Origin of the sequence: Arthrobacter sp. ES3-54 (genome assembly GCF_029504395.1) — a bacterium.
In the GTDB taxonomy this organism is placed as follows: Bacteria; Actinomycetota; Actinomycetes; order Actinomycetales; family Micrococcaceae; genus Arthrobacter.
The window spans coordinates 170,673-227,441 of the sequence record NZ_JAQFIF010000003.1 but is presented as its reverse complement, the minus strand read 5'-3'; the positions used below and the strand labels follow the sequence as shown (position 1 = coordinate 227,441).

General features: G+C 67.3%; 54 protein-coding genes and 1 pseudogene (2 of these 55 running past the window's edge). 27 read left to right on the top strand and 28 right to left on the bottom strand.

Annotated elements, in window-relative coordinates; translation table 11 throughout:
* The 5 genes in view from M2428_RS06940 to M2428_RS06920 are tightly spaced (at most 43 nt apart) and all read left to right on the top strand, a layout consistent with a single transcriptional unit that may run on beyond the window.
* A protein-coding gene (locus M2428_RS06940) for an FAD-dependent oxidoreductase (RefSeq protein ID WP_277525066.1) crosses the window boundary here: on the top strand, positions 1–878 show its 3' portion. The gene continues 553 nt to the left of window position 1, outside the view; 878 of the gene's 1,431 nt are visible here — the last part of the coding sequence; its start codon lies beyond the left edge, outside the window; it ends in the stop codon at positions 876–878.
* Positions 875–1,297 (top strand): low molecular weight phosphatase family protein, encoded by a 423-nt coding sequence (locus M2428_RS06935; protein WP_277525064.1) that lies wholly within the window; start codon positions 875–877, stop codon positions 1,295–1,297. The genes M2428_RS06940 and M2428_RS06935 overlap by 4 nt, the downstream gene beginning before the upstream one ends.
* Before the next feature lie 28 nt (positions 1,298–1,325).
* Positions 1,326–1,862, top strand: coding sequence for a DinB family protein (locus M2428_RS06930; RefSeq protein WP_277525062.1), 537 nt, complete (start codon positions 1,326–1,328; stop codon positions 1,860–1,862).
* A 43-nt stretch (positions 1,863–1,905) separates the two neighbouring features.
* A complete protein-coding gene (locus M2428_RS06925; protein ID WP_277525060.1) occupies positions 1,906–2,283 on the top strand; it encodes a metalloregulator ArsR/SmtB family transcription factor in 378 nt (125 codons plus the stop codon).
* The gene (locus tag M2428_RS06920) at positions 2,280–3,383 is read left to right on the top strand and encodes a cation diffusion facilitator family transporter (protein ID WP_277525058.1); all 1,104 of its coding nucleotides are present in this window, start codon (positions 2,280–2,282) and stop codon (positions 3,381–3,383) included. The genes M2428_RS06925 and M2428_RS06920 overlap by 4 nt, the downstream gene beginning before the upstream one ends.
* Positions 3,384–3,414: 31 nt before the next feature.
* On the opposite strand, the gene M2428_RS06915 is transcribed toward M2428_RS06920, so the two are convergent.
* Complete coding sequence (locus M2428_RS06915) at positions 3,415–4,614, bottom strand: MFS transporter (RefSeq protein WP_277525056.1); 1,200 nt, start codon at positions 4,612–4,614, stop codon at positions 3,415–3,417.
* On the bottom strand, positions 4,611–5,153 hold the full coding sequence (locus M2428_RS06910; RefSeq protein ID WP_277525054.1) for a Chromate resistance protein ChrB: 543 nt from the start codon (positions 5,151–5,153) through the stop codon (positions 4,611–4,613). Before M2428_RS06910 ends, M2428_RS06915 begins: the two co-directional genes overlap by 4 nt.
* Positions 5,154–5,280: 127 nt before the next feature.
* On the opposite strand from M2428_RS06910, the gene M2428_RS06905 reads away from it, so the two are divergent.
* From M2428_RS06905 to M2428_RS06890, 4 genes are all read left to right on the top strand, one after another.
* Complete coding sequence (locus tag M2428_RS06905) at positions 5,281–6,195, top strand: alpha/beta hydrolase (RefSeq protein WP_277525052.1); 915 nt, start codon at positions 5,281–5,283, stop codon at positions 6,193–6,195.
* A 153-nt stretch (positions 6,196–6,348) separates the two neighbouring features.
* On the top strand, positions 6,349–6,966 hold the full coding sequence (locus M2428_RS06900; RefSeq protein ID WP_277525050.1) for a PadR family transcriptional regulator: 618 nt from the start codon (positions 6,349–6,351) through the stop codon (positions 6,964–6,966).
* A gap of 175 nt (positions 6,967–7,141) precedes the next feature.
* On the top strand, positions 7,142–7,294 hold the full coding sequence (locus tag M2428_RS06895) for a hypothetical protein (RefSeq protein WP_277525049.1): 153 nt from the start codon (positions 7,142–7,144) through the stop codon (positions 7,292–7,294).
* Between the two features lie 151 nt (positions 7,295–7,445).
* On the top strand, positions 7,446–7,622 hold the full coding sequence (locus tag M2428_RS06890; protein ID WP_090583097.1) for a CsbD family protein: 177 nt from the start codon (positions 7,446–7,448) through the stop codon (positions 7,620–7,622).
* A gap of 88 nt (positions 7,623–7,710) precedes the next feature.
* Here the strand turns inward: M2428_RS06890 and M2428_RS06885 are convergent, their stop codons facing one another.
* Positions 7,711–8,649, bottom strand: a complete 939-nt coding sequence (locus tag M2428_RS06885; protein ID WP_277525046.1) for a 5'-3' exonuclease — start codon at positions 8,647–8,649, stop codon at positions 7,711–7,713.
* Between the two features lie 30 nt (positions 8,650–8,679).
* Positions 8,680–10,209: a CYTH and CHAD domain-containing protein gene (locus tag M2428_RS06880; RefSeq protein ID WP_277525044.1), complete on the bottom strand. Its 1,530-nt coding sequence runs from the start codon at positions 10,207–10,209 to the stop codon at positions 8,680–8,682.
* A gap of 265 nt (positions 10,210–10,474) precedes the next feature.
* On the opposite strand from M2428_RS06880, the gene M2428_RS06875 reads away from it, so the two are divergent.
* The 4 genes from M2428_RS06875 (at position 10,475) to M2428_RS06860 (ending at position 15,349) form a co-directional block, all read left to right on the top strand.
* On the top strand, positions 10,475–11,386 hold the full coding sequence (locus M2428_RS06875) for a LysR family transcriptional regulator (protein WP_277525042.1): 912 nt from the start codon (positions 10,475–10,477) through the stop codon (positions 11,384–11,386).
* A gap of 117 nt (positions 11,387–11,503) precedes the next feature.
* The gene (locus tag M2428_RS06870; RefSeq protein WP_277525041.1) at positions 11,504–12,601 is read left to right on the top strand and encodes a tartrate dehydrogenase; all 1,098 of its coding nucleotides are present in this window, start codon (positions 11,504–11,506) and stop codon (positions 12,599–12,601) included.
* Between the two features lie 113 nt (positions 12,602–12,714).
* Positions 12,715–14,187: a C4-dicarboxylate transporter DctA gene (dctA, locus tag M2428_RS06865; protein WP_277525039.1), complete on the top strand. Its 1,473-nt coding sequence runs from the start codon at positions 12,715–12,717 to the stop codon at positions 14,185–14,187.
* Position 14,188: 1 nt separating this feature from the next.
* Positions 14,189–15,349: a glycerate kinase gene (locus M2428_RS06860; RefSeq protein WP_277525037.1), complete on the top strand. Its 1,161-nt coding sequence runs from the start codon at positions 14,189–14,191 to the stop codon at positions 15,347–15,349.
* 98 nt (positions 15,350–15,447) lie between these two features.
* Here M2428_RS06860 and M2428_RS06855 read toward each other — a convergent pair whose 3' ends face one another.
* From M2428_RS06855 to M2428_RS06840, 4 genes are all read right to left on the bottom strand, one after another.
* Positions 15,448–17,217 (bottom strand): biotin carboxylase N-terminal domain-containing protein, encoded by a 1,770-nt coding sequence (locus M2428_RS06855; RefSeq protein ID WP_277525035.1) that lies wholly within the window; start codon positions 17,215–17,217, stop codon positions 15,448–15,450.
* Positions 17,217–18,962, bottom strand: coding sequence for a 5-oxoprolinase/urea amidolyase family protein (locus M2428_RS06850; protein ID WP_277525033.1), 1,746 nt, complete (start codon positions 18,960–18,962; stop codon positions 17,217–17,219). Before M2428_RS06850 ends, M2428_RS06855 begins: the two co-directional genes overlap by 1 nt.
* A 73-nt stretch (positions 18,963–19,035) precedes the next feature.
* Positions 19,036–20,376, bottom strand: coding sequence for an MFS transporter (locus tag M2428_RS06845; RefSeq protein ID WP_277525031.1), 1,341 nt, complete (start codon positions 20,374–20,376; stop codon positions 19,036–19,038).
* 93 nt (positions 20,377–20,469) lie between these two features.
* Entirely contained in the window at positions 20,470–21,228 is a 759-nt protein-coding gene (locus M2428_RS06840; protein WP_277525030.1) for a 5-oxoprolinase subunit PxpA, read from the bottom strand.
* Between the two features lie 107 nt (positions 21,229–21,335).
* Here M2428_RS06840 and M2428_RS06835 point away from each other — a divergent pair, with 107 nt between their 5' ends.
* The 5 genes from M2428_RS06835 (at position 21,336) to M2428_RS06815 (ending at position 26,665) form a co-directional block, all read left to right on the top strand.
* Entirely contained in the window at positions 21,336–22,028 is a 693-nt protein-coding gene (locus tag M2428_RS06835) for a GntR family transcriptional regulator (RefSeq protein WP_277525028.1), read from the top strand.
* 617 nt (positions 22,029–22,645) lie between these two features.
* On the top strand, positions 22,646–23,671 hold the full coding sequence (locus M2428_RS06830) for a LacI family DNA-binding transcriptional regulator (protein WP_277525026.1): 1,026 nt from the start codon (positions 22,646–22,648) through the stop codon (positions 23,669–23,671).
* 79 nt (positions 23,672–23,750) lie between these two features.
* On the top strand, positions 23,751–24,731 hold the full coding sequence (locus M2428_RS06825) for a ribokinase (protein WP_277525024.1): 981 nt from the start codon (positions 23,751–23,753) through the stop codon (positions 24,729–24,731).
* An 8-nt stretch (positions 24,732–24,739) separates the two neighbouring features.
* A complete protein-coding gene (locus tag M2428_RS06820) occupies positions 24,740–25,210 on the top strand; it encodes an RpiB/LacA/LacB family sugar-phosphate isomerase (protein WP_277525022.1) in 471 nt (156 codons plus the stop codon).
* An 87-nt stretch (positions 25,211–25,297) separates the two neighbouring features.
* A complete protein-coding gene (locus M2428_RS06815) occupies positions 25,298–26,665 on the top strand; it encodes an MFS transporter (protein ID WP_277525020.1) in 1,368 nt (455 codons plus the stop codon).
* Between the two features lie 88 nt (positions 26,666–26,753).
* Here M2428_RS06815 and mmsB read toward each other — a convergent pair whose 3' ends face one another.
* The 10 genes from mmsB to M2428_RS06765 form a co-directional block, all read right to left on the bottom strand.
* Complete coding sequence (mmsB, locus tag M2428_RS06810) at positions 26,754–28,043, bottom strand: multiple monosaccharide ABC transporter permease (RefSeq protein WP_277525018.1); 1,290 nt, start codon at positions 28,041–28,043, stop codon at positions 26,754–26,756.
* A 5-nt stretch (positions 28,044–28,048) separates the two neighbouring features.
* Entirely contained in the window at positions 28,049–29,578 is a 1,530-nt protein-coding gene (gene mmsA / locus M2428_RS06805; protein ID WP_277525016.1) for a multiple monosaccharide ABC transporter ATP-binding protein, read from the bottom strand.
* A 106-nt stretch (positions 29,579–29,684) separates the two neighbouring features.
* Entirely contained in the window at positions 29,685–30,833 is a 1,149-nt protein-coding gene (gene chvE, locus M2428_RS06800) for a multiple monosaccharide ABC transporter substrate-binding protein (RefSeq protein WP_277525014.1), read from the bottom strand.
* Between the two features lie 220 nt (positions 30,834–31,053).
* Entirely contained in the window at positions 31,054–31,956 is a 903-nt protein-coding gene (locus tag M2428_RS06795; RefSeq protein ID WP_277525013.1) for an aldose 1-epimerase family protein, read from the bottom strand.
* Positions 31,953–33,473: an L-arabinose isomerase gene (gene araA, locus M2428_RS06790; protein ID WP_277525012.1), complete on the bottom strand. Its 1,521-nt coding sequence runs from the start codon at positions 33,471–33,473 to the stop codon at positions 31,953–31,955. The genes M2428_RS06795 and araA overlap by 4 nt, the downstream gene beginning before the upstream one ends.
* 85 nt (positions 33,474–33,558) lie before the next feature.
* Positions 33,559–34,269 (bottom strand): L-ribulose-5-phosphate 4-epimerase, encoded by a 711-nt coding sequence (locus M2428_RS06785; protein ID WP_277525010.1) that lies wholly within the window; start codon positions 34,267–34,269, stop codon positions 33,559–33,561.
* Positions 34,266–35,981, bottom strand: a complete 1,716-nt coding sequence (gene araB, locus M2428_RS06780) for a ribulokinase (RefSeq protein ID WP_277525009.1) — start codon at positions 35,979–35,981, stop codon at positions 34,266–34,268. The genes M2428_RS06785 and araB overlap by 4 nt, the downstream gene beginning before the upstream one ends.
* Before the next feature lie 110 nt (positions 35,982–36,091).
* Positions 36,092–37,114, bottom strand: coding sequence for a LacI family DNA-binding transcriptional regulator (locus tag M2428_RS06775; protein ID WP_277525006.1), 1,023 nt, complete (start codon positions 37,112–37,114; stop codon positions 36,092–36,094).
* Between the two features lie 201 nt (positions 37,115–37,315).
* Positions 37,316–38,374 carry a LacI family DNA-binding transcriptional regulator gene (locus M2428_RS06770; RefSeq protein WP_277525004.1) on the bottom strand — a complete coding sequence of 353 codons (1,059 nt, stop codon included), beginning with the start codon at positions 38,372–38,374 and terminating at the stop codon, positions 37,316–37,318.
* Position 38,375: 1 nt separating this feature from the next.
* Complete coding sequence (locus M2428_RS06765) at positions 38,376–39,626, bottom strand: Gfo/Idh/MocA family oxidoreductase (RefSeq protein WP_277525002.1); 1,251 nt, start codon at positions 39,624–39,626, stop codon at positions 38,376–38,378.
* Positions 39,627–39,797: 171 nt separating this feature from the next.
* Here M2428_RS06765 and M2428_RS06760 point away from each other — a divergent pair, with 171 nt between their 5' ends.
* The 6 genes from M2428_RS06760 to galK all read left to right on the top strand — a co-directional run bounded on the left by M2428_RS06760 (position 39,798) and on the right by galK (position 47,726).
* Complete coding sequence (locus M2428_RS06760; RefSeq protein ID WP_277525000.1) at positions 39,798–40,760, top strand: sugar ABC transporter permease; 963 nt, start codon at positions 39,798–39,800, stop codon at positions 40,758–40,760.
* Between the two features lie 12 nt (positions 40,761–40,772).
* Positions 40,773–41,705 carry a carbohydrate ABC transporter permease gene (locus tag M2428_RS06755; protein WP_277524998.1) on the top strand — a complete coding sequence of 311 codons (933 nt, stop codon included), beginning with the start codon at positions 40,773–40,775 and terminating at the stop codon, positions 41,703–41,705.
* 70 nt (positions 41,706–41,775) lie between these two features.
* Positions 41,776–43,116, top strand: coding sequence for a sugar ABC transporter substrate-binding protein (locus M2428_RS06750; protein ID WP_277524996.1), 1,341 nt, complete (start codon positions 41,776–41,778; stop codon positions 43,114–43,116).
* Positions 43,117–43,223: 107 nt separating this feature from the next.
* On the top strand, positions 43,224–45,389 hold the full coding sequence (locus tag M2428_RS06745) for an alpha-galactosidase (RefSeq protein ID WP_277524994.1): 2,166 nt from the start codon (positions 43,224–43,226) through the stop codon (positions 45,387–45,389).
* Between the two features lie 31 nt (positions 45,390–45,420).
* Positions 45,421–46,557, top strand: coding sequence for a galactose-1-phosphate uridylyltransferase (gene galT, locus M2428_RS06740; RefSeq protein WP_277524992.1), 1,137 nt, complete (start codon positions 45,421–45,423; stop codon positions 46,555–46,557).
* Between the two features lie 5 nt (positions 46,558–46,562).
* Positions 46,563–47,726, top strand: coding sequence for a galactokinase (gene galK / locus M2428_RS06735; RefSeq protein ID WP_277525519.1), 1,164 nt, complete (start codon positions 46,563–46,565; stop codon positions 47,724–47,726).
* 20 nt (positions 47,727–47,746) lie between these two features.
* Here the strand turns inward: galK and M2428_RS06730 are convergent, their stop codons facing one another.
* The 9 genes from M2428_RS06730 to M2428_RS06690 all read right to left on the bottom strand — a co-directional run bounded on the left by M2428_RS06730 (position 47,747) and on the right by M2428_RS06690 (position 54,598).
* Entirely contained in the window at positions 47,747–48,811 is a 1,065-nt protein-coding gene (locus tag M2428_RS06730) for a nickel transporter (RefSeq protein ID WP_277524990.1), read from the bottom strand.
* Positions 48,811–49,653 carry an urease accessory protein UreD gene (locus M2428_RS06725; protein ID WP_277525518.1) on the bottom strand — a complete coding sequence of 281 codons (843 nt, stop codon included), beginning with the start codon at positions 49,651–49,653 and terminating at the stop codon, positions 48,811–48,813. Before M2428_RS06725 ends, M2428_RS06730 begins: the two co-directional genes overlap by 1 nt.
* Positions 49,654–49,853: 200 nt before the next feature.
* Positions 49,854–50,471 carry an urease accessory protein UreG gene (gene ureG, locus M2428_RS06720; protein WP_277524988.1) on the bottom strand — a complete coding sequence of 206 codons (618 nt, stop codon included), beginning with the start codon at positions 50,469–50,471 and terminating at the stop codon, positions 49,854–49,856.
* A gap of 29 nt (positions 50,472–50,500) precedes the next feature.
* Positions 50,501–51,190 (bottom strand): urease accessory protein UreF, encoded by a 690-nt coding sequence (locus M2428_RS06715; RefSeq protein WP_277524987.1) that lies wholly within the window; start codon positions 51,188–51,190, stop codon positions 50,501–50,503.
* On the bottom strand, positions 51,171–51,653 hold the full coding sequence (gene ureE / locus M2428_RS06710) for an urease accessory protein UreE (RefSeq protein ID WP_277524986.1): 483 nt from the start codon (positions 51,651–51,653) through the stop codon (positions 51,171–51,173). Before ureE ends, M2428_RS06715 begins: the two co-directional genes overlap by 20 nt.
* A gap of 19 nt (positions 51,654–51,672) precedes the next feature.
* Positions 51,673–53,433: an urease subunit alpha gene (gene ureC / locus M2428_RS06705; protein ID WP_277524984.1), complete on the bottom strand. Its 1,761-nt coding sequence runs from the start codon at positions 53,431–53,433 to the stop codon at positions 51,673–51,675.
* Complete coding sequence (locus M2428_RS06700) at positions 53,430–53,810, bottom strand: urease subunit beta (protein WP_277524982.1); 381 nt, start codon at positions 53,808–53,810, stop codon at positions 53,430–53,432. Before M2428_RS06700 ends, ureC begins: the two co-directional genes overlap by 4 nt.
* 9 nt (positions 53,811–53,819) lie before the next feature.
* On the bottom strand, positions 53,820–54,122 hold the full coding sequence (locus tag M2428_RS06695; protein ID WP_277524980.1) for an urease subunit gamma: 303 nt from the start codon (positions 54,120–54,122) through the stop codon (positions 53,820–53,822).
* A gap of 155 nt (positions 54,123–54,277) precedes the next feature.
* Positions 54,278–54,598, bottom strand: coding sequence for a DUF6221 family protein (locus tag M2428_RS06690; RefSeq protein ID WP_277524979.1), 321 nt, complete (start codon positions 54,596–54,598; stop codon positions 54,278–54,280).
* 98 nt (positions 54,599–54,696) lie between these two features.
* Between M2428_RS06690 and M2428_RS06685 the strand changes: the two genes are divergently transcribed.
* On the top strand, positions 54,697–55,032 hold the full coding sequence (locus M2428_RS06685) for a hypothetical protein (protein WP_277524974.1): 336 nt from the start codon (positions 54,697–54,699) through the stop codon (positions 55,030–55,032).
* Positions 55,033–55,056: 24 nt separating this feature from the next.
* Here M2428_RS06685 and M2428_RS06680 read toward each other — a convergent pair whose 3' ends face one another.
* The gene (locus tag M2428_RS06680) at positions 55,057–55,812 is read right to left on the bottom strand and encodes a LysR family substrate-binding domain-containing protein (RefSeq protein WP_277524972.1); all 756 of its coding nucleotides are present in this window, start codon (positions 55,810–55,812) and stop codon (positions 55,057–55,059) included.
* A 133-nt stretch (positions 55,813–55,945) separates the two neighbouring features.
* On the opposite strand from M2428_RS06680, the gene M2428_RS06675 reads away from it, so the two are divergent.
* Both M2428_RS06675 and M2428_RS06670 read left to right on the top strand, forming a co-directional pair.
* Positions 55,946–56,350 carry a DUF5997 family protein gene (locus M2428_RS06675; protein ID WP_277524970.1) on the top strand — a complete coding sequence of 135 codons (405 nt, stop codon included), beginning with the start codon at positions 55,946–55,948 and terminating at the stop codon, positions 56,348–56,350.
* A gap of 123 nt (positions 56,351–56,473) precedes the next feature.
* A pseudogene (locus tag M2428_RS06670) lies at positions 56,474–56,769 on the top strand (NADPH-dependent FMN reductase) (it continues 331 nt past the right edge of the window).

The following is a 56,769-nucleotide window of genomic DNA, read 5'->3' as shown; positions in this document are numbered from 1 at the left end:
CACTGCCGGACGTCACCGGCCGGCAGCGCGCCTCGTTCGCCGGACGCCGTGTCCTGGTCGTCGGCGCCGGGCACTCCGCCGCCAACACCCTGATCAGCCTCGCCGACCTTGCCAAGGACGAACCGGACACCCGGATCCTCTGGGCGGTCCGCGGCGCGTCTGCAGAAAAGGTCTACGGCGGCGGCGATGCCGACGGGCTGCCCGCCCGCGGCCAGCTCGGTGCCCGCCTGCGCCGCCTCGTCGAGGCCGGAACCATCGAACTGCACACCGGCTTCGGCATCGGCTCGCTGAAATCCCTCGTCTCGCACGTGAGCGTCGAATCCGTGGACGGGCGGACCCTCGAGGCCGACATCGTGGTTCCCTGCACCGGCTTCCGCCCCGACCTGGACATCCTGCGTGAACTCCGGCTGAACCTGGACGCGGCCGTCGAAGCACCCACGGAACTCGGCCCGCTCATCGACCCGGAATTCCATTCCTGCGGCACCGTCCCCCCGCACGGCGCAGCACTGCTGGCCCACCCGGACAAGGACTTCTACATCGTCGGCATGAAGTCTTACGGCAGGGCGCCGACCTTCCTGCTGGCCACCGGCTACGAACAGGTCCGTTCCGTCGCCGCGGCCCTGGCCGGTGACCGCGTAGCCGCGGACACCCTTGAGCTCGAACTCCCCGAAACTGGGGTCTGCTCTTCCGACGCCGGCACCAGCTGCGAAGTCCCGGCAGCCGCCGCTGTCATATCAGAGTCCTCGTGCTGCGCGACAACGGAGCCGGTGCTCGTCGGCTTCCCCACCGGTCTGTCCCACGGACGCTCCGGCGAAAGCCAACTGGCCGCATCACTGCTCAGCAGCCCCAGCTCCGATAAGGAAGAATCGAACGCATGACCGAGATCACGAAAACACCCAGCGTCCTGTTCGTCTGCAGCAAGAACGGCGGAAAATCCCAGCTCGCCGCCGGACTCATGAAACAGCTCGCCAACGGAACCGTTACGGTGCACTCCGCCGGGACCAAGCCCGCCGAATCGCTGAACCCCCAGTCCGTGGACTCCCTGGCAGAGCTCGGCATCGACATCAGCGGCGAACACCCCAAACCCGTCACTGACGACGTCCTGGACGCGGCCGACGTCGTCATCGTCCTGGGCACCGAAGCTAAAGTCGAGCCCCGCGAGGGCAACCGGCTCGAGTTCTGGAATACGGACGAGCCCTCCGAACGCGGCATCGAAGGCATGGAACGCATGAGCCTGGTCCGGGACGACATCAAGGCCCGAGTCCAGAAACTGTACGCGGAACTCACTGGAAACTGACCGTACCCGCGACGCCGGAGCGCCCATCGTGAACCCGACGACGAACGAGATCCTGGCCGGGTACAGCCGCGCCCTCCACGACCTCGACGCCTTGCTGCAGGGCGCAGCGCCCGCAGAACTCCACCGCAAAACCGACGGGACACGCTGGACCAACGAGGAGCTGCTCTTCCACATGGTCTTCGGCTACATGGTGGTCCGCGCCCTGGTTCCGCTCGTCAACGTAGTCTGCCGGCTCCCCCGCCCGGCTGGCAGAGCATTTGCAGCCGCCCTCAACGCAGGCACTCGTCCGTTTGACGCGGTGAATTACTGGGGTTCCCGGGCCGCCGCCCTCGTCTACAACAGACGCAGGATGGGCCGGAAACTGGACAAGACCATCGCTGCACTCTCCCGCCGGCTCGGCCACGAGAGCTCCCAGTCGCTCGCCAGGTCGATGCCGTTCCCCGACAGGTGGGACCCCTTCTTCACACCGCTGATGACACTCAACGATGTGTACGCCTACCCGACACGTCATTTCGACTTCCACGCCAAGCAGCTGAGCCTTCGGCATCAAAGGGACGACGACTGACAGCCGTCTTGTTAGCGCCGCCGCTATATGTAAGTATCTGCGTATGAATGCAGATAGCAATGCTTGCACGCTGACCGAGGACAGCCAGTACGTCGAGCTGGCGGTTGAGGTTTTCGCCATGCTGGCCGATGCCACCCGGGTCAGGCTGATCTTGGCCCTGCGCCACGGCGAACTGCCCGTCAATGTGCTCGCTGAAAAAGCCGGGAAATCGGCGGCTGCGGTTTCCCAGCATCTGGCCAAGATGCGGCTGGCGCGCATGGTCGCCACCCGGCAGGAAGGCACCAAGGTCTACTACCGCCTGCAGGACGGGCACGCCTGGCAGCTCGTGGCCGACGCCATTCACCAGGCCGAACACACCCTTGGCACAGCTCCGCATCACACCACCGCTCCACACAGTCTGAAGACGGAGGCCGGCGCATGAACCGGCCGACGCATCCCGGCCACGATATCCACCCGCACCCGCACAGTCACTCTGGACATGGCGCAGACAAGGGCGGCCTTCAGCCTCACGACGACGACCATCACCACGGCCCGCACGGGCACGTTCACGCGACCGGGTTCAAGGGGTGGCTGCAGGAGCTCTTCGTGCCCCACTCCCATGACGCGGCCGACTCGATCGACTCAGTCCTGGAGACAAGCTCCCAGGGCATTCGCGCCGTCAAGGTCTCCCTGCTCGGGCTGGGGGCCACCTCACTGTTCCAGCTGGCCATCGTCCTCATCAGCGACTCTGTGGCGTTGCTGGCGGACACGATCCACAATTTTTCCGATGCCCTGACCGCCGTGCCGCTGTGGATCGCGTTCCTGCTCGGACGCCGCCCCGCGACCCGGACGTTTACCTACGGTTTCGGCCGGGCCGAGGACCTCGCCGGGCTGTTCATCGTGGCGATGATCGCACTCTCGGCCGTCGTGGCCGCCGTCGAATCCATCCGCCGCTTCTTTGAACCCCAGCCGGTCCAGAATCTGGGCTGGGTGCTCGCCGCCGGGCTCGTTGGCTTTGCCGGCAACGAACTCGTCGCGATTTACAGGATCCGCGTGGGACGACGGATCGGCTCCGCCGCGCTCGTCGCCGATGGCATTCACGCCCGCACCGACGGCTTCACCTCACTGGCCGTCGTCGCCGGAGTCGTCGGCATCTGGCTCGGATTCCCCCTCGCGGACCCGATCGTGGGGCTGTTCATCTCGGCAGCAATCGCAGTGCTGCTGTGGGGAACCATTCGCGACATCGGGCGCCGGCTCATGGACGGCGTCGACCCGAACCTGACGGAGCGCCTGGCAGCAGTTGTCACCGCCCACGCCCCCGAGGGCGCAACGTCCCGGTTGCGCTGGTCCGGCCACCGGCTTCACGTCGAGGTCTCCATCCCGCTGACAGCGATTACCGCTTTAGGGGAACTTGCCAGCATCCAGGACGAAATCGACCATGCCACCCGCCACGCACTCCCGAACGTGGGATCCGTGACGACCGTACCCACGTTCGCCCAGGCAGGGCCGGCCGGAGGACACCACCCGCCGAGCCACGGATAACGCTGCCGCCACGGGCTGTCGGGGCGAACAATCAGTTCCGGCGGGGGGCACCCACCGGCGTCCCGGGCCCTCTGCGGGCGAGTCGGGGAACACTGGCCGCTGCAACCAGGACTGCAAGGGCTCCGAGGCCGGCGGGCAGGCCGATGAGTGTGGCGATGCCTCCCACCAGCAGCGGGCCGCCAGCGTCCCCCAGTTCGCGTCCGAGTTCGGCGGAGCCCATGGTGCGGCCCATGCGTTCAGGCGGAGTGGTATCCGCCAGGTGGGCAAAGCCGAGTGGAGTGGCCACGCCGACGCCGATGCCGATCGCCGCGGCAGCCAGGTAAATGGTGACCGGCCCGGGCGCCAGGGCCAGGAGTGCGATGCCGCTCGCGGTCAGCAGGAGGCCTGATGTCATGCCCCGTGCGTCGCTGATGCTGCCGTTGTCACGCATCTTGCCTATCCGGGGCTGGGTAAGCAGCGAGGCGATTGCCAGGATGCTGACTGCCGCCGTTCCGGCGAGAGCGTCGAGGCCGTGCCTCGTGGCCAGGGCGGGAAGAAACCCGATCGCCGCGCCGAGTGCGGCGGTCGAGGCTGCCAAGACCAGTGTGGGGATCCAGAACCGCCGTTCCGTGATCTGCCGAGCCAGGTCCAGAACGGTGTAGCGCTGGCGCGGCAGGGGTTCCAGATGCGGCACGGAAACAATCACCCATACCGCGGCGGCTGCCGCCAGCGCCGAGAGGGCGGCGAACAGCAGCGGAAAACCGCCCGCGAAAATCAGGCCGGCGCCGAGCATCGGCCCGATGACGTATCCGAGACTCTTCCAGGAGCCGTACCGCCCGAAGTAGGCGCCGGCGTTCCTTCCCGCAGCAAGGCGCGCCACCATGGCCGAGGACGCCGGGGAGAAGGCAGAAGCCGCGGCGCCCTGCCCGAGCCGGGCCAGTCCCAGCATGAGCGGATCCTCTCCCCATAGGCCTATGAGGGACAGCATGGCAAAGGCCAAAAGGCCTCCAACGATGACAGGCTTGGTGCCGATGCGGTCACTGAGAGCACCGAAGACCGGCTTGAGGAAGACCTCAGAGATGTCGTACAAGGCGAGCAGAATGCCCAGGTTGAGCAGTGTCAGCCCGATGTTTTCGCTCTGGGCACCCATGCCAGCGGCAATACTGTGCGCGCCGAAGGCCGTCACAAACCCTGCGGCGTACAACGGGACAGAGGAGGACCGGGCGGCGAGCACCGGCGGAGACTGGCTCACGAGTGCAGCTCCTGGTAAACCAGTCCAGCAAATTCCTCCAGCGCAACAACGCAGTCCGCCAGGCTCCCTTCGGCGCCGGAAGCCGACGGACTGCCGAAGACGTCCCTGCCCCGGATTGAGCGGAACCACCGCCGCAGCCGATCCAGGCTTTGCTCTTCCTCCTCGAGCTCGGCAAGCGTGAACTTCTGCTTCGCAATTTCGCGGGCAATCTCCGCCCGAAATTTCCCGCAGTCCGCGACGAACTCGGCCCACTCATCGCCCCGGGCCGCATCAAACAGGGCACGCAGTTTGGCGGCATCAGCATCGGCGGAACCGGTCGTCAGCAGGATCAGGTCGCCGTTGCCTGCACGGGCCAGTTCGCGGGCCTTTTCTGCACCCGCCCGGCAGGCAGGAACATCAGGCGCAGTCCAGGCGCCCTGGCCGATGGGGACGGCACCGAATCGACGCAGTTCCCGCCAGACCGCCACGCGGTATCGGGACGGATCCGACGGCACCTGCACCAGCAGGACAAGCCAGGAAACTTCAGCATTTTGAGTCACATGCTTAATTGTAACGGTTGCTACATCCACGGTGGATGCACCGGCATTCCGGTCTTAAGCCTGCACGTCCGGTCCGTTACCCCTGCCGCTCCGAATCACTTTCAGAGACCACGACCGGAAGGTGACCATGAGGGTTCAGCAGGCAACCGCCGCCACGGGAAAGGCCCCGCTGCGGCGGGAGGTGGTTCCCACGGAGCTGGGTCCCTGCACGGTGCGGCTCCAGCAGGGTACCGGTGGCCGGCGTCCGGCGTCCGGCACAGCGGATGTCTACCTTCATGGCGCCGCGGGATCCTGGACTACCTTCCGGGCACTGCTTCCCGCGGCCTCGGCACACGACCGGGTGCTGATCGATCTTCCGGGCTGGGGTGAATCCACCACGGGTGCCCGGCTGGAAGATTTCGGCATCGAGGCGATGGCACGGGCTGTCACCGAGGTGCTGACCTCACTCGGCTACCGGCGCTGGAACCTGGTGGGCCACTCCATGGGAGGCTTCCTGGCATTGCACATTGCCGCGGTGCAGCCCGAACGGACCGCCAGCGTGGCCACCATTTCGGCCACCACATTCGGCGTTTCCGGGGCGGCCCGCAGGCCACTGCGCAGCCTGTTCACGTTCCCGGCGTTTGTTGGCATGCTGCTGGCCATGCGCTCCATGGCGGTCCTGGGTCCGGCAGGGTCGGCACTGGTCCGTGCAATCGGGGCCACCCCTGTGATGCGACCGCTGATGTCGCCATTCTTCGCAGAACCCGCAGCCATCCCCGCCGGGGTGCTCCGCGGGCTCGGCGACGACGCCCGGCCGGCAAGCTTCGCCGCGGCAGCCCGGGCCGCGGCGCACTACGATTTTGGCCAGTGGCGCGGCATCCGCTCCCCCGCCCTGGCGATCCGCGGGGACCGCGATGTATTCACGCCTCAGTCCGACCTGGTCCGGCTGGCCAGCATCATCCCGCACGTCCAGACGGTGACGATCCCGCGTTGCGGCCACTTCGCGAACCTCGAGCGGCCGCAGCAGGTGCAACGGCTGCTCGAAAACCTGCGGTCTCCCTGACGTGTCCGACGGCGGCTGGCCCCCTGCCCGTGGCAACGAATATCCAGTTGGATTGACCATTGACCGGCGATACTTACCGATATATCGTTAATTATCGCCGATTGATCGGCGACAACCAGGGAAACTCAACTGACATGGAAGGGCGATGCCGCTATGAAAGGCATTCACGACGACAAATTCACGGACGGCGGACCCGCGCTGGGACGCTTCGGGCGCGGCAGGAGCCGTCGCGGACCCCACGGACACGGCGGTTTCGGGCCGGGCCGCGGGTTTGGGCCAGGATTCGGACCGGGTTTCGGACCCGGATTTGGTCCCGGTTTCGGTCCCGGCGGTTCGCGGCGGGCCAACAGGGGCGATGTTCGTTCGGCGATTCTCTCCCTCCTGGCCGAATCACCGTCCAACGGCTACGGCCTGATCAAGACAATTGCCGATAAGACGGCGGGAGCCTGGCGTCCGAGCCCGGGGTCCGTCTACCCGACGCTCCAGCAGCTCGTTGATGAAGAGCTGATCGCGCCCGTGGGTGACGGCCGGCGCACCGAGTTCACACTCACGGACGCGGGCAAGGCCTATGTGGCCGATCACGCCGAGGAGCTGGGGAACGCGTGGAACACCGATCCTCAGGGATCCGGGCCGGCGTTTCACCAGAGCGTGGGAAAGCTCATGGGAGTCATCCACCAGTTCCGCTTCTCGGCAACCGAGGAACAACGCAATGCCGCGATGGAAGTAATCGATGACACCCGCCGCGCCCTCTACCGCATCCTCGCCGACTGACACCGCCGTTTACGGCAGCCCCCTTTTCTGGCCCTGACCCCTGCCAATGGTCCCTCCCGGAAATGACCCCGGCAACTCTATAGTTATAGCCACACCCCGCAGCGGGAAAAGAGCGATGATGCGCGGAATGGGCAGGCGCCAATCTGGCGGGCGCGGAATAGGTCTGATCGGGACCGTGTATCTGGCCATCGGCGTAGTGGTCGCCGCCACCCACGGCTATCTCGTGGCATGGAACATTCCCGGCAACATTCTGGAAGGCCTGGCGGCAATTATCCTCTGGCCGCTCGTGGCCATCTTCGGAGTCAATCTGCATACCTTGATCGCCTGATTTGGATTGTTGTCCCAAAGGCCGCATGGTGGCCCGGCCACCGCAAATGGTGATTAAACCTCTCCCCCACTTTCGGCACTTCTGTCCCTACAATTAACTGTGGCTTCCACGGCATTCACGTCGCGGAGGCGACCAAATAAGGAGGATCATCATGGGCCTGGGTGACAAGATCCACAATGCCGCCGAGAAGCTCCACGGCAAAGGCAAAGAGACAGCTGGCAAAGCCACCGGCGACGACAAGATGAAGGCCGAAGGCAAAAGCCACCAAGTCAAAGCAGACCTGAAGCAGGCTGGCGAAAAAGTCAAGGACGCCTTCAAGAAACACTGAAAACAGGCCGCCAGAGGCCGGGGCAGAGGTGCGGTCCGGATCGCATTTCCGCCCCGGCTTTTTGCCCACACCATCCGGGGGCTTTCCCCTAACGACGTAGGTCGAGCGCCTCAAGGAGCCGCTTGACAGATCCGCCGAGGTTCCACTCTGTGGCGAGGCGTTCAAGTTCGGCCCGCGAACCACCGAGGACAGGGTGCAGTTGCGCGCCCGCCTCCTCGAGCGTCGGCAGCTCCAGGTCCCGCACAATCTTCACGACGGCGGGCGCGACCGTGAGGTAGTCCGCAGCCGCGGCGAGTTTCGACCGCACGGAGGCGGACATCCCGCTTCCTGCGTCCGCGGCAGCCGCGAGCAGCCCGTCGAGCGTGCCGTACTCCCCAAGCAGCGTCGCGGCGGTTTTCTCGCCGATGCCGGCGACGCCCGGCAGCCCGTCAGAGCTGTCGCCGCGCAGGGTCGCGTAGTCGGCATACTGCCCGGGCAGCACGCGGTATTTACCGACGACGACGGCGTCGGTCAGGACTTCGAGGTTCCGCATCCCGCGCGCGGTGTAGATCACCCGCACCTGACGGGCGTCGTCGACGACCTGGAAGAGGTCGCGGTCGCCCGTCACCACGTCGACCGGAAGCTCGGCGTAGCTGGCGTAGGTGCCGATCACGTCGTCGGCCTCGTGTTCGGCAGCCCCGACGACGGCGATGCCGGCGAGCTCGAGCACCCGGCGGATCATTGGAATCTGCGCCTCGAGCGCGTCCGGCACCACCTCCGCATCGGGGGCGCCGGCCACGATCTCGGCAACTCGATGCGACTTGTAGCTTGGGATGAGGTCCACCCGCCACTGCGGACGCCAATCGTCGTCCCAGCACGCAATGAGATGCGTCGCGCCGTAGTCGGTGGTGAGCCGCGCGATCATGTCGAGCAGCCCGCGAACGGCGTTCACCGGGGTGCCGTCGGCGCGGCGGATCGTGTCGGGCACGCCGTAGAACGCGCGAAAGTACAGCGACGCGGTATCGAGCAGCATCAGGCGGTCGGTCATAACTGATCCTGACACGGATGCCCCCGCGGGTCAGGAGCGGAGCCGCAGGCCGCGAAGCTTTTTCCCTGCCTTGCGGCCTTTTTTCTCCGTTTTCCGGGCAATGCGTTCTTCCATCGCCAGCAAGCTCTCGATGCCGAGGTCGGTATCGGCGGGCCGGTCCGGGGTGGCCGCCAGTCTCTGCAGCAGGGCGGTCGCCATGACGCTGTCCTGATGGTCGCCGAGTACTGTCTGGAGCCGTCCAGCGGATTTTGTGAGCTTGGCGGCGCGTTTGCCGTGGATCTCCATGACCGATTCGCCCGCGTGCCGCAGCCGTTTGGCGTCTTTTCGGACCTCGTGCAGCGCCGTGTCGCGGGCGGTCCGGCCGGCTGAGCGTTTGACGGCCTTCCGGGAGCGCTCCACCCGTTTTGCTGCCTTGTTCACCAGCTTGGCCGTCACTTTGCGGGCGGGGCGGAAGGCGCGAGGCTTGGCCGGCGGGTGGTCCCGGAAGTCCTCCAGGGAGCCAAGGAGACGGAAATAGCGGTCGGTCCCGAGGGTCTCCAGGACGTTTCTGTAACCTGCGTCGTGGGCTGCGACCAGCTCCAGCTCGATCATCTGGTTCAAAGAGCCGGAGTGCTGTTCTTCGGGGAGTTCCAGGATGTGCTGGCGAAGCCGCTCCAGCATCACCTCGGCGTCGCGAGCCGGACCCAGGATCTGGCCCAGCCACTTCAGTTCAGCCTGGAGTTCCCGGGCCGCGGAGCGCTTGAAGAGTTTGCGATAGGTGGCCAGGGCGGAGCGCGCCCGGCGGGTCGCTGACCGCATCTTGTGGACAGAATCCGGTGTCCCCAGCCGCACGCCCGGATCATGGGCGATGTAGTCCTCGATCCGTGCGTCCATATAGGCCGTCACGACGTCGGCTGCCGGTCCCTTCTTGCGGAGTTTCTTCCGGGGTTTTCGGGTCCGGGGACTGAGTTCGGCCGGCCAGGCATCCCCAAAAGTACGGGCCAGTTTGGACGGATAGGAGGCCTGGGCCGCGCCCGTGGACGTCAGGGTTCCGGCGGCGGCGTCGAGGAACTCCCGGGGTCCGTGGACGAGTTCGAGCTCCCATTCACGCCAGTCGAGGGCCGGCCTTGGCGGCTGCAGGGCCTCGGCGTGGACATGGTCGTCGGCGAAGTCGGCCAGGTGCTCACCGAGAGGCCCGTAGAGCCGGTAGGTGGTGCGCCGCGTACTCAGCCGGGCGACAGGCACCAGTTCCTCGCCCCGCGTCAATACCTGCACATGAGCGGATAGTTCGTCCGGAACGGTCTCCGGCTGGCCCAGCGGGGCATGGATTTCCTCCCGCTGGTCGGTTCCGGCGGGAAGCTTGAGGTGCCACCCGGCGTCCGCTCCGCCCGTGCGCCGCCGCAGGGTCAGGCGCCGTGCGGCAAGTGCCAGGGACGGGGTGTCGAAGTACACAGCCTCAAGGTGATCCGTCACCGGCTCCGAAACGTCGTCCACACCCTCTATTTCCAGCAGGTCCGGAAGCGCTGAGGAGGTCTCGGCGTCGAACTTTTGTTCCGTCTCAAGTTTTCCCGTGGTCCCCATGGCGGGCTCCCCCTACTGGCACCGCTGGAACACGGACTTGATCTTCGGCGGGCGTGTCAGGCCGGCGCCTTGGCCAGTTCCGCCCAGCCCGATTCTAGGCCTGCGGGAACAGCCCGACCAGACCTCCGCGGCGCCCAGCAACGCTGGGCAGCCCGGTCCTGATAGGCGTAGGCTATCTATGCGTCCGCGCCGCACGCTGTGCCGCCCCCGGGCGTGCGTTCCAAGGCGCCGGAAGTCCCAGGACCGGACCGGTAAAGGAGCTGGCGTGGACACACGGAAGCTGAAGTATTTTCTGGCCGTCGTTGACCACGACGGCTTCAGCCGCGCCGCAGAGCACCTGCTCATCGCCCAGCCGTCTCTTTCACAGACAATCGCGGGCCTGGAAAAGGACCTCGGGGTGCCGCTCTTTCACCGCATCGGCCGCCGCGCGGTACTCAGCGAAGCAGGTAAAGAACTCGTCGGGCCGGCCCGGCTGGTCATGCGGGACCTGGATGCCGCGCAGTCCGCGGTGCAGGCGCTGCGGGGCGTGCGGAGCGGGCGGCTGGACATTATCACTATGCCCTCCCCCGGCATTGAGCCGCTCACGTCCATGATCGCCGAATACACCCGGGCCCATCCGTCGGTGCGGCTGAACGTCAGTGCCGCGTTCACGCCCGAGGAGGTCGTTGAATCCGTCCGCAGCGGCAGCACCGAAATCGGCTTGGCCGGATCCCCGAACCCCATGCGGGTCCAGGGCGTCCAGGTCCTGGAGCTCGAGCGCCAGCCGTTGATCCTCATCGTCAACCCGCAGGCGGACACGTTCGGTCCCGGGACGGCCATTCAGCGCGAGGATCTTGGCGGGCACCGGCTGATCGCAAGCCAGCGCGGATCCCTGATGCGCTGGCTGGTCGACGATGCCCTGGCCCGAGGCGTCAACACGGAAATCGTGGTGGAGGTCGCGCACCGGACCTCCATCCTGCCGCTGGTCCTGGCTGGGGTGGGCCACGCTGTGATGCCCTCATCCTGGGCGCCGCTGGCGCACAAGTCAGGGCTGCGGACCCTCCTGATCGAACCGGTGTCCCATCTCGACGTCGCCATCCTGAGCCGGAAGGACGACCTGACGCCCGCTGCCAAAGCCTTCCTGGCCGTGGCAGAACTGCATGCGGCGGCTAGGGGCGCGGAGGCCGTCGACCAATAGGTTGAGCCTATTTAGCGTATCGAATCTTGGTCTTGGACGGCGGCTGGTGCCGGGCCGTCTACTTGAAGAGGACAAGCAGTGTGACGCTGCTAACACACTCAACGAGGAGGTAGGCACATGAGCGCCACCCAGAAATTCAGCATCGCTTCCATCCCCGCCGACGGCGTCGGCAAGGAAGTTGTCTCCGCCGGCCGCCGCGTCCTGGACGCCCTTGCAGAGAATTCCGGCGGCAAGTTCGCCTTCGAATGGACCGAGTTCCCGTGGGGCTGCGGCTACTACGAAAAGACCGGCCAGATGATGGACCCGAACGGCCTGGAAGTCCTCAAGGACTTTGACGCCATCTACTTCGGCGCCGTCGGCTGGGAGAACGTCCCGGACCACATCAGCCTCTGGGGCCTGCGCCTGAACATCACGCAGAACTTCGACCAGTGGGCCAACATCCGCCCGGTAAAGTTCCTGCCCGGCATCCAGTCCCCGCTGCGAAAGGCCGATCACACCGAGCTCGACTGGATCGTGGTCCGCGAAAACAGCGAAGGCGAGTACGCCGGCCTGGGCGGACGGAACCTCAGCGGCCGCGGCCCCGGCAACGAGGTGGCCCTCCAGACGGCCCTGTTCACCGAAAAGGGCTGCGAGCGGATCATGCGCTTCGCCTTCGACCTCGCCCGGACCCGCACCGTGAAGAAGGTCTCCTCCGTCACCAAGTCCAACGCCCAGCAGTACGGCATGGTCCTTTGGGACGAAACCTTCCAGCGCGTGGCCCTGGACTACCCGGACGTGGCCACCGAAAGCGTCCTGGTCGACGCCATGAGCGCCAAGTTCATCCTGCATCCCGAAGACCTCTCCGTCGTCGTCGCCTCGAACCTGAACGCGGACATCCTCTCGGACCTCGGCTCGGCCCTGGCCGGAAGCCTCGGCCTGGCGGCCAGCGCGAACCTGAACCCGGAACGCCGCTTCCCGTCCATGTTCGAACCGGTCCACGGCTCCGCGCCGGACATCGCCGGCAAGGGCATCAGCAACCCGATCGGCGCGATCGCCAGCGCCGCGCTGATGCTGGACCACTTCGGCCTGCACGAGGAAGCCCGGCGCATCGAGGCCGCCATCGAGCAGACCACGGCCGCCGGCTACCTGACGCGCGACGTCGGCGGCGAGGCCAACACCGATGACGTCACCGACGCCATCATCAAGGCTCTCGCCCACACCCTGGCCACCGTCTAGCCAGACCCTGTTCGGGGCGGGCGGCGCCGCGCACCGTCGCCGCCGCCCGCCCGACGCAGCTCTTCATTCTTCAAGCACCACTGCCATTCACATTCCACAATGAGGTAGGAATCATGGGACCCATCACCACCCCGGGCGCGGTAACGCCGGCCCCCAAGACACGCTGGTACCGGCAGCTGTACTTCTGGGTATTGACCGGCATCGTCCTCGGCATTCTCGTGGGCTGGCTTGCGCCGGCGGCCGGCATCGCTCTGGAACCGATCGGCACCACCTTCGTCAACGCCATGAGAATGCTGATCGGTCCGATCGTGTTCCTGACCATCGTCGGCGGCATCGCCAGCGTCGCGGACCTGAAAAAGGTCGGCATGACCGGCCTGAAGGCCCTGACGTACTTCCAGATCGGCACGATCTTCGCCCTGCTCTTCGGCCTGGTCGCCATCAACATCTTCCGCCTCGGCGAGGGCGTCAACGCCGATGCCAGCACCATCAAGACCACGGACTCCGCGGCCAAGCTCATCGAAACCGGCGCCCACCAGGAGTGGTGGCAGTTCCTGACCCACATCATCCCCACCAGCATCGCCGCTCCCTTCGTGGAAGGCGACATCCTCCAGATCATCTTCATCGCCGTGATCTTCGGCATCGCCCTGAACGCCATGGGCAAAGTCGGGGCGCCCGTCCTGGACGGGGTCCAGCGCCTCACCGGGGTCATGTTCAAGATCCTGGGCTTCATCATGAAGGCCGCCCCGCTGGGTGCGTTCGGCGCGATGGCCTTCGCCGTCGGCAAGTACGGTGTCTCGTCCCTCTCCAGCATGGGCGGGCTGATCGCCCTCTTCTACGCCACCTCGATCCTGTTCGTCGTCGTGGTCCTCGGATCGGTCATGGCCTTCCTGAAGCTGAACATCTTCAAGATGATCCGCCACCTCAGAGAGGAGTACCTGCTCATCCTGGGCACCTCCACCGCCGAACCGGCGCTGCCGGGCCTGATGCGCAAGCTGGAGCACGCCGGGGTCAAGAAGGAAACGGTCGGGCTCGTTGTCCCCACCGGGTACAGCTTCAACCTCGACGGCGCCGCCATCTACCTGTCGCTGGCTGCCGTGTACATCGCCCAGGCCACCAACACCGAGCTGTCCATCGGCCAGCAGTTGGGCCTGATCGCGGTCATGCTGCTCACCTCCAAGGGCGCGGCCGGCGTCGCTGGCGGCGGCTTCATCGCCCTGACCGCCACCCTGGCCACCATCGGAACCATCCCGGCTGCCGGCATCATGCTCATCTTCGGTATCGACAAGTTCATGTCCGAATGCCGGGCCCTGGTGAACTTCACCGGCAACGCCGTCGCCACGCTGTTCATCGCCTGGTGGGACCGGACGCTGGACGCGGACCGTGTCCGCCGCGTCTTCAACGGCGAAGCGGTGGAACCGCTGCCCAGCGAGGATCCAACACCGCTCGACGAGTTCACGGACATCGCTGCCGACCTGACCGAGCACCACCACACACCCGGGGCCACCGACGCCACCCACGCAGAACCGGCCGCCGTCGACCTGGCGTCCAGCGAGGACCGCCACCCTGCCTACTCGAAAACCATCTGACATGGTCACCGCCTCTGCCCCGAAAAGCGTGCGGGCCCTGATCGCACCCGACAAGTTCAAAGGCAGCCTCACAGCCGGCGAAGTGGCCGATGCCCTGGCTGCAGGGCTCCGCTCCGCATCTGGTGTCACCGGCAGGGCCTGGACGATCCACTGCGAACTGCTTCCCTTGGCGGACGGAGGCGACGGCAGCGTCGACGCCGCCGTCGCCTCCGGCTTCACCCGGCACAGCTACACCGTCTCAGGACCCACCGGCCAGCCCGTCCAGGCCAGCATCGCGTTCGACGGCGCCACCGCCGTCGTCGAGGTGGCCAACACCTGCGGCCTAGGACTCCTGCCGGGCGGAATCCTTGATCCGCTGGGTGCCTCCAGCCGCGGCTTCGGCGAAGCGGTCCTGTTCGCCCTCAGCCTGAAACCGGCCAGGATCGTGCTGGCCCTGGGCGGCAGCGCCAGCACCGACGGCGGGATGGGAATGCTCACAGCCCTCGGGTACAGCTTCCGCGACGCCGACGGCCGCCAGCTCCACGGCAGCGGCGGTGCGCTGGCACACATCCACAGCATCCACCGGACCGCCCTCGCCGAACTGGCGGACACCGAGCTGGTCGTCGCCAGTGATGTCCACAACCCGTTGCTCGGCGCCCAGGGCGCGCCGGCGGTCTTCGGTCCCCAAAAGGGCGCCGGCCCGGAAAAGATCGCGGCCCTCGACAGAGGCCTCGGACATTTCGTCGCCCAGCTGGCGGCGGCGGGATTCGCCGATGCGGCCCGGTTGGCTGGGCGTCCAGGCGCCGGCAGCGCCGGCGGAATCGGCTACGCCTGCCTGCTGCTTGGGGCAAAGCAGGTCTCGGGCGCCGACTACTTCTTGGACCTGTTGGACTTCAATGCCCGCAAGGACACCTGCGACGTCGTCATTACCGGTGAAGGCAGCCTCGACGAGCAAACCCTGGCCGGGAAGCTGCCCGCCGCCGTCGCCCGGCGGTCCGGATCCCGTCCGATCATCGCCGTCGCCGGCCGCTCCCTCCTGCCCCGGGAACGGTGGGCCGAAATGGACCTCGCCCGGGTCTATACCTTGGCCGAGTACACGGACCAGGACTCATCCAAAGACCCCGAACTATCCGCCGCGCTGCTCCGCCGGATCGGCAAGGACATCGGCACGAGCCTGCTCTAGTCTTCAGTGCGGCGCCACGCCGAAACGCCCGCCCGGGTATACCCGGGCGGGCGTTCTTGGTCTCTCCGGAACGGCGCCCGGCACATGACCGACCGCTGCTAGCCGATCAGCGCCAGCACCGCTCCGGCCGCAACCACTCCGCCGGCTTCGGTGCGGACGTCAGTGACGGTACCGTCCCGGTGCGCGGAGATCTGGGTTTCCATCTTCATAGCTTCAAGGACCACCACCGGGTCCCCGGCCGAGACCTCGGCGCCGGGCTCGACGAGCCACTTCACCACGGTCCCGGACATGTCGGCGCGCAGCTCGCCCGGGTCTCCGGCTGCAGCACCGCCAGCGCCGTCGTCGGACGCTCCGTCCAGGGACACGCCGGCGGGCAAGGGACCGCCCGAGCGTGCCCAGCCGTCCAGCAAGTCGGCCGGCAGGCCGACGGCGAGGCGCCGTCCGTCCACGTCGACGGTGATGGTGCGGCGTTCGCCGTCGGGCGCGGTGGTGCTGTAATCGGGATCGGCGGAGATGGAGACGCTGTCCGCGAAGTCGGTTTCGATCCAGCGGGTGTGGATGCCCAGCCCGTCCTCGGACGTGAAGTCCGGGGACTCCAGCACGGCCCGGTGGAACGGCAGCACGGTGGCGACCCCGGTGATGCGCATTTCGGCGAGGGCCCGGCGGGCGCGGCGCAGGGCCTGCTGGCGGTCCGCGCCGGTCACGATCAGCTTCGCGAGCAGGGAATCGAACTGCGGGGCGACGAAGGACCCGGAGCGGACGCCGGTGTCGAGGCGGATGCCCGGGCCAGTGGGGCCGGCGAACTCGCCGATGGTCCCGGGTGAGGGTAGGAAGCCGCGGCCCACGTCCTCGGCGTTGAGCCGGAATTCGAAGGCGTGTCCGCGCGGCGCAGGGTCCTCGGACAGGCTCAGCGGCTCCCCCGCGGCGATCCGGAACTGTTCCTGGACGAGGTCGATCCCCGTGGTTTCCTCGGTGATGGGGTGCTCCACCTGGAGCCGGGTGTTGACCTCGAGGAATGCCACGGTGCCGTCCGCGGCGACCAGGAATTCCACCGTGCCGGCGCCGGAGTAGCCGGCTTCCCGGCAGACGGCCTTGGCAGCGTCGTAAATCAGCTTGGTCTGCTCTTCGCTGAGGAACGGCGCTGGTGCCTCCTCCAGGAGCTTCTGGTGCCGGCGCTGCAGGGAGCAGTCGCGGGTTCCGACGACGACGACATTGCCGTGCGCGTCCGCCAGGACCTGCGCTTCGACGTGGCGCGGACGGTCCAGGTAGCGCTCCACGAAGCACTCGCCGCGGCCGAAGGCGGCCACTGCTTCACGGATGGCGGAGTCGAAGGCTTCCTCCACCTCGTCAATGACCCGGACCACCTTCATGCCGCGGCCGCCGCCGCCGAATGCGGCCTTGATGGCGATCGGCAGGCCGTGCTGTTCGGCGAAGGCCCGGGCCTCGGCAGCAGTGTCGACGGGACCGTCGCTGCCGGCCACCAAGGGTGCGCCGGCCCGCACGGCCGCGTCGCGGGCCGTGATCTTGTTGCCGAGCAGCCGGATCGCGTCCGGCGTCGGACCGATCCAGGTCAGTCCGGCGTCCAGGACCGCCTGGGCAAAGTCGGCGTTCTCGGAGAGGAAGCCGTAGCCGGGGTGGACGGCGTCCGCTCCGGACTCGGCCGCCGCGGCGAGGAGTTTGGGGATGTTCAGGTAGGTGTCCGCGGGCGAGTTGCCGTCCAGGCTGAAGGCTTCATCGGCGGCGGAGACGTGCAGGGCGTCGGCGTCGATGTCGGCGTAGACAGCGACGGACGCCAGCTGCGCGTCGTCGCAGGCCCGGGCTATGCGGACCGCGATTTCTCCACGGTTGGCGATCAGGACCTTGCGCATCAGTTACTCGCTTCTTCTTCGGTGGTGGCGTGTTCGGTGGTGCGGTGTTCGGTGGCTTCGGGCTCGGCCGCGGCGGATTCGGCCCAGCGGAAGCGGATCTTGCCGCCGATGGGTACCTGCGCGGCGAGGTCCAGCTGGGAGTCGACCACCACGGCGATCACCGGGTAACCCCCGGTGATGGGATGGTCGGCCAGGAAGAGCACGGGCAGGCCCTCCGGCGGGACCTGCAGGGCGCCCGCCACGGTGCCTTCGCTGGGCAGTTCGCCCTGGCGGCTGCGCTGCAGCGGGGTCCCGTCAAGCCGCATGCCCACCCGGTTGGACTGCGGCAGCACGGACCAGTCCTGGGCGGTGAAAGAGTCCAGCGCCGCCTGATCGAACCAGTCGGCGCGGGGGCCGGGGACGACGTCGAGGACGGTCACCCCGGCGCCCGGGTAGTCCGGCTGCAGTTCCGGAGCCCCGACGACGCCGGATTCGGCCTCCCCGCCGGCGGCCAGCACCTCGCCGGCGGCCAGGGGCGCCGGGCCGATCCCGGACATCGTGTCCGTGGAGCGGCTGCCCAGCACCAGGGCTGCATCCACGCCGCCGCGGACCGCGAGATAGCTGCGGAAGCCGCTCTGCGGGGCGCCAAGGCTGAGCGTTTCGCCGTCGAGCAGCGCGAACGGGGTGGCCATCAGCACCGCGCGGTGCCACGTTTCGCCGGCGCTGTCCGGCGCCGACTCGATACTCAGTGCCGACGGTGCGCCGGTGACCGCCAGGACCTGGTCCGCCACGGCCTGGATCTTGAGCCCGCCGGCGACGGTCTCGATGGCGACGGTCTCAATGCCGGCTGCGCCGGGGGCGTTGCCGACAAGGCGGTTGGCCCGGCGCAGGGAGGCCCGGTCCAGTGCGCCGGCGGCGGAGACGCCCAGGCCGGAGTGGCCATGCCGACCCAGATCCTGGATCAGGCTCTGTATCCCGGGCGAAACGATCCGGAGTCCGCGGGCGACGTCCCCGCCAGCCGGCTGCGGCGCGGTGCCGGCGTTCTCGGCCGCAGGCGCCGCGGCTTTCTCCGCGACTGGCTCGGTGCCGAGCGTGACTGCGTCCCGGACCTGCCGGAACTGCACCCGGTGGCCGGGCGCCGCCAGGGCGGGCTGGTCCCGGCCCAGGTCCCACATCCGGGCGCTGGTGTGCCCGATCAGCTGCCAGCCGCCCGGGGAACGGCGCGGGTACACGGCCGAATAGTTGCCGGCCAGCGCCACGGAACCTGCGGGCACGGCGGTGCGCGGCGAGCTGCGCCGGGGCACTTCCAGCTGCTGGTTTTCCCCCACCATGTACCCGAAGCCGGGCGCGAAGCCGGCGAAGGCCACGGTCCAGACCTGGCCGGAATGGGCGGCGATCACGCCCTCCTTGCCGAGGCCGGTGAGCCGCCCGACCTCGGCGAGGTCTTCGCCGTCGTACACGGTGTCGATGACAATCAGCCCGCCGTCGAGCTGCACGGGTGCGGTGAGGTCGAGCTGAAGCAGCCGTGCGGCGATGCGCCGGGCCGAGGCCGGGGAATCGGCCTTGACCAGGACGGTCTCGGCCGCGGCCAGCACGTCCTGCTGGCCAGGCAGCGGCCTCTCCAGCAGCAGTGCCTGCAAGGCAAGCACGTCCTGGGTGCCGGAGAGCTCGGCCAGGACCGCGCGCGTTCCCACGGCCCGCACGGAGCGGACCTTGTGAACTGTTGCGTTCTCTACCTTCGGGGGTTCCCCTGCTGTCTCAATCACGAGGTGCCTCACTCATTGTGTGCCGGTGAAATTGTGCCGGTGGACAGGATCCGCTGAACCGGATCCGAAGGACTCAGGCGCGGGCTTCCTGCAGGAGCCGCTCTTCTTCGTCGGTATGCGGGTTGCGCCCGATGGCGAGCCCGATCACCGTCACGATCGAGGCGACCGCGAGGTAGCCGGCGATCAGGAACCAGTTGCCGCTGGCGGCGAAGAGAGCGGTGAAGACCAACGGCGCGATGGCGCCGCCGACCACGCCGGCCAGGGTGTAGGCCAGCGAGCTGCCGGCGTAGCGCAGCCGGGCCGGGAACTGTTCGGTGATGTAAGCGGCCTGCGGGCCGTACATGAAGGCGTGGAAGGCCAGCCCGATCACGATGCCGATGGTCAGCGTGAGGACCGACTTGTCCTGGATCATGACGAAGAACAGCGGGATGTAAACGGCGGTTCCGACGGCGGCGATGCCGTATACGAGGCGGCGGTTGATGCGGTCCGTGAGGGCGCCCGCCGCGGGGATCAGGACCAGCTGGAAGGCTGAGCCGATCAGGATGGCGGTCAGTACGTTGCTGGTGCTCATGCCCAGTTCCTTGGTGGCGTAGACGGCCATGAAGACGGTGAGCAGGGAGTACAGCACGTCCGGGCTGATGCGGGACAGGGCGGCGGACACGAGGGCGCGCGGCTCCTTGGTGAAGACCTCCTTGATGGGGGCCTTGGGCTGTTCGCCGTGGGCCTGGATGGCCTTGAAGACGGGGGTTTCCTCGAGCTTCAACCGGATCAGCAGGCCGAAGCCCACCAACACGGCCGAGGCGAGGAAGGCCACACGCCAGCCCCAGGAGAGGAAGTCTTCGTTGCTGAGGGTCGCGGCGAGCACGGCCAGGACGCCGTTGGCCATCAGGTTGCCGGCGGGCGGGCCGATCTGCGCGGCGGAAGACCAGAAGCCGCGCCGCTTGGCGTCGCCGAATTCGCTCGAGAGCAGGACGGCACCGCCCCACTCGCCGCCGACGCCGATGCCCTGCGCCAGGCGCAGCAACACGAGGATGATGGGAGCGGCTATACCGATGGTGGCGTAGCCCGGGAGCGCGCCGATCACCACCGTTGCGATGCCGATCAGCAGCAGGGTGGTCACGAGGACGTGCTTGCGGCCGATCTTGTCGCCGAGCCGGCCGAAGATCACGCCGCCGATGGGACGGGCGAGGTAGCCCACCGCAAAGGTCGAGAAGGACAGCAGCAGCCCGACGTATTCGTCGTTGCCCGGGAAGAAGACCTTGGGGAACACCAAGGCCGAGGCCACGGAATAGATCGCGAAGTCGTAGTACTCCAGCGAAGTGCCGGTGAGGCTCGCGACGTAGGCCTTGAGGGCACCTGGCGGGATCCTCCTCTTGCCGGCGGCCGGGGTGGCCTGATGCGGTGCTGCAGTCATGGTTTTCCTCCAGGTGTGCGGGTGCTGCCCGTTGCTTGGATTAAGGTACGGGTGATCCCGGCGGACCGGGAATGAAGCAGGTGAAACGTCTGCTTAGACGAACGCGGCGGTGGTGATGCCCGCGGCGTTGAGCGCTTCGCGGACAGCGGCGGCCATGGTGACGGCTCCCGGGGAGTCGCCGTGGACACAGATGCTCTCTGCATGGATCTTCAGGATGGAGCCGTCGATGGTGCGGACGGCGGAGTCGGTGGCCATTCGGAGGACATGCTCAGTGACGAGGGCGGGGTCCTCCAGCACGGCTCCGGGGAGCGTACGTGACACCAGGGTGCCGTCCGGGTTGTAGGCGCGGTCGGCAAAAGCTTCGGTGACCGCGCGGAGGCCGGCGGCCTCGGCGAGGCGCAGCACTTCCGAGCCCGGCAAGCCCAGGATCGGCAGGTTCGGGTCAACGGACTTCACGGCGTCGACGACGGCCTTCGCTTGGGCGGTGTGCGAGACGATGGCGTTGTAGAGCCCGCCGTGCGGCTTCACGTACCTGACCGTGCCGCCCTCGACGGCGGCCAGCGCCTGCAGCGCACCGATCTGGTAGACGACGTCGTCCGCCAGTTCGAGGGGATCGATGTCCAGGAAGCGGCGGCCGAACCCGGCCAGATCGCGGTAGCCGACGTGAGCGCCGATCACGACGCCGGCCGCAACCGCCTCGCGGCAGGTCCGGCGGATGACGCTGGGGTCACCCGCGTGGAATCCGCAAGCCACGTTGGCACTGGAGACAGAGCGGAACATCGCCGTGTCGTCGCCCAGGGTCCAGCGTCCGAAAGACTCGCCAACGTCGCTGTTCAGGTCAATGGTTGCCATTTGTGATCCTCGTCTCATGATAGCCCCCTACTAAGGATGCATCACTTTGGCCGATTGTTCAACAATCCGACGATTCAATTTTTGGACAATCGTGTAGATTCGGCTCCATGACGACTTCCGATGCTGCTGCCGGCTCCACTTTGGGCGCAGCCGCGGCGCGGCTGCGCGTGGCCGTTCCGTCCGTGGCGGACCGGGTGGCAGCCGAACTGCGCCTGCAACTGGCGGAAGGCCTGCTCCTGCCAGGAGCCAGGCTCACGGAATCGACCATCGCCGACGACCTGGGCGTTTCCCGCAACACGGTCCGCGAGGCCTTCGCCGAACTAGCGGCCGAGCGCCTGGTGGTCCGGCACCCGAACCGGGGCGTCTTCGTGGCCAGCCTGGAGGCTGGCGATATCCACGACGTCTACACGGTGCGCCGCGCCATTGAAGTCAGTGCGATCCGCGGCGGCGGCAGCCCGGAGCGGGTGGCGGCGGTCCGCGCGGCCGTGGAGGAGGGCAAAGCCGCCGCCGCCGCCAACGACGAAGAGGGCCTGGGCAGCGCCAACCAGCATTTCCACGGCGCGATCGTGGCCCTGGCAGGCAGCCGGCGGCTGGACACGATCATGTCCCAGGTCCTGGCCGAGATGCGGCTGTTCTTTCACAAGGCCACCGTGGACGCGCACTTCTACCGGGGCTACCTGCCGGACAACGAGGAAATTTGCAAAGCCCTGGAAGCCGGGGAGCTGGACCGCGCCGGTGAGCTGCTGCTGGCGTATTTGAACCGGTCAGAGGAACGCCAGACCGCCGTCCACGGCGAGTGAGCTGCAGCCGGACTGGGCCCGGTCCTGCGACCCGCATCCAGCCCGGCAACGCGCATCAGGCCTGGCCACCCGCATCCGGCTTGGCCACCGCATCCAGCCCCGCGACCCGCTTTCAGCCTGGCGACGCGCATCAGGCCCGGCTATCTGCGACCCGCGTTAGCCCTGGCGACCCGCATCCAGCCCTGCGACCCGCGTTAGCCCTGGCGACCCACATTCGGCCTGGCGTCGCGCACTCAGCCCTACGACGCGCATCCAGCTCTGCGACGCGCATCGGGCCTGGCGACGCGCATCCAGCTCTGCGACGCGCAGAATTCCTGCCGACACCTGTATTCCCGCATCGAGGGGAATTTTGCGCGTCGGCGAACACATCCCGCGTCGCCAGGCATATCCAGCATCGCAGGACATACTGCGCGTCGCTGAGCGCATTCACCGTCGCCGGACATTCGGTGCATCGCAGCCGGTCGCATTGGCCCCCCGTCGCGGTCGGCTCGGCTCCGCATCCTGGCCAGCATCACCCATTGACAGGTTGTAGCCAGCGCCACATACTTGTGGAACCGATTCCATGGAATCGATTCCACAAGACTTTTCAGAGCAGTTCAAAGGCGAAAGGCGCAGCAGTGACGGGACCTTCCATCACCATCAAGGACGTGGCAGCACTGGCCGGCGTCTCGTCCGCGACGGCGTCCAGGGTGCTGTCCGGAAACCCGGCAACGTCCGCGGAGTCGCGCCAGAAGGTGGCCGCCGCCGTCGCCGAGCTGGATTTTCACCCCAACGCCCAGGCACGCGCGCTCCGTTCCACCAGGACCAACGTCATCGGGCTGCTCCTCTCAGATATCCGTAACCCGTTCTTCGCCGATCTGGCCCACGCTGCCGAGCAGGCGGCCCTCGCGGAGGGGCTCGTAACCCTATTGGGGAACGCCAACGAGAGCATTCCGCAGCAGGACAGGTACCTGGACACCTTTATTTCGCAGCGCGTGGACGGCGTGATCGCCGCACCGCAGGGCGAAGGGAGCTCCAGCCTGCGCGCCGTGCTGGAACGGGGCATCCCCACGGTGTTCGTTGATCGGACCGTCGATGGCATCGACGTGCCGAGTGTGACCACCGACAGTGATTCCGGCATCCGCCAGGCCGTGGAGCACCTGGCCCGGCAGGGCCACGAGCGGGTCGGCTACATCGCCGGGCCCCAGACCACGTCCACCGGCCGGGACCGGCTCAAGTCCTTCTCCCGCGCGGCCCGCGAGTTCGGGCTCAGCGCCGATCCCGCCCTGACGTACTTCGGCGACTTCCAGTCAGCCAGCGGCTCGACCGGCGCGCACCACCTGCTGGGCCTCGCGCAGCCGCCAACTGCACTCCTAGCCGCCGACAGCCCCATGGCCGTCGGAGCGCTGGCCACCTTGAACCGGAAGGGCCTTCGCATCGGCCGGGACATGGCCCTCATAGCCTTCGACGACATCGAATGGTTTTCCCTGCTCGATCCGCCGCTGACTGTCATCTCCCACGACGTGGAGGCGATGGGCCGCACCGCGGTCAGGCTCCTGCTCGAGGTAATCGACGGGCACAAGCCGGAATCGGTCGTCCTCCCGAGCGAACTCATTGTCCGCGCCTCCTCGGGCACTGCAGATCCCAGCCTGGGGCGGCCGTGACAACAGCGCAGCCCTCCCGTCCGACCCCTCTGATTTGCGGCTTGGGGCACCGTCCGACACCACCGAAGGAGCAGGTCCAATGAGCACGGTTTTTGTGGTCGGAAGCCTCAATATCGACCAGAACATCCGCGTCCGTTCCCTCCCGCGGGCGGGTGAGACCGTCCGGGGCTCGGACGCAACTTTTAGCCCCGGGGGCAAGGGCGGCAACCAGGCCGTCGCGGCGGCCCGGGCCGGCGGCACAGTGAAATTCGCGGGCGCCGTCGGCGACGACGCGCATGGCCGGCGGATCCTTGAGGTTCTGTCCGAGGCCAGCATCGACGCCAGCCACGTGCGGGTCAGCGGCACCGCCGCCACAGGAACGGCGATCATCGCCGTCGACGACCAAGGCGAAAACCAGATCATCGTCAGTCCGGGCGCGAACTCCGGGCTCACCGCCGCCGACGTCGATGCGGGACTCGCCGCCGTCCAGGCGGGCGACGTCCTGGTTCTGCAGTTGGAGATCCCGACGGAGCTGGTCCGGCAGGCCGCGCGGACCGCGAAGAGCCGCGGCGCTTTCGTCATCCTCAACGCGGCCCCCGCTCCCCGGCAGATCGACGGCCTGCTCGACGACGTCGACCTCCTCGTGGTGAACGAACAGGAAATCCAGGTTCTAGCCGACCTCGCGGGCCTCGCCGGGATGCCCGGCAACCACCGGAACCTGGTCCAGACTCTTCCGCCTGTCCTGGGTCCGGCCATCGTCTGCACCGCCGGCGCGGAAGGGTCTTTCACAGTCCTCGACGGCAGTCTGGCGCACGTGCCGGCGGCCAAGGTAGACGCCAGGGACACCACGGGAGCCGGCGACACGTTCGTGGGCTACCTCGCCGCGTCCCTGGCCGGCAGCCACCGCGACCTGTCTGCCGCAATGGTCCACGCCACCCGCTCTTCGGCTCTCGCAGTCACGCGCACCGGCGCCATGGAATCGATTCCATGGGCCAATGAACTACCGGCGTTCGCGCCGAACCCCACGCCGAACCCAGCCAATCCGAACCCCACCAATCCCAGCCCTGTCGTTCCGAACTAAGGAGACCCATGAAAATCGCACTCGGCAACGACCACGCCGGCTTCCCCCTTAAATCGTTTGTCCAGTCGGTCCTGGAGGACCTCGGCCATGAGGTCATCGACCGCGGCGCGCCCAGCGAGGCGCCGGTCGATTTCCCGGACATCACCCGAGCCACCTGCGATCTGGTCCGCTCCGGCGAGGCCGAGCGCGCCGTACTGGTCTGCGGCACCGGAGTCGGGGCGGTGATGGCGGCCAACAAGATCCCGGGCATCCGCTGCGCCCTGGGACACGACGTCTATTCCGCCCACCAGAGTGTGGAGCACGACGACGCGAACGCCATCGCCATGGGCGCCTGGCTAATCGGCAGGGCCGCCGCCAAGGAAGTCCTCCAGTCCTTCCTCGACGCGAAATTCGACAACGACGAGGACACCATCCGGCGCGTCCAAAAGCTGCGCGAAATGGAGCTCGAGGGAGCACGGGAACTGGCCGCCGAAATCTGACCCGGACGGCACCGCACCACTAATCGTTTACCTGGCCTTCGGCATGCCGCCCAAGGCTGTCCAGCAATATCAAAGGAGATATAGAACATGACGGCAGCAATCACGGACCGGCCGCGCCAGGCCGCCCACGGTTCACCCGGAAAGATCAAGACCGCCATGGCTTCGGCCGCCGGCACGTGCGTGGAAAACTACGACTTTGTCGCCTACGGCACGGCCGCGGCCCTGTACTTCGGCAAGGTCTTCTTCCCCAACACGGACCCCGTGGTCGGAACACTTCTGGCCTTCGCCACCCTGGCGGTGGGCTTCCTGATGCGGCCCATCGGCGGAGCCGTCGGCGGCTACCTCGGCGACAAGTACGGCCGCAAGCCCGTGCTGGTCGGCGCGCTGTTGACCATGGGCATCGCCACCGTCCTGATCGGCTGCCTCCCCACGTACGGCCAGGTCGGCATCCTCGCACCCATCCTGCTGGTCATCATCCGGATGATCCAGGGCCTGGCCTTCGGTGCTGAATGGGGCGGCGCCGTCATGATGACGTTCGAGCACGCACCATGGAAGAAGCGCGGCCGTTTCGCGGCCATCCCGCAGGCGGGCAACCCGCTGGGCATCACCCTGGCCAACGCTGCGTTCCTGCTCTCCGCCTCCCTGCAGACCGACTGGGCCTGGCGGCTGCCGTTCCTCGCCAGCTCCGTCCTGATCGTCGTCGGCCTGGTTGTCCGTATGAAGCTTGAGGAATCCCCCGAGTTCGAACACACCAAGGCCATGGGCGCGATCGTCAAGAACCCGCTTGCCACCGTGGTCAAGAACGACTGGCGGAACATCCTGCGGGTGATCTCCCTGCGGATCGTGGAGAGCTGCGCGTACTACGTCACGGCCACCTACCTGCTCTCCTACATCACGAAGAACAACCCAGACGACCGGGCCATCGGGCTTACCGGCATTGTGATCGCCAGCCTTCTTGCCATCCCGGTCACGCTGGTCGCCGGCGCGCTCACCGACCGCATCGGCCGCCGCAAGCTCTACCTCGGCGGAACCATCGCCGTCATTGTCTTCGGCTTCCCGATGTTCCTGCTCAGCAATACCGGCAACCCGTTCCTGATCGTCCTGGCGTTCGTGATCGGCATCGGCATCATCCACGCGACGTTTACCGGCACGCAGGGCGCCTGGTTCGCGGAGCTGTTCCGGACCAACACCAGGACGTCCGGCGCCTCCATCGGGTACCAGGTTGCCGCCTCCATTTCCGGATTCGCGCCCTTCCTGGCCGTGCTCCTGGCCTCCGTCTTCGGGTGGGCCGGGGGTGCCTCGCTGTACGTCCTGGTGGGTGTCATTGGCCTGATCGGCGTGCTGAACACCCGCGAAACCTGGGGCGCCAAGGAGAAGGCTGAAGTCGACGCCATCATCGCCGGCGAACCGGCAGCTGCAGCGGAGGACCAGCCGGCGGCGTCGGCCGCCCGCTAGCGGCACAGTGAATACCCCCGCAAGAAAGAGCGACCCGGGTTGGCCTCTGGAGGCCAACCCGGGTCGCAGCAGTCTGCCGTGTCCCGCGCTACTGTCCGGCCGCTACCGGCACGGGACGCTCATCCGCCGGTTTCCCGGGGTGGGCATCCGCCGCGGGCGGGGCTTTCAGTTTGAGGCTCTTGAAGATCGCGGCCCCGCCGCCCTTGCCGCTGCGGTTCTTGTTGAAGATATCGAACCCGACGGCGAGGAGCAGCACCAGGCCCTTGATGAGCTGCTGGTAGTCGGTGCCGAGGCCCAGGATCGACATGCCGTTGTTCAGCACACCCATGATGAGGCCGCCGATCATGGCCCCGGCCACGGTTCCGATGCCACCTGTAACTGCGGCTCCGCCGATGAACGCCGCTGCGATGGCATCGAGTTCGAAGCCGGTGCCGCCGGCCGGCTGAGCGGAATTGAGCCGGGCCGTGAACACGAGGCCGGCCAGTGCGGCAAGGACGCCCATGTTCACGAACAGCCTGAACGTGACCGCCTTGGTCTTGATGCCGGACAGCTCGGCAGCGTGCAGGTTACCGCCGAGTGCATAGGTGTGCCGGCCGAAGACGCTGTTGTTCATCAGGGCCGTATAGACGATCACCAGGACCGCAAGAACAATCAGGACGATGGGGGTGCCCCGGTAGCTGGCGAGCAGGAAGGTGATGGTCAGCATGAGCAGGGCGATGAACGCGGTCTTGGTGACGAACCACGCCATCGGCTCGTTCTCGAGTTCAAATTTCTTGCGGATCCGGCGTTCCTTGACTGCCTGGATCACCAGTGCCAGGGTGGCGCCAACGCCAAGGATGACCGTCAGCCACTCCAGAACCGACGTGCCGCCGGAAATGTCCGGCAGGAAGCCGCCGCCCAGCGCCCGCAGCTCGCCCGGGAACGGCGTGATCTGCTGGTTCTTGAGAACGATCAGTGTCAGGCCACGGAAAATCAGCATCCCGGCGAGGGTGACGATGAAGGCGGGAATGCCGACGTACGCGATCCAGTAGCCCTGCCAGGCACCCACCAGCGCGCCGACCAGCAAGCATGCCGGAATGGCGAGCCACCATTCCCAGCCCCAGTGCACGATCATGACACCGGCACAGGCGCCGATGAAGCCGGCGACCGAACCGACGGACAGGTCGATGTGGCCGGCGATGATTACCATCACCATGCCGATCGCCAGGATCAGGATGTAGCTGTTCTGGACCACCAGGTTGGTGACGTTTTGCGGCTCCAGCAGGATCCCGTCCGTCAGAATCTGGAACAGCAGGACGATCAGGATCAGGGCGACAAAGATGCCAACCTGGCGGAGGCGGCTTGTCAGGAAGCCCAGGGATTCTCGGAGGGCGGACATGTTCGCTATTCCTTCTCTTTGGTCATGTATTGCATGAGGGTTTCCTGCGATGCTTCGGCGATCGGGACCTCGCCGGTGATGTGCCCGGCGGACAGGGTGTAGATCCTGTCGCAGATGCCCAGCAGCTCGGGCAGTTCGGAGGAGATCACAATGACCGCCTTTCCTTCCGCAGCCAGCTTCGCGATGATCGTATAGATCTCAAACTTCGCGCCGACGTCGATCCCGCGGGTGGGTTCGTCGAGGATCAGCACGTCCGGATCGGAGAACATCCACTTGCTCAGCACCACTTTCTGCTGGTTGCCGCCGGACAACTTGCCCGTGATGGCGGCGACCGAGGGGGCCTTGATATTCATGCTCTTCCGGTAGTCGTTGGCCACCACCGTTTCCTGGTTCTTGTCCACCCAGCCGCCCTTGACCAGCTTGCGCAGCGCCGCCATGGACACGTTGCGCTTGATGTCCTCGATGAGGTTCAGGCCGTAGAGCTTGCGGTCCTCGGTGGCGTAGGCGATTCCGTGCTTGATTGCGTCAGAGACGGTGGAGGTGTTGATTTCCGTGCCGTGCTTGAACACCTTCCCCGAGGTTGCGGTGCCGTAGCTGCGACCGAAGACGCTCATGGCCAGCTCCGTCCTGCCAGCACCCATCAGTCCGGCCAGCCCCACCACTTCCCCCTTGCGGACGTTGAAGCTGGCGTTGTTGACCACCATCCGGCTGTAGTCCTGCGGGTGCCGAACGGACCAGTCCTCGATCCGCAGGACTTCCTCGCCAATCCGTGGTTCCCGGTCCGGATACAGGCTTTCCAGGTCCCGGCCCACCATTCCGCGGATGATGCGTTCCTGGGTGATCTCGCCGTCGCCCAGTCGGAGGGTTTCGATCGTTTTGCCGTCGCGGATGATTGTGACGGCGTCCGCAATCTTGCGGATTTCGTTGAGCTTGTGGCTGATGATGATGCTGGTGACGCCCTGGCCCTTGAGGTGCAGGATCAGGTCCAACAGGTGGCTCGAGTCCTCGTCGTTGAGGGCCGCCGTCGGTTCGTCGAGGATAAGGAGCTTGACCTCCTTCGAGAGTGCCTTGGCGATTTCCACGAGCTGCTGCTTGCCCACGCTGATGTGCTGGACGGGGGTGACCGGGTTTTCGCTCAGGCCCACCCGGGCCAGGAGTTTCGCGGCCTCCAGGTTGGTCTTGCGCCAGTTCACCCAGCCGCGCTTGGCCTGTTCGTTGCCGAGATAGATGTTCTCGGCGATGGACAGGTAAGGGCTCAGTGCCAGCTCCTGGTGGATGATCACGATTCCGCGCTTCTCGCTGTCGCTGATGCTGGAGAAGTTACAGGGTTCGTTTTCGAAGAGGATGTCGCCGTCGAAGGAGCTGTGCGGGTAGACGCCGGACAGCACCTTCATCAGGGTGGATTTCCCAGCGCCGTTTTCACCGCAGATGGCGTGGACTTCGCCGCCGTTCACCTGCAGGGTGACGTCCTGGAGGGCCTTCACGCCCGGGAAGGTCTTGGTGATTCCTCGCATTTGAAGAATGGGTGTGTTCATCGCCAATTCTCACTGACTGGTAGTACCTGAGACGTCCTGCGGCTGCAGGGGTCTACGGGAAGGGTGGCGGCCGGACTCGACGACGGCCCGCCACCCTTCGACGTGGCTACTTGACGTCGGCCGCGGTGTAGTAACCGGAGTCGATGAGTTCCTTCTTGTAGTTCTCATTCGTGATGATGACGGACTTGAGCAGGTACGCAGGAACTACTTTGACCTTGTTGTTGTAGGTCTTGGTGTCGTTGACCTCGGGTTCCTGGCCCTTCAGGAGGGCGTCGACCATCTTCACGGCCTGGGCTCCCAGCTGGCGGGTGTCCTTGAAGATCGTGGAGTACTGCTCGCCGGCGGTGATGGACTTCACTGAACCCTTTTCGGCGTCCTGGCCGGTGACGACGGGCAGGCTTCCCTTGGCGTAGCCGCCGGTGCTGGTCAGGGCCGAGATGATGCCGATGGAGAGGCCGTCATACGGGGAGAGGACGCCGTCGAGCTTGGTGCCGGAGCTGTAGGCGGCCGTGAGGATGTCCTCCATGCGCTTCTGGGCCACGGGGGCCTGCCAGCGCAGGATGGCAGCCTGCTCAAACTTGGTCTGGCCGCTGGGCACCTTCAAGGTTCCGGCGTCCAGGTACGGCTTGAGGGTGTCCATGGCGCCGGTCCAGAAGAAGTTGGCGTTGTTGTCATCCGGGCTGCCGGCAAAGAGCTCCACATTGAACGGGCCCTTGCCTTCGACCTTGTTGCCGCTGGCGTCAACCAGGCCCAGGCCGGTCAGCAGCGATGTGGCCTGCTGCACGCCCACCGTGTAGTTGTCGAAGGTGGTGTAGAAGTCGACGTTCGGCGTGCCGTTGATGAGCCGGTCGTAGGCGATGACCTTGACGTTCTGTTCCTTCGCCTTGGCGAGGACGTCGGTCAGCGTGGTGCCGTCGATGGCCGCGACGATGAGGGCTTTGGCACCCTTGGTGAGCATGTTCTCGATCTGGGACACCTGCGTGGGGATGTCATCATTGGCGTACTGCAGGTCGGCTTTGTACCCGAGCTTCGTCAAGGAGTCCGAGACGTTCTTGCCGTCGGCGATCCACCGTTCCGAAGTCTGCGTCGGCATTGAGATCCCGACGAGGGAGCCGGCAGCGTCGGCGCTGGCGGCCGGCGCGGCCGTGCCGGGCCGGCTGCCGCAGCCTGTGGCCCCTACGGTCACAGCGAGGACAACCGCAACGGCGCCCAGGAGTTTCCTGATCTTCACAATTTTCTCCTTCCGCGGACCCATAGTCCGCGAAGTTGCTCCTGATCGCAGTCCTGCACGTCATCGTGCCCCTGCGGGGCGGTAACAGCGGGAGGATTGCGGAGGTCTGAATGGAACGGGGATTCAGCCTGCAAGGGAACTGCGGCTGATTGTTATCGCTAACAATATGGTCAAAGATAGCTTCTTGAAACATGTGAGTCAACGCACATTCGGCGTTTATCTCCTTCGGACCGACGGCGGGCCGTCAGGCGGCGAAGATGCGCCAGGTCACCCGGTGCGAGGCTCCGGGTTCGAGCCGCACGAGGTCCGTGCCCGTGTTGAAGGCATCCGGCGGGCACGTCATGGGTTCCACGGCGAGTCCGAGCCGGCTGGGCAGCGGCGGTTCCGCGTCCCCGGTGTAGAGCTGCAGCCAGGTGCAGCTGTGGTCCCAGGCCAGACCGACGCCGGTGCCGCCCGGGTCCCGGACCACGACGTGTGCCTGCCCGTCGCCGTCGAACACAATGTCGGTGAAGGGATGGTCGATCTCGGTGGAACCGATCACGCGTGGGTCGCCGAAGTCGTGGCCGTGTCCGTCAACGGGCCGGGTGGCGAGGGGCAGCAGCCGGTCCGGCGTCACCTCAAGGAACGTGCGCGCGGGGACCTGCAGACTCCATTGATCCAGCGGCGCCGGTCCTGCCAGCAGGTAGGGGTGCGGACAGACCCCGTAGGGCGCGGTCCGCTCCCCCATGTTGGCCGCCGTGACGGTCGTGTTCAGGCCGTCGCCGTCCAGCCGGTAGCGCGCGGTGATCGATAAGGCGAAGGGGTAGCCCGGCGCCGGCCCGATGGCGCAGGAGAGCTCCAGGGCGGATTCCGTCCAGGATTCCAGCCTCCAGTCCAGCTCCGGGGTGAAGCCGTGGAGCGAGCACCGGCGGCCTGCCTCGTTCACCGGGAGCTGGTAGTCCTCGCCGTCAAAGGTGTACTTTCCGTCGGGAATCCGGTTCGGCCAGGGTGCGATGATGACGCCGCGATAGTCCGGGTTGGGCCCGCCGGCCGGGAACGGGACAACCAGGTCCCGCCCCCGGAACTGGAACTGCCGCACCGCCGCACCGCGGGCGGTGATGACGGCGGTGTAGCCCCCGTGCCGGAGACCGTATTCGTGCCCGGTCACAGACCGCCGGCCAGCTTGTAGTAGGCGGCGTTCCAGGCCAGTTCCTTCTTGAACCCCCGGATGGTGGTGCCGTCGTCGATGGTCAGCAGCTCGGTTTGGGCGATCTCGGCGAAGTCCTCGAAGACGTCCATGCCGACGGCTGTGCTCAGGACAGTGTGGTGGGCGGCCCCGGCGGTCAGCCACGCGGCCGCTGAGGTGGCGAAGTCCGGCCGCGGCGCCCAGAGGGCGCGGGCAACCGGCAGGTTGGGCAGCGGCTCGTCGAGGTCCACGACGTCGACGGCGTTGGCCACGAGGCGGAAGCGGTCGCGCATGTCGGACAGCGCCACCACGACCCCGGGGCCGGCGTCGGTGTCGAAGACCATGCGGACCGGGTCTTCCCTGCCGCCGATGCCAAGCGGGTGGATCTCCACGCGGGGCTTGGTGGCGGTCAGGGAGGGGCAGACCTCGAGCATATGCGCGCCCAGGATCTTCTCCTGGCCCGGGGCGAGGTGGTAAGTGTAGTCCTCCATGAGCGAGGCGCCGCCGGGCAGTCCAGCGCCCATGACCTTGGCGGCCCGGACCAGGATGGCGGTTTTCCAGTCGCCCTCTGCGCCGAAGCCGTAGCCGTCGGCCATGAGCCGCTGCACGGCCATGCCCGGCAGCTGGCGCAGTGCGCCGAGGTCCTCGAAAGACGTGGTGAAGGCGGCGGAGCCGTTGGCTTCGAGGACGCTGCGCAGTCCCAGTTCGATCTGGGCGCTGTAGCGCAGCGACTCGTGGCGGGCTCCGCCGGCCCGAAGCTCGGGGGCCACGTCGTAGAGCCGCTCATATTCGGCCACCAGGGCATCGACGCCCGACTCTGACGCGCCGTGCACGGCGTCGGCAAGTTCGTTGACGGACCACGTGTTGACCGAGACGCCGAAGCGCAGCTCGGCCTCGGTCTTGTCCCCTTCGGTGACGGCGACGTTGCGCATATTGTCGCCGAAACGGGTGAGCTTCAGGGTTCGCACGGCAGCCCAGCCCGCGGAGGCACGCTGCCAGGATCCCACCTGGCGGGACACCTCCGGGTGGGACACGTGGCCGACGACGGTTTTGCGCGGGATGCCGAGGCGGGACTGGATGTAGCCGAACTCACGGTCGCCGTGCGCGGCCTGGTTCAGGTTCATGAAGTCGAAGTCGATGTCCGCCCAGGGCAGTTCGACGTTGGCCTGGGTGTGCAGGTGCAGGAGCGGTTTGCGGAGCAGGTCCAGGCCCTGGATCCACATCTTGGCCGGTGAGAAGGTGTGCATCCAGGCGGTCACGCCGATCACGGCGTCATCCGAGTTGGCTTCCAGGGCGGTTCGGCGGATGGCTTCCGAGTCGGTGAGCACGGGCTTCCAGACGACTTTCACCGGGACGTCGGCGGATGCGTTCAGCGCGTCGGCGATCTCCTGCGACTGGGCGGCGACCTGCTTGAGCACGTCCTCGCCGTAGAGGTGCTGGCTGCCGGTGAGGAACCAGACCTCGTACTGCTCGAGGGACGTGTTGTTGGCGTTGGACATGTTTTCTCCTGGGGAAGGTAGTGAGCGACGGCGGTTTCGCGGCCTGGCGGCCTGGTTGTTGGGCTTAGCGGCCTGGTTATTGGGCCTAGCGGCCGTAGACGTTCTGGTAGCGGGCGTAGAGCGAGTCGATCTGGGCCGCGTCGATCGGCAGGGGCTCGCCGAGCTGGCGGGAAATATGGACTGTCCGCGCCACTTCCTCGCACATGACTGCGGCTTTGACCGCCGAGCGGGCGTCCTTGCCCACGGTGAAGGGCCCGTGGTTCTGCATGAGTACGGCCGGTGAGGTGGACTGGGCCAGGGTGTCCACGATGCCGCGGCCGATCGAGTCGTCCCCGATCAGCGCGAACGGGCCTACCGGGATCGTCCCGCCGAACTCGTCACCCATCATGGTCAGCACGCAGGGGATCGGCTCCCCCCGGGCAGCCCAGGCCGTGGCGTAGGTCGAATGGGTGTGCACCACTCCCCCGACGTCGGGCATGTGGCGGTAGACGTAGGCGTGCGCCGCGGTGTCCGAGGACGGCGTGAGGTCCGGGTTGGCCCACTCGACCGTCGCGCCGTCGGCTCCGGAGCTGAGCGAGCTCACCGGGGCGCCGAAGAGATCGGTGACCACCATGAGTTCCGGCGTCAGCTCGTCATAGGAGACGCCGGAGGGTTTGATGACCATGAGGTCGTAGCCGGGGACGCGGGCGGAGACGTTTCCCGCCGTCCAGACTACGAGCTGGTATCGCGTGAGTTCGGCGTGCAGCGAGCAGACCTCGCTGCGGAGCCGGGCGATGGAATCCAGTAGGGTGCTCATGCGGACACTCCGGCGGTGAAGAGAGGACGGACGGCGTTGCGCTGGATGGCTTTGAGCCGGTGCATGACCTCGTTGGTTCCCCTGCCGAAGTAGTCGTGGAGTGTCCGGTATTCGCGGAACAGTTCCTCGTAGGCCGCGACGTTCTCCGGGATCGGCGTGTAGACCGCGCCCGGCGCAGCGCCCATGGCGGCCGCGGCCACCCGGATGTCCGGGTACTTTCCGGCCGCGACGGCGGCGTGGATGGCCGAACCAAGCGCCGGACCCTGGGTGGAGCCGATGGTGGAGAGCTGCAGTCCTGTGATGTCGGCGTAGATCTGCATGAGCAGCTTGTTCTTCAAGAGCCCGCCGGCAACGATGAACTCCGTGACCGGGACGCCAGAGTCGCGGAAGGCGTCCACGATGGTCCGCGTTCCGAAGGCCGTGGCCTCCAGGAGCGCCCGGTAAGTGTCCTCGGGTTTCGTGGCGAGGGTCTGGCCAACGATGATGCCGGAGAGTTCGTGGTCCACCAGCACGGAGCGGTTGCCGGAGTGCCAGTCGAGCGCGATCAGGCCATGCTGGCCGATCGCCTGGTTGGACGCGAGTTCGGTGAGATATTCGTGGATGCCCAGACCGGCGGCGGCCGCGGCCTGGTGGTATTCCGGCGGGACGCAGTACTTGGTGAACCAGCCGAAGATATCGCCCACCCCGCTCTGCCCGGCCTCGTAACCCCATAGCCCGTCCACGATGCCGCCGTCGACGACGCCGCACATGCCTGGCACTTCCCGAAGTTCGTCGCCGTTCAGAACGTGGCAAGTGGAGGTTCCCATGATCGCCACGAGCTGGCCCGGTTCTACGGCGCGCGCCGCCGGGGCGGTGACGTGCGCGTCCACGTTGCCCACCGCGACGGCGATCCCCTCGGGCAGTCCCGTCCAGGCGGCGGCCTCGGCGGTGAGGCGGCCCGCGGCATCGCCGAGCCGGCCGATGGTGTGTTCCAGCTTGGCGGAGACGAAGTTCTTGAACTGCGGATTCAGGGCGGCCAGGAAGTCCTCGGACGGGTAGCGGCCGTCCTGGTAGATCCCCTTGTAGCCGGCCGTGCAGGCGTTGCGGACGTAGTTGCCGCAGAGCTGCCAGACGATCCAGTCGGCGGCTTCCACCCAGCGGTCCATGGCGGCGTAGCCTTCCGGGTCCTCCTCAAGCAGCTGCAGTCCTTTGGCGAATTCCCATTCGGAGGAGACCAGCCCGCCGTAGCGCGGGAGCCAGCTTTCGCCCCGTTCGGCGGCCAGCGCGTTAATCCGGTCCGCCTGCGGCTGCGCGGCGTGGTGGCGCCAGAGCTTCACATAGGCGTGCGGCCTGTCCGCAAAGTCCGGCAGCTCACTCAGCGGGGTGCCGTCGGCCTTGACCGGGAGCATGGTGCAGGCCGTGAAGTCCGTGGCGATCCCCACGACGGCGGCCGGATCGATTCCGGAGTCGGCGATCGCCGCGGGCACCGCTTGGCGCAGGACCTCCCGGTAGTCGTCGGGCACCTGGAGTGCCCATTCGCCCGGCAGCCGGATGCCGGCGACGCCCGCCGTGTCCTCGGGGAGCTCGCCGGTGACCACGGCATGCGCGTAGTCGCAGACTCCACTGCCCAGTTCCTTGCCGTCCCGGACCCGGACGACGACGGCCCGCCCGGAAAGCGTGCCGTAGTCCACGCCAATGACAAATTTTTCGGTTCCGTCCAGTGAGACGTCCATCAAATCCTCCAATAGGTTCCGCAACATTGCGAACCCCCCTATTGTTAGCGCTAACAAACACCCTGTCAAGAAGCCCGGTCACGCTATGCCGGAAAAGGAAGGCTTCGGCTCTAGGAGAGCAGGGGGCGGGGCGCGGTGCTGGCGCGCACCACGAGCTCAGGCTTGACCACCAGGGCGCCGCTGCCGGCTTCGTCCTCGATCTGGGCGCGCATCAGGTCCATGCAGCGCTTTCCGAGCTCCTCGAAGTCCTGGCGCACGGTGGTCAGCGGCGGCATGAAGTAGGCGGATTCGGGCTGGTCGTCGAAGCCGACCAGGGAGATGTCTTCCGGCACGCGGATGCCTTTTTCACCGAACGCCCGCAGCAGTCCGAGCGCCATCTGGTCGTTGCTGACGAACACCGCGGTGGCGCTGCGCTGCTCTGCCAGCTGCTGCCCGATCCGGTACCCGCTGCCCGCACTCCAATCCCCCTCGACCAGAAGTTCGTCGGAGAGGCCGGCTTCCGCCAGTTCCTCGCGCCACCCGTCAACCCGGGCCTTGCCGTCCACCCAGTCCAGCGGTCCGGAGACATGGCCGATCCTCTGGTGGCCAAGGCTGATCAGATGGGCCACGGCCAGCCGCGCCCCGAGCTTCTGGTCGACCATCGCGCCGCTCAACCGCCCTTCCCCGGCACCGCCGACGACGATCACGGGGAGGTCCAGGTTCAGGTCCTCGAGCACCTGAAGTGTCCCGTCGTGCGGCACGATCACAATCATTCCGTCCGCGCCCTGGTCCGTCAGGTGGCGCACCGCATCGGAAATGGCCTTCGCCCCGGCCCCCTTGATCGCGGCAATGCTCACGAAATACCCTGCTTCGCGGGCGGCTTGCTGGACCCCCAGCAGGGTATTCGCCGGGCCGTATTGCCCGAGCTCGGAGGCGAGGACGCCGATGGTTTGGGTGCGCCGGGTCACCAGGCTCCGGGCGGCCGTGTTGCGCCGGTAGCCGAGTTCGGCAATCGCCGCCTCTACCCGCCCCCTTGTTGCCGTGCTGACGTTCGGGTGGTTGTTGATCACCCGCGACACAGTCTGATGGGAAACCTTGGCCAGCGCTGCGACATCTTCGAGTCGCGGCTGCCGCCGGTCATTGCTGTTCGCCATGCGAGGCCCCTATCGCTCCGATGCAGTCCACCTGTGTGGAAAAACCGTGAAATCAAACTGTGAAATCAACCTATGAGAGGGCACCGGACACGTGCTGGTGGCCTGCCGCTGGCTCCTGTTAGCGCTAACGATAGACCATTTGGCCATTGCCGCCCGCAGGGAACGGCGCCGGGAACAGCAACGGCGTGCGGGGCGGGGACCTTACTGCGCCGGCACGGGCGGCGCAGCGGGCACCGGCACGCAGCCGCAGGACGCCCGGAGGACCAGGTCCACGGGGAAGGTCCTGTTCCTGGTGGGTGAGCCGCCTTCGGAGTCGATGAGTGCCTCGACGGCGGCCTCGGCCATGGCCTGAATGGGCTGCGCGACCGTGCTCAGCGGCGGCCAGCTGTACTCCGCCTCGGCCGAGCCATCGAAGGAGAAGACAGCGAGGTCCTCGGGGACCCGCAGGCCGGCCTCATACACGGCGCGCAGCAGGCCGACGGCCTGCAGATCGGAGCTGACAAACACGGCGGTGGGCCGGTCCGCGGCAGCGAGCAGCCGCTGCCCGGCCCGGTAGCCTCCCTGGCGGTCGAAGTCGCAACGCACAATGGGCCCTTCCGGGAGTCCGGCCTCCGCCAGGCCCCGCTGCCACCCGATCTCGCGCGCGTCGAGGTCATTGCCGGCGTTCATGCCCATGACCAGCGCGATGTTGCGGTGGCCGTGGCCGACCAGGTGCTCAACGGCACGCCGGGAGCCTTCGAGCAGCTCCACGCCGACCGAGTTGAAGCCCGGTACCTCGCTGCTGTGGTTGAGCAGCACGGCGGGGATCTCCGAGTGCTCAAGCTCGGTCAGGTCCGGTTCGAACAGGACGCTGGAGAGGAAGACGCCGTCCACGCGGCGGCTCGCGAGGTTCCTGACCTGGCGGCGTTCGCTGGCCGCCGATCCGCCCGAGTTGGCCAGCAGCAGCGCGTAGCCGCGCGCCGCGGCGGCTTCCTCCACGGCGCGGGCCAGGGTGGCGAAGAAGGGGTTGGTGGTGTCCGGGACCACCATGCCCAGCATCTCGCTGGAGCCCAGCTTCAGGGCCCTCGCCGCGGCATTCGGCCGGTACCCGAGGGCGCTGATGGCCTCGCGCACTTTCGCGGCCGTCACCGGGGAGACCCGCTTGGGGCCGCCGTTCACCACATAGCTGACGACGGCGGTGCTGACACCGGCCAGCCGGGCCACGTCTTTGCGGGTGATCGTGGGCCTGGCGGGGGCTGGCGAATGTGGCACAGGGACCATGCTACCGCCGGAGTTCGCCAGCAAAGCCTTCCTCACTGGAGACTTGCGCGGGCAGCCGGGCGGGGGCGTCGCCGTGGTCCGGCACGGGCAATCGCTCCCCGCCGCGGAGGGCGGACTCGTGCGCCACGATGCCAGGGAGCGTGTAGCGGGCGGCTTCCCAGGCGTTGACCGGAGGCAGCGTTCCGGTGGCGACGGCGGTGGCGAAATCGTCCACCAGAAAGTGGTGGCTGCCCTCGTGCCCGTTGTGAAGTCCGCGGAACTCGGCGGGGAGCCGGCTGGCGTCGTGCACGGCGGCCAGCCCGGAGCTGAAGGCGTCCCGCAGGGCCGGTGCGACGTCGGCCAGCGCCGGATCATCGGCAGCGAGCGTGGCCCCGGTGGCCAGTTCGGCGCTGACATCGGTCACGGATTCTTTGTCCTGCCACACACTGACCGTGGCCAGCTGCTCGAAGCTGGCTTCGGTGCCGAAGTACCGGAAGCGGCTTTCGCGCAGGTGGGAGGGGTAGCCGACGCGGCGCATCTCGTTGATGCGCATGGACCCGCCGGTTGAGAGTTCGAACAGCGCGGTGGCGTTGGAGAAGTCGTTGCCGAACATGCTGACGTCCTTGTCGAACACGCCGTCGCCGCTCTCGTCGGGGACGCCGATGCAGCTGACGCTGACGGCATGGCCGCCGATCGCGCCCAGTACCCCGCCCGTGGAGTGGGTCGGGTACAGCATGGGCGGGTAGCTGGCGGTGCGCTTCCAGTCATCCCCGCCGCTGTACTGGTAGGCCTCGTAGAAGCCAAGGTCCATGTCGTGCACATAGTCGCCCTCGGCATAGAAAATGCGGCCGAAGGCACCTTCGGCCCTGCGCTTGCGGGCATACACGGTGGCGGGGTTGTAGTAGCTGGTCTCGCCCATCATGTAGGTCAGGCCCGTCTCGCGGACGGCGTCGATGATCCGGGCGATCTCGTCCTCACTGATGGCCATCGGCACCGCCGAGTAGACGTGCTTGCCCGCGCGGAGCGCCTGCAGCACTAGCGGCCCGTGCGTCCAGCGCTGGGTGAAGATCGCCACGGCGTCCAGGCCGCCGTCGAGCATGGCCTCGAAGCTTTGATATGTCCCGGCCAGGCCGAGCCGCTCCCGGAGGGCCTCGGCCCGTTCCGGCAGGACATCGGTGATATGGACTTCTGAAATTTCGGTGTGGGCGTCGAAGAGCTTGGCGAAGGCGCCTGCGAACTGTCCGGCGCCAACGATGCCTAGTGAGAACGTCATGCACGCAAGTCTCACACCAGTTTCTACTCGAGTCAATAGCTGACCATGAGCGGAAGTTTTCTACCCGGAAACGTAAAAGAAACGGTTGCGCATGGGAAAGTTACTCGTGTAGATTCGTCTTCCAGTTGTAATCCACGTCACAGCATTCATGTCACAGCGGAGGAACCACCAATGACCACCACAACTGCCCGCGGAGCCGTCCCGGCCCGCAAGGCGACCGGCACCGGAACGGGAACGGGCAATGCTGCCCCCCGCCGCCGGCGCCGACCCCGGAGCGACCTGAAGGTCGCACTCTTCTTCATCGCCCCGGCCCTGCTCGGCTTCGTTGCCTTCTACCTTGTGCCGAGCATCCGCGGCGTCTACCTCAGCTTCACCGAGTACAGCGTTCTGGGGGATCCCACCTGGATCGGCACTAAGAACTACACCGCGATCTTCGCGGACGATCTGTTCTGGAACGCCATGGCCGTGACGGTCCAGTACGTGGCACTGAACATCGGCTTCCAGACCGTGATCGCCCTCGGCCTGGCGCTCCTGATGCACAACGTCGCCAAGTCCACCTTCATCCGCGGCGCCCTGCTGCTGCCCTTCCTGGTGGCGAACGTGATCGTCGCGCTGCTGTGGTTCTGGATGCTCGACTACCAGCTCGGCATCGTCAACGAAATCATCAACTGGATGGGCCTGCCGCGCATCGCCTTCTTCGGCAGCGAGCAATGGGCCATCCCCACCATCGCCGGCGTCAACGTCTGGCGTCACATGGGATACACGGCCCTGCTGATCTTCGCCGGCCTGCAGTCCATCCCCAACCACGTGTATGAGGTCGCCTCGCTCGACGGCGCCTCCCCGACCCGGACCTTCTGGAGCATCACGATGCCGCTCCTGCGCCCTGTGCTGGTGCTGGTCCTGGTGGTCACCGTGATCGGTTCCTTCCAGGTCTTTGACACCGTGGCAGTGACCACGGGCGGCGGTCCGATCAATGCCTCCCGCGTCATCCAGATGTACATCTACCAGAAGGCCTTCGGTGAATCCGACTTCGGCTACGCCTCGGCCCTGTCCGTCATTCTCTTCGTCATTCTCGCTCTTGTGGCCTTCGTCCAGATGAAGTTCCTCAAGGGCAACGAATCGGATCTGGACTAAGGAACCCCAGCCATGACTACCTCCGCCCTTTCCCGCAAGAAGCCCGTCGACCACGCTCCCGCTCCCAGGAAGCCGGTGAACTGGCGCCGCGTCGGCGCCTGGGCCCTCGTCGCCGTCGCCGTCGTCGTGACGATCGCGCCGTTCCTCTGGATGCTCCGCACCGCCCTGTCCAGCAACGCCTCCCTGGCCTCGAACGCCAGCAACCTGCTGCCGGCCGACTTTAGCCTCGGCGCCTTCAAGCGGGTCCTGGGGCTGCAGAGCCCCGAGGAAGCCATCGCCGAGGGCGGCTCCGGCGCCGCCATCAACTTCTGGCTGTACCTGCGGAACTCCGTCATCTTCGCCACCGTCACCACCGCGGGGCAGGTCTTCTTCAGCGCGATGGCCGCATACGCCTTCTCCCGGCTCCGCTGGCCGGGCCGGAACGTGGTGTTCGGCCTGTTCCTGGCCACCATGATGGTCCCGCCGATCTTCACCGCCCTGCCGAACTTCCTGATGATCAAGAACCTGGGCCTGCTGAACACCTTCGCCGGCCTGGCCCTGCCATTCCTGTTCATGACCCCCTTCGCCATCTTCTTCCTGCGCCAGTTTTTCCTCTCCATGTCCCGCGAGGTGGAGGAGGCCGCCATGCTCGACGGCGCCAAACACGTGCGGATCTTCTTCCAGATCGTGCTCCCGAACGCCGCGGCCCCGCTGGCCACCTTGGCGCTGCTGACCTTCATCGGCCAGTGGAACGAGTACTTCTGGCCGCTGCTGGTGGGCCAGGACGAGAGCGTCCGCGTCCTCACCGTGGGTCTGGGCGTCTTCAAGTCCCAGTCCCCGCAGGGCGCCCCCGACTGGTCCGGCCTGATGGCCGCAACACTGATCGCGGCCCTGCCCGTCCTCCTGCTCTTCATCGCCTTCGGCAAGCGGGTGGTCAACTCCATCGGCTTCTCCGGCATCAAGTAACCCCGACCCAACACGCACTCCCCCGTCAACAAGCGTTCCCTCAAAGAAGCACTTCCATGAAAGGTCCACCATGAAGAAGACCCTCGGCGCCGTCGCTGCCGCCGCAGCCATCGCCATCTCCCTCTCCGCTTGCGGCGGGTCGGCCCCGGCCTCCACCGAGGCCAAGGGCGAAATCAACTACTGGCTGTGGGACGCCAACCAGCTCCCGGCCTACCAGCAGTGCGCGAACGATTTCACCAAGGCCAACCCGGACATCAAGGTCAAGATCACCCAGCGCGGCTGGGACGATTACTGGACCACCCTGACCAACGGCTTCGTCGCCGGCACCGCCCCCGACGTCTTCACCAACCACCTCTCCAAGTACCCCGAGTACGCCGCGAAGAAGCAGCTGCTCTCCCTCGACGAGGCAGTGGCCAAGGACGGCATCAAGCTGGAGAGCTACACCAAGGGGCTCCCCGAGCTCTGGGTGGGTTCAGACGGCAAGCGCTACGGACTGCCCAAGGACTGGGACACCGTGGGCCTCTTCTACAACAAGGCCATGACGGACTCCGCGGGCCTGACCGCGGAGCAGATGGCCAACCTAGACTGGAACCCGCAGGACGGCGGCAGCTACGAGAAGGCAATCGCGCACCTGACCGTGGACAAGAACGGCGTGCGCGGCGACGAGGCAGGTTTCGACAAGAACAACGTGGCCGTCTACGGACTCGGCCTGGCCGGCAGCGGCTCCGGGCAGGGCCAGACCGAGTGGAGCTTCCTCAGCGCCACCACCGGCTGGAGCGCCACGGACAAGAACCCCTGGGGCACCAAGTTCAACTACGACGACCCCAAGTTCCAGGAGACCATCGCCTGGTGGGCCGGACTGACCGAGAAGGGCTACATGCCCAAGCTCGAAACCACCGTCGGCGCCAGCCTGGCGGACAACTTCGGCGCCGGCAAGGCTGCCATCAACACCACCGGTGACTGGCTGATCGGCCAGTACAAGAGCTACAAGGGCGTGAAGACCGCGTTCGCCCCCACCCCGAAGGGCCCCGAAGGCAAGCGCGCCAGCATGTTCAACGGCCTGGCCGACTCCGTCTGGGCCGGCACCAAGAACCCGGCGGCCTCGGTCAAGTGGGTCGAATACCTCGCCTCCACCGCCTGCCAGGACGTCGTAGCCTCCAAGGCCGTCGTGTTCCCGGCTCTCACCAGCTCCTCCGAGAAGGCAGCTGAAGCGTTCAAGGCCAAGGGCACCGACGTCTCCGCCTTCACCACCCACGTCAAGGAAGGAACCACGTTCCTGTTCCCGATCGCGGATAAGGCAGCCAAGGTGGACGGCATCATGAAGCCGGCCATGGACGCCGTCCTCTCCGGCAAGAAGCCTGCCAGCTCCCTCACCGAAGCCAACGACCAGGTCAACGCCCTGTTCAAGTAAGCCTCTGAAGCCATAGCCGCCAGCGACGGCGGCGACCGGTGCGCGGGATCCCCAGCCGGGATCCCGCGCACCAGCACCTGACTTCCGCACAACTGAAAGCGAATCCCATGCACCCCGTGCACCTGCGTTCTGCCGGCACCAGCCTCCTGCTGGCCTTCGACTCCGGCGAGGCCGAAATCGTCCACTGGGGCGCCGACCTCGGCGAACACCTCCCCGATCTGGCGACCCTCCGCGGGCCCGTCCCCCACTCCGCCCTCGACATCCCCGTCACCGCCGGGCTGCTCCCGCAGGCCTCCTCCGGCTGGGCCGGACGGCCGGGCCTCCGCGGGCACCGGAATGCCGACGGCGGACCCGGCCAGGACTTCTCGCCGGCCCTGCGGGTGGTTTCCGCCCAGGTGCAGGACGGCGGCCGCAGCGTACTGATCATCCACCGTGATTCCGAGGCCGGACTGGACGTCAGCTCCGAGCTCACCCTCCACCCCGGCGGCCTCCTGGAGCTGGCGCACACGCTGACCAACAGCGGCGCGGCCGCGTACCAGCTCGAGGAACTGGCCACCGTGCTGCCGGTGCCGCGGGACGCCACGGAACTGCTCGATCTCACCGGACGCTGGTGCCGCGAAAACCATCCGCAGCGGCACGCCGTCCAGCAGGGAACCTGGGTCCGCACCGGCCGGCACGGCCGGACCGGCCACGATTCCTCGCTGCTCGTGGCCGCCGGGACAGCCGGCTTCTCCAACCGCCGGGGCCAGGTGTGGGCCACGCATTTCGGCTGGAGCGGCAACCACGAGCAGTACCTCGACAGCCTCACCGACGGCCGCCGCATGCTCGGCGCCGCGGAGCTGCTCGGCTCCGGCGAAGTGGTGCTCCACCCCGGCGGCAGTTACCGGACGCCGTCGCTCTTTGCCGCCTACTCCGGCCACGGCCTGGACGGCATCACCGAGACCTTCTACGACTGGTTCCGTGCCCGGCCGCAGCACGTGGACACCACGTCCGGGCGGGTACGCCCCGTGGTGCTCAACACCTGGGAGGCGGTCTACTTTGACCACAGCCTCGAACCCCTGCTGGAACTCGCCGAATCGGCGGCCGGGCTCGGCGTGGAACGCTTCGTCCTGGACGACGGCTGGTTCCGCGGCCGCCGCGACGATCACGCGGGCCTGGGCGACTGGTTCGTCGACGAGGGCCTGTGGCCCGAGGGCCTCACGCCGCTGATCGACGCCGTCACCGGGCACGGCATGGAGTTTGGCCTGTGGGTGGAGCCGGAAATGGTCAACCTGGACTCCGACGTCGCCCGCGAGCACCCGGAGTGGATCGTGGGCCCGTCGGCGCTTTCCTACAAGGACGGCGGCCGGCTCCCGCACACCTGGCGCCACCAGCACGTCCTGGACCTCGCCAACCCGGAGGCCTGGGAGTACATCTACGGCCGCCTCGACGCCCTGCTGCGCGAAAACAACATCGCCTACCTCAAGTGGGACCAGAACCGGGACCTCACCGAGCACGGCCGCGGCGGCCGCCCCTCCGTCCACGAGCAGACGCTTGCGGCCTACCGGCTCTTCGACGCGCTCAAGGCAGCACACCCGGACGTGGAGATCGAAAGCTGCTCTTCCGGCGGGGCACGCGTGGATCTCGGCATCCTGCAGCGCACGGACCGCGTGTGGGCCTCGGACTGCAACGACGCCCTGGAACGCCAGACCATCCAGCGCTGGACCCAGGCCATCCTGCCGCCGGAGCTCGTCGGCGCCCATATCGGACCCACCACCTCGCACACCACGGCCCGCACCCACGACATCTCCTTCCGCGCCATCACCGCACTGTTCGGCCACTTCGGCATGGAGTGGGACATCCGCGCGGCCACGGACCAGGAGCGGGCCACGCTGCGCCGCGTGATTGCGCTGTACAAGCGCCACCGCGCACTGATCCACTCCGGCAAGCGGGTGAACGCGGACACCGCCGAGCCCACCTTGAGTGTCCACGGTGTGGTTGCACACGACGCCGGCGAGGCCCTGTTCGCTGCCGTGTCCCTGGCGTCCGCGCCGGCTGAGGTCCCCGGACTGGCCTCGCTGCCGGGCCTTGACCCGACGCGGAGCTACCGCGTCCGGGCCGAACTGCCCACGCCCCTCGACGGCGACTACGCGCACACCTTCACCCAGATCCAGCCGCCCGCCTGGCTGGAAGACGGGGCCGTTGCCTCCGGCGCCTTCCTCCAGCACGTCGGCCTGCCCCTGCCGGTCCTGAACCCGGAGCACGCCCTGCTCCTGCACGTCCAGGCCCTCTGACCGCCCGGTCCCCACCCCCTGAAGGAACCCCATGACCATCATCAGCCGCAGCGACGCCCCGGCGTCGGTGTCCGCGGTCACCAGCACACGCCTCGCCGACGGGCGCGAACTCCTGTATTTCGACGATACCGACCGTCCCCGGCAGCGCCCGTCCAGGGACCGCCGCGAACTTCCCGAACGCGGACCATCCGGGGAGATCAGGTACGACGCGCTTACCGGGGACTGGGTCGCCGTCGCCGCGCACCGGCAACACCGGACGCACCTGCCGCCGGCGGACGAGTGTCCGCTGTGCCCGAGCACCGATGCGCGGCCCTCGGAGATCCCGGCGGCGGATTACGACGTCGCCGTGTTTGAAAACCGCTTCCCGTCGCTGGGCCCGGATTTCGCACCCGCTCCGGCGGCGCCGGGCTGGGGAACCCGCGGGATCGCCGGCGGCCGGTGCGAGGTGGTCGCCTTCACCCCCGAGCACACCGGGACGTTCGCCGCGCTCAGCAGCCGGCGCGTGCGCACCGTGATCGACGCCTGGGCCCACCGGACCGAGGCACTGAGCGCCCTGCCCGGCGTGGCACAGGTGTTCTGCTTCGAGAACCGCGGCCAGGACATCGGCGTGACACTGCACCACCCGCACGGCCAGATCTACGCCTATCCCTTTGTCACGCCGCGGGCCGCGGTGATGGCCGCGGCCGCCCGGCAGTTCCATGAGGCGGCGGGCGGGGCGGCCACCCTGACCGGGAGCATTTTGGCGGGCGAACGCGCCGATGGCGCCCGGATGGTGCTCGAGGGAGAGTTCTTCAGCGCCTACGTGCCGTTCGCGGCCCGCTGGCCGCTGGAAGTCCACCTCGTCCCGCACCGCCAGGTTCCGGACCTGGCGGCGCTGACCGGCGCCGAGCGCGACGAGCTCGCTGTCCTGTATCCGGACCTGCTGGGCCGGCTGGACGCTCTCTATGGCAGCCCGACGCCGTACATCAGCGCCTGGCACCAGGCCCCCGTTGACCCGGTGCTGCGCCGGTCCGGCTACCTGCACCTGCAGCTCACCTCGCCCCGGCGGGCCGCCGACAAACTCAAGTTCCTGGCCGGCTCCGAGGCCGCCATGGGCGCCTTCATCAACGACACCACGCCCGAAGAGGTCGCCGCCCGGCTCCGGGATGCCAGGACAGGAACCCCATGACCAACATGACCAGCACAGGAACGGCCCTGGCCGACGCGCTCACCGGCGCCTTCGCCGGCCACTTCGGCCGGCACCCCGACGGCGTGTGGCAGGCACCGGGACGGGTCAACCTGATCGGCGAGCACACGGACTACAACGAAGGTCTCGTCCTGCCCTTCGCCATCAACCGCAGCACCACCGTGGCCGTGGCAGCCCGGGCGGACCGCACCGTGCGCCTGGCCTCCGGGTTCCCGGGCGCGGAACCGGTCGAATTCGATCTCGACACGTTCACCCCGGACCAGGCGGCGGGCTGGTCCGCCTATCCGGCGGGCGTGGCCTGGGAGCTGGAACGCGCGGGCATCACAGTGCCGGGTTTTGACCTGTTCGTGTCCTCCGATGTGCCGGTCGGCGCCGGCCTGTCCTCCTCCGCGGCCCTGGAGTGCGCCGTCGCCCTGGGCCTGTCCGATCTCACCGGGGCCGGCCTGGGCCGCGCTGACCTGGCGGACATCGGGCGGCGTGCCGAAAACAACGTGGTCGGCGCCCCCACCGGCATCATGGATCAGTCCGCCTCAATGCTCGGCACCAAGGATTGCGCCGTCTACCTGGACTGCCGCGACCTTAGCTCCCGCCCGGTACCGCTCGGCCTGGCGGAAGCCGGGTTGGTCTGCCTGGTCATTGACACCAAGGTCTCGCACGCCCATGCCAGCGGCGGGTATGCCGCGCGCCGGGCCTCCTGCGTCCGGGGCGCCCGGGCCCTGGGTGTGGGCGCGCTTCGCGACCTCGGTGCCGCCGACTTGCCCGGGGCCGAGCGGATCCTCGACTGGGAGACGTTCCGACGGGTCCGGCACATCGTCACCGAGAACGGACGGGTGGCCCGGACCGCGGAACTGCTCGGGACGCACGGGCCGCTGGCCATCGGGGAACTGCTGGACGCCAGCCACCGCTCCATGCGGGACGACTTCGAGATCTCCTGCCCGGAGCTGAATCTGGCCGTTGACACCGCCCGCGCCAACGGGGCGATCGGTGCCCGGATGACCGGTGGCGGGTTCGGCGGCTCGGCCATCGCCCTGGTTCCGGTGGACGACGCCGATCGGGCCCGGTCCGCGGTCCTTGCGGGCTTCGACGCCCGCGGGCTGCCGGCGCCGGACGTCTTCGCGGTCCTGCCGGCAGAGGGGGCGCGGCGGCTGTGATCAGCTCGGCGGCCGGATGGTCAACGTCCGTAGCCGGCGCGGGAGGATGTCCGCCCGTGCAGCCAGGCCGCGGCCCAGGCGGACATCAGCAGCGCCACCAGCAGCAGGCCGGCGTCGCTCAGGTCCACTGACCCGAGCCAGCTGGTCAGCGGGTCCCCAAGCCCGAATATTTCGTGAAGGGCCCCGCCCAGGGTGATGACGGCTATGAAGAGGGCGGACACCGCCGAGATGCCCGTGATGACGGCATTGAAGCCGAGTTTGCGCCGCGGGTCCGTCAGGGCGGAGCGGTACATCCGCATCATGGCCACGCCGTTGATGGTGTCGCACAGCGTCATGGCCGCCGTGAAGGCCAGGGGAAGCCCCAGCAGGGCGAACGGGGAGACGCCGGCCAGGGATGCCGCCGTCGCCATGACCAGCAGACCGATCGTGGTGGCGGTATCGAAACCCAGCCCGAAGAGGAATCCAATCACGTAGACGTTCCGGGGATGTTGGACCCGGGCCAGCGGACGCGCGAGCAGCCGGGCCACGAAGCCCCTCGCGGCAAGGTTCTCCTGGGAGATCGCGGCACCGGTGCGCGCACCGCGGTAAACCTTCAGTGTTTGGAGGAAGGCGGAGCCGTTGAAGGCACCCATGGCCAGCAGGAACAGCCCCGACACCCCGCTGCCGATGAGCCCCAGCAGCAGGTTCCCGGGGGTCCCCTCTACCATGACGCTCCCCACCAGCGAGGCTCCCGCCACCACGAGCACCCCGGCGAGGACCACCACGGAGCTGTGGCCCAGACTGAACGCGAAGCCCACGCTGACCGGATCGCGGTGCTCGGCCGCGAACTTCCGGGTGGAGTTATCGATCGCCGCGAGGTGGTCCCAGTCGTAGCTGTGTTTCACCCCCGCCAGGTAGGCCGTCAGTACCAGTCCGATCCCCAACCGCTGTCCGCCCCCGGCCGCACCGGCCACAAGGAGCACGACGGCGGCGGCGTGCAGTGCGGCCACCGCGCCGAAGGTCACCAGCAGCCGGGTCCTCAGCGGCAGGTGCGCCCGCCGGCGGTAGAGCCGGTGCAGTGCGGCCACCTGCTCGATCGTGGCCATCAGTACTTCCTCAGATCCAGCGGATCCTGTCCGTACCAGCGTTTGCGCAGCAGGGCGGTGGCGGCCCCAGCAACGCGCTGCAGTTCCTCCGTGCTGTTCGAGAGCGACCTCAGCACCAGCCCGGCCGTTCCCAGCACGGCGGCGGTGAGCGAAATGCCGGTATGGGCGCCGAACCCGGCCGTGATCTCGTGGAGTTCGTCGGCAAGAGCCTGGTCCACCCGCGGGTCCACCACGATCAGCGACCCCAGGTGGCTGAAGCCCTCCATGAACGCCAGGCCCGTGACATCGCCCAGCGGCGGGCGTATGAGCACGTTGTCCAAGGCCAGCAGCCCGCCCGCTCCCGCGCCCGCTCCCCCGGACTCGACCCGGATCTCGGTCCGCAGCCGCAGCTCCTCGTACCGGAACGAGGCCCCGTCCGGCGACCACCCCGGCGTGATGATTTCGGCCATGATCAGGCTCGACGACGGCCGCACTGTAACGTGGGTATTCTGCCGGTAGCTGGCCTCCCGGTAGGCGATCACCTGGTCCGGGGCGAGCTCCACGCGGGCCCCCTCCCCAAGCCGCAGCCTCATCCGCTGCTCGGCAAAGGATCCCGGAGTCCGGTAGATCTTGGTGGCCGACTGCGTCGCGAGCAGCAGCTTCGCCCCGTCCGCGACCTCCACGTCAATCACATAGAGGTCGGCCCCCAAATATGCCCCGCCCGGGTTCACCAGCACATAACAAACCTGCCCGCTCGCATCCAAGTAGTGCGGCCGCAAAACCCTCAAAGCCCCGCGATGGAACTGGTGCGTCGTCACCGACCTTCCGCCCCGATCTTCGACGACGAGTTCGAGCTCCCCCATCGGTTCCCGCACGCTCTGGTTGGTTCCGGCGGCTTCGCCGGATTTGGGGCCGTGCCCGTCCCCAGCCGCTCCCAACTCTCGCAAGCTCGAGTCGGGGCCCTCGCGGCGGTGGGCCCCCCGCGGTGCCCGCCACGCCGCGGCCCCAAAATCCGGCCTCCCCGCCTCAGCGGTTAAGTCGCCAGGACTCAGCCTGAGAGCGCTCACGACGCCAGGTCGAGCATCAGGACGTCACGCCGCACCCATTCGATGACGCGCTCCAGCCCTTCGTCGGTCTTGAGATTCGTGAAGCAGAACGGCTTCTCGCCCCTGAATTCGCGTGAGTCCCGTTCCATGACGGAGAGGTCCGCGCCGACGTGCGGCGCGAGGTCGGTTTTGTTGATGATGAAAAGGTCGGCCTTGATCATGCCCTGGCCGGCCTTGCGCGGGATCTTCTCGCCCTGGGCCACGTCGATGATGTAGATGGAGAAGTCCACCAGTTCGGGGCTGAAAGTGGCGGAGAGGTTGTCGCCGCCGGACTCCACAAAGATCACCTGCAGATCCGGGTGCCGCTTCTTCAGCTCCTCGATGGCCGCCGTGTTCATGGAGGTGTCCTCGCGGATGGCGGTATGCGGGCAGCCGCCGGTTTCGACGCCGATGATCCGGTCCAAGGGGAGGATGCCGTTGGCGGCGAGGATCTTGGCGTCCTCGATCGTGTAGATGTCGTTGGTGATGGCCGCCATGGAGATATCCCGGCTCATGTGGCGGGTGAGGCGCTCCACGAGCTGGGTCTTTCCGGCACCCACCGGGCCGCCGATGCCGATCTTGATGGGCTCAGACATATTCTTCTCCAGACATATTTCTCGTACGGCTAGCTCATGAACATGCGGGCGCGCTGGCGTTCGTGCCGCATCTGCGAAATTTCGAGTCCGGGGCTGACGGCGCCAAAGTCGTCAGGCGTGAGGTGGCCGGCCCGCTCAGCCGCTGCAGCGACGTCGTCGGCTGCCTTTCGTAGGAGCCGCTGGCCGGCGTTCTGCCCCAGCGGGATCGCCCGGACCGCGTTCTGCGTCAGCGACGTGACCGTGGCGAACAGGTAGGCGGTCAGGGCCTCGCCCGGCGGGACAGCCAGGGAACGGGCGATCACGGCGAATGCCAGCGGCTGGTGCCCGGCAGCACGGCCGGACGTCACGAGCTCTTGGTACTCCGCCAGCCCGGGGGAGGGAAAAATCTCGGCCCCGATCTCCAGCAGCCGGGTGCCCATCTTGATGCTGGCCTCGCGCACCTGCCGGGGCAGGAGCTGAGCGGTCAGCAAGGCATCCAGTTCAGCAACGGGAACACCTTCATAAAGGAACCGGATGGCCAGGGCGTCCGAGTACGTCAGCTGCTGTGAAATAAACGCCGCCAGCCACACCCCAAAGCTCGCTTCATCTCGCACCAGCCCGCGCTCGATGTACGTCTCAAACCCCAGCGAGTGAGCAAAAGCCCCGGTGGGCAGCGCAGAATCCGTCAGCTGCTGCAACGCGAGCTGGTAGGACTCGGGACTAGTGCGAGTGTTCGGCATGGCGGAAGGGGACGGGCATCACGCGCTCCTGGCGGTCGTAGGGCGCTCCGACGTGTTTGAGATAGTCCTCCACGGTGTGGTCGTACTGGCAGACCATCACCTCTGCCCCATACTCCGAGGACGCATCGAAGAACTGGGCCTGCAGGTGCCGGTTGCCCAGGGAGTGCGCCACGACGCCCATCTCGTGGACGGAGCGCGGGGCAATCACCAGGACATCTGTGGGCAGCACCGACACCACGATCATGTTGGTCCCGGCCAGGTGCAGGATGTCGCCGTCGCGCAGGTCCCCGGAACCGGCGCGGAGGCGGATGCCGAGCTCCTTCCCGTGGTCGGTGGTGACGCGCTGGATGCGTTTGACCAGCTGGGCGCTGGGCAGCACCACCTTTTCCCGGTGCAGCCCCAAGTAAGGGTCCGGACCGGGAGGGAGGTCGTGGGTGTTGCCGAGGACCTTTTCGATGATCATGCTGGTCTCCTCTGGAAGCCTAGAAAAGGAAGTAGCGCTGCGCCATGGGCAGGACGTCCGACGGTTCGCACGTGACGTCCTCGCCGTCGACCCTCACCTGATACGTCTCCGGGTCCACGTCGATATCAGGGGTGGCGCCGTTGTACTTGAGGTCCGCCTTCGTGAGGCTGCGGATGCCGGACACCGGCCGGATGACCTTCTCCAGTCCGAGCTCCGCCGGGACCCCGGCGTCGATGGCGGCCTGGGAGAGGAAGGTGATGGAGGACTGCTGCAGCGCCTTGCCGTAGGCGGCGAACATCGGCCGCATGGTGCGCGGCTGCGGGGTGGGAATGGAGGCGTTGGCGTCGCCCATGAGGGCGTAGGCGATCTGGCCGCCCTTGAGGACCAGCTCCGGCTTCACTCCGAAGAACGCCGGGTCCCAGAGAACCAGGTCCGCAAACTTTCCCACCTCCACCGAGCCGATCGAGTCGGCCATGCCCTGCGCGATGGCCGGGTTGATGGTGTATTTCGCCACGTAGCGCTTGAGCCGGAAGTTATCGCTCTCCGCCCCCAGACCGGCAGCAGCGCCGTGGCTGCCGCCATCAGGGTCCTTGAGCACGCCGCGCTGCTTCTTCATCTTGTCCGCCACCTGCCAGGTGCGGATGATCACTTCGCCCACGCGGCCCATGGCCTGGGAGTCCGAAGACGTGATCGCGAAGATGCCCAGATCCTGCAGGACGTCCTCGGCCGCGATGGTCTCGGCCCGGATCCGGGAATCCGCGAACGCCACATCCTCCGGGATGTCCGGGTTCAGGTGGTGGCACACCATGAGCATGTCCAGGTGCTCTTCGATGGTGTTGCGCGTGTAAGGCAGGGTGGGGTTCGTCGACGCCGGCAGGACGTTGGGCAGCCCGGCGATCTTGATGATGTCCGGTGCGTGGCCGCCGCCGGCGCCTTCCGTGTGGAAGGTGTGGATCACACGGCCGTCGATCGCGCGGATGGTGTCCTCCACGAAGCCGCACTCGTTCAGGGTGTCGGTGTGAAGGGCCACCTGCACGTCGTATTCGTCCGCGACCTTCAGCGAGGTGTCGATCGAGGACGTGGTGGATCCCCAGTCCTCGTGGACTTTCAGTCCGATCGCGCCGGCGCGGATCTGTTCAGCGAGCGGCTCGACGGCGGAGGCGTGCCCCTTGCCGAACAGCCCGATGTTGATGGGGAGCCCTTCTGCGGCCTGCAGCATCCGGTGGATGTGCCATTTGCCGGGCGTGACGGTGGTGGCCTTTGTGCCTTCGGCGGGGCCGGTGCCGCCGCCCACCATGGTGGTCACGCCGCTGCACAGGGCAGCCGGGACCTGCTCCGGCGAGATGAAATGGATGTGGGAGTCCACCCCGCCGGCCGTCAGGATTTTCCGATCACCGGCAATGATCTCGGTGCTCGCCCCGATCACGATGTCCACGCCGTCACTGATCTGCGGGTTGCCGGCCTTGCCGATCCGGAAGATGTGGCCGTCCCGGAGCGCGACGTCGGCCTTGTAGATGCCGGTGTAGTCCAGCACCACTACGTTGGTGATCACGGTGTCCGGGATGGCTCCCCCCTGGACGTCCCCGTCCCTGGTCAGCTGGCCGTTCTGGCCCATGCCGTCGCGGATCACCTTGCCGCCGCCGAACACCACTTCCTCGCCGTAGACGGTGAGGTCCTTCTCGATCTCAAGGAACAGATCGGTGTCGGCCAGGCGGATCGCGTCGCCGGTCGTCGGGCCGTAGAGGTCCGCGTATTGCCTGCGGGACAATTCAAAACTCACTGTGCGTCGCCCTTCCGCTCGGAAACGTGGAGTTCGGTCTCGTGGAGTTCGGTCTCGCGGAGTCCGGTCTGGCCGAGTGGTCCGTTGACGGCGTTGCTAAGGCCGTACACTTCACGGCTGCCCGCGAGTTCAATCAGCCGGACAGTCCTGCTGTCCCCCGGTTCAAACCGCGCGGCGGTGCCTGCCGGAATGTCCAGGCGCCGGCCGTAGGCGGCCCGCCGGTCGAACTGCAGCGCCGGATTCGCTTCGGCAAAGTGATAGTGCGAGCCCACCTGGACGGGGCGGTCACCGGTGTTGGTCACCGCGACGGTCACCGCCTCGCGGCCCGCGTTGATCACCAGCGGCGTGGCGCTGAGAACGTATTCTCCCGGAATCATGGAGGCCCCCTAGCGGATGGGATCGTGAACGGTGACGAGCTTGGTGCCGTCCGGGAAGGTGGCCTCGACCTGGACGTCGTGGATCATTTCCGGCACGCCCTCCATCACGTCATCGCGGTTAAGGAGGGTGGTTCCGTAACTCATGAGCTCCGCCACGGTCCGGCCGTCCCGGGCGCCCTCCATCAGTTCGTAGCTGATGACGGCGACGGCCTCGGGGAAGTTCAGCTTCAGCCCGCGGGCCTGGCGGCGGCGGGCGAGGTCCGCCGCGACCACGATCATGAGCTTTTCCTGCTCACGGGGCAAGAGGTGCATGACGGAATCCCTTCAAGAACCGGCCGGCTGGCGGACCGCAGATGCCGCGGTGTGACCAGCGTAGGCCCCGGAGATTTCCTACAGGTTTCCGGAGTCACAGTTTTCGGTACCTTGTCGCTGCCGGCGCCCGTGGGCGGCGGCTCCCGAGCTAAACGCTACCCGGTGATCCGCCAGCGGGCCTGGAATTCGGGGTGGTCCGCGTACGGCAGGGCCAGGGTGTGCAGGGAGAGCGTGGTCCATTCAATAACGTCCGGCACCCATCCGGCGTCGGCGGGTTCCTCGCTGACCAAGGTGGCCAGCACGGACTGGCGGGCGGATTCAATGATGCCGATGAGTTGGCGCTTGGCCTCGCACTCGCGGAGCAGGCGGCGTTCATACCACTCGCCGGATACGGCAAGCGTGGGGTCGCCGAGCAGTTTCAGGGCGGCAGCTTCGTCTTCTGTAATGCGTGCGGTCAAGAACTCGACGATGTCCACTAACCGAGCCTATGCGCGCCGGTGCTCACACGGCTACGGCCTAGCGTTTCCCCCTTTTCCCTCCGATCGGCACAAGCCGCGCTTGTTAGGGTGGACGAATGAAACGACGTCTCGCCGCCCTTGCCGCTGCCGCCTTCTTGATCGCCCTTACCGGCTGTGGCCAGGTGCAGGACGCTGCCGAAAAGGCCGTCAACAACGGGGCATCCCAGGTTGCTACAGCGACCGGCGGTGAAGTGAGGAAGCAGGCCTGCGCCCTCGTGGAGGACGGCCTGGTCAGCGTCAAGGACAAGGAACTGCTGGGCGGCCTTGTCGCCGGCGCGGAAACCGCGGGGGCACCCGCTGAGATCACCACGCCGCTGCGCCAGATCGCTGACTCCGGCGACCAGGTTCCGGCCGAATCCGTCAAGGCTCTTCAGGATGCCTGCGCCAAGTAACCCGTGCCGGGAGCGGGCAGCGCCTTAGCGTTTCCCCTTTTTCCTGGAGCCCTTGCCGCGGCCCTTGTCCGGGTTGGGCGCGTAACGCTGCGCCACCTTGGGCTTCTTGGCGGCTCCGGTGCCGCGCCGGTCCGGCTTGGGCTCGCGTTTGGGTTTCTCCTGCTGCGCCGAGGGCTGGCGGGAGCTCGCCGCGGTGCGTCCGCGGACAATCCCGATGAACTCCTCGATGACCTCGTCCGTGGCGTCGCTGGGCCAGGCCAGGGCGATCTCCGTTCCGGGCGCACCCGTGAGTTTCCGCGCCACGGTGTCCTTGACGTTGAAATGCCGGGCCACGGACATCGGCAGGATCACCAGCCCTGCACCGGATGCGACCACCTGCAGGGCCATCTCGGGGCCGCCGAGTTCCTGCACGTCGAGGAAGGTCTCGGCAGACAGGTCCGCCAGCCCCACTTCCTCAAACAAAGAAATCTCGTGCCCCTTGGGCGCCACCACCACCGGCTGTTCCTCGTAGAGCGGGATCACGCTGAGGCCCTCGCGTTCCACCGGGAGCCGGACGAAGCTCAGGTCTGCGGAACCGTCGCGGAGCACGGCGAGCTGCGCGCCGTCGTCCGACATAAAGGAGTGCAGCGGCACATCCGGCATCCGCTCCTCCCAGCGCCGGATCCATTTTCCGGGTGTCACACCGGCGACGTACGCGAAGCGCAGCTCGCGCCCAACTGCAACGGCTGGGACGACGGCGGTTTCGTCGGGGGTCTGGGGTGCTTCTTCTGCTGCGGACACATGTTCACAGTACCGCCCGGAGTGGCGCGGGGGTCCGCCCCGACGGCTGCACCGTGCTGGTTAGATGCTGTCTTGGTGCTGGTTTGGTGCTGTCTTGGTGCCTTGCGGCTGGTCCGCCGGATACCCTTGAACTATGACCTCTGCAAACTCCCAGTCCATGAAGCCGGCCACCGTTGCCAAGAAGCTTGGCATCTACCTGCCGGCGACACCCCAGGAGTTCCAGGATTCGGTCATCACGCGCGCCGATTTCGCCGAGCTTCAGGCCAACCCGCCGGAGTGGCTCGCGGAACTGCGCCGCAACGGCCCCCACCCGCGTCCCGTGGTGGCGCAGAAGCTCAACGTCTCCATCAGCGGCCTGTCCCGCGGTGGTGTTGAGGAAGCGCTGACGACGGCGGAAATCACCGCGCTGCTCCAGGCTCCCCCGGCATGGCTGGTCGCCGAGCGCGCCACCCACGCCGCCGTCCGCGCCGAGGCGCAGCGGGTCAAGGATGAGGCCGCCAAGAAGGACGCCAAGAAAGCCCGCGCCAAGGCCGAATAGCGGCGCGCGCTGCCTTCCGGACCCTGTTTTCATTCCGCGGACGCAGGACTATGCTCGCGGGATGAGTCGGGGCCGCCGGCCCGATCGCCCTCCGTATCCCCATCCACCAGCCTCCGGCGGAGCATCGGGAAGGAACAGGCCAGGGCCTTCAAGATCGGGTATTTTGTCGGAAGCCTTTCGAGCACGTCCATCAACCGCACCCTGTCCAAGGCTCTGATCCGGCTTGCACCCGCGGAACTGGAGTTCACGGAAATTTCCATCAAGGACCTGCCGCTGTACAGCCAGGACTATGATGCCGCGTATCCGCCCGAAGGGCAGGCCCTGAAGGACGCCATCGCCGCGTCCGACGGCATCCTGTTCGTCTCGCCCGAATTCAACCGGTCCATCCCCGGAGCGCTGAAGAACGCCATCGACTAGGG

Coding starts and splice junctions, on each gene's coding strand:
- M2428_RS06935 (WP_277525064.1), top strand. CDS start 875: ATGACCGAGATCACGAAAACACCCAGCGTCCTGTTCGTCTGCAGCAAG.
- M2428_RS06925 (WP_277525060.1), top strand. CDS start 1,906: ATGAATGCAGATAGCAATGCTTGCACGCTGACCGAGGACAGCCAGTAC.
- M2428_RS06920 (WP_277525058.1), top strand. CDS start 2,280: ATGAACCGGCCGACGCATCCCGGCCACGATATCCACCCGCACCCGCAC.
- M2428_RS06905 (WP_277525052.1), top strand. CDS start 5,281: ATGAGGGTTCAGCAGGCAACCGCCGCCACGGGAAAGGCCCCGCTGCGG.
- M2428_RS06900 (WP_277525050.1), top strand. CDS start 6,349: ATGAAAGGCATTCACGACGACAAATTCACGGACGGCGGACCCGCGCTG.
- M2428_RS06890 (WP_090583097.1), top strand. CDS start 7,446: ATGGGCCTGGGTGACAAGATCCACAATGCCGCCGAGAAGCTCCACGGC.
- M2428_RS06885 (WP_277525046.1), bottom strand. CDS start 8,649: ATGACCGACCGCCTGATGCTGCTCGATACCGCGTCGCTGTACTTTCGC.
- M2428_RS06880 (WP_277525044.1), bottom strand. CDS start 10,209: ATGGGGACCACGGGAAAACTTGAGACGGAACAAAAGTTCGACGCCGAG.
- M2428_RS06870 (WP_277525041.1), top strand. CDS start 11,504: ATGAGCGCCACCCAGAAATTCAGCATCGCTTCCATCCCCGCCGACGGC.
- dctA (WP_277525039.1), top strand. CDS start 12,715: ATGGGACCCATCACCACCCCGGGCGCGGTAACGCCGGCCCCCAAGACA.
- M2428_RS06860 (WP_277525037.1), top strand. CDS start 14,189: ATGGTCACCGCCTCTGCCCCGAAAAGCGTGCGGGCCCTGATCGCACCC.
- M2428_RS06855 (WP_277525035.1), bottom strand. CDS start 17,217: ATGCGCAAGGTCCTGATCGCCAACCGTGGAGAAATCGCGGTCCGCATA.
- M2428_RS06845 (WP_277525031.1), bottom strand. CDS start 20,376: ATGACTGCAGCACCGCATCAGGCCACCCCGGCCGCCGGCAAGAGGAGG.
- M2428_RS06840 (WP_277525030.1), bottom strand. CDS start 21,228: ATGGCAACCATTGACCTGAACAGCGACGTTGGCGAGTCTTTCGGACGC.
- M2428_RS06835 (WP_277525028.1), top strand. CDS start 21,336: ATGACGACTTCCGATGCTGCTGCCGGCTCCACTTTGGGCGCAGCCGCG.
- M2428_RS06825 (WP_277525024.1), top strand. CDS start 23,751: ATGAGCACGGTTTTTGTGGTCGGAAGCCTCAATATCGACCAGAACATC.
- M2428_RS06820 (WP_277525022.1), top strand. CDS start 24,740: ATGAAAATCGCACTCGGCAACGACCACGCCGGCTTCCCCCTTAAATCG.
- M2428_RS06815 (WP_277525020.1), top strand. CDS start 25,298: ATGACGGCAGCAATCACGGACCGGCCGCGCCAGGCCGCCCACGGTTCA.
- mmsB (WP_277525018.1), bottom strand. CDS start 28,043: ATGTCCGCCCTCCGAGAATCCCTGGGCTTCCTGACAAGCCGCCTCCGC.
- mmsA (WP_277525016.1), bottom strand. CDS start 29,578: ATGAACACACCCATTCTTCAAATGCGAGGAATCACCAAGACCTTCCCG.
- chvE (WP_277525014.1), bottom strand. CDS start 30,833: ATGGGTCCGCGGAAGGAGAAAATTGTGAAGATCAGGAAACTCCTGGGC.
- araA (WP_277525012.1), bottom strand. CDS start 33,473: ATGTCCAACGCCAACAACACGTCCCTCGAGCAGTACGAGGTCTGGTTC.
- M2428_RS06785 (WP_277525010.1), bottom strand. CDS start 34,269: ATGAGCACCCTACTGGATTCCATCGCCCGGCTCCGCAGCGAGGTCTGC.
- araB (WP_277525009.1), bottom strand. CDS start 35,981: ATGGACGTCTCACTGGACGGAACCGAAAAATTTGTCATTGGCGTGGAC.
- M2428_RS06775 (WP_277525006.1), bottom strand. CDS start 37,114: ATGGCGAACAGCAATGACCGGCGGCAGCCGCGACTCGAAGATGTCGCA.
- M2428_RS06770 (WP_277525004.1), bottom strand. CDS start 38,374: ATGGTCCCTGTGCCACATTCGCCAGCCCCCGCCAGGCCCACGATCACC.
- M2428_RS06765 (WP_277525002.1), bottom strand. CDS start 39,626: ATGACGTTCTCACTAGGCATCGTTGGCGCCGGACAGTTCGCAGGCGCC.
- M2428_RS06760 (WP_277525000.1), top strand. CDS start 39,798: ATGACCACCACAACTGCCCGCGGAGCCGTCCCGGCCCGCAAGGCGACC.
- M2428_RS06755 (WP_277524998.1), top strand. CDS start 40,773: ATGACTACCTCCGCCCTTTCCCGCAAGAAGCCCGTCGACCACGCTCCC.
- M2428_RS06750 (WP_277524996.1), top strand. CDS start 41,776: ATGAAGAAGACCCTCGGCGCCGTCGCTGCCGCCGCAGCCATCGCCATC.
- M2428_RS06745 (WP_277524994.1), top strand. CDS start 43,224: ATGCACCCCGTGCACCTGCGTTCTGCCGGCACCAGCCTCCTGCTGGCC.
- galT (WP_277524992.1), top strand. CDS start 45,421: ATGACCATCATCAGCCGCAGCGACGCCCCGGCGTCGGTGTCCGCGGTC.
- galK (WP_277525519.1), top strand. CDS start 46,563: ATGACCAGCACAGGAACGGCCCTGGCCGACGCGCTCACCGGCGCCTTC.
- M2428_RS06730 (WP_277524990.1), bottom strand. CDS start 48,811: ATGGCCACGATCGAGCAGGTGGCCGCACTGCACCGGCTCTACCGCCGG.
- M2428_RS06725 (WP_277525518.1), bottom strand. CDS start 49,653: ATGGGGGAGCTCGAACTCGTCGTCGAAGATCGGGGCGGAAGGTCGGTG.
- ureG (WP_277524988.1), bottom strand. CDS start 50,471: ATGTCTGAGCCCATCAAGATCGGCATCGGCGGCCCGGTGGGTGCCGGA.
- M2428_RS06715 (WP_277524987.1), bottom strand. CDS start 51,190: ATGCCGAACACTCGCACTAGTCCCGAGTCCTACCAGCTCGCGTTGCAG.
- ureE (WP_277524986.1), bottom strand. CDS start 51,653: ATGATCATCGAAAAGGTCCTCGGCAACACCCACGACCTCCCTCCCGGT.
- M2428_RS06700 (WP_277524982.1), bottom strand. CDS start 53,810: ATGATTCCGGGAGAATACGTTCTCAGCGCCACGCCGCTGGTGATCAAC.
- M2428_RS06695 (WP_277524980.1), bottom strand. CDS start 54,122: ATGCACCTCTTGCCCCGTGAGCAGGAAAAGCTCATGATCGTGGTCGCG.
- M2428_RS06685 (WP_277524974.1), top strand. CDS start 54,697: ATGAAACGACGTCTCGCCGCCCTTGCCGCTGCCGCCTTCTTGATCGCC.
- M2428_RS06675 (WP_277524970.1), top strand. CDS start 55,946: ATGACCTCTGCAAACTCCCAGTCCATGAAGCCGGCCACCGTTGCCAAG.